The 57,671-nt window shown below is 63.3% G+C and carries 44 protein-coding genes (2 of these 44 running past the window's edge); 13 read left to right on the top strand and 31 right to left on the bottom strand.

Annotated elements, in window-relative coordinates; genetic code table 11:
* The 6 genes from R6258_RS13360 to R6258_RS13335 all read right to left on the bottom strand — a co-directional run.
* Window positions 1-320, bottom strand: partial view of a phasin family protein gene (locus R6258_RS13360; protein WP_318451064.1) — the 5' portion only. 178 nt of this gene lie to the left of the window's left edge; 320 of the gene's 498 nt are visible here — the first part of the coding sequence; its start codon is at window positions 318-320; the stop codon falls past the left edge of the window.
* Between the two features lie 237 nt (window positions 321-557).
* On the bottom strand, window positions 558-1,253 hold the full coding sequence (locus R6258_RS13355; protein ID WP_318451062.1) for a helix-turn-helix domain-containing protein: 696 nt from the start codon (window positions 1,251-1,253) through the stop codon (window positions 558-560).
* 10 nt (window positions 1,254-1,263) lie between these two features.
* Window positions 1,264-1,509: a hypothetical protein gene (locus tag R6258_RS13350; RefSeq protein ID WP_318451060.1), complete on the bottom strand. Its 246-nt coding sequence runs from the start codon at window positions 1,507-1,509 to the stop codon at window positions 1,264-1,266.
* Window positions 1,510-1,805: 296 nt separating this feature from the next.
* Complete coding sequence (locus R6258_RS13345) at window positions 1,806-3,128, bottom strand: erythromycin esterase family protein (RefSeq protein ID WP_318451058.1); 1,323 nt, start codon at window positions 3,126-3,128, stop codon at window positions 1,806-1,808.
* 200 nt (window positions 3,129-3,328) lie between these two features.
* Entirely contained in the window at window positions 3,329-5,248 is a 1,920-nt protein-coding gene (locus R6258_RS13340; protein WP_318451057.1) for a heavy metal translocating P-type ATPase, read from the bottom strand.
* Window positions 5,249-5,406: 158 nt separating this feature from the next.
* Window positions 5,407-6,516, bottom strand: a complete 1,110-nt coding sequence (locus R6258_RS13335; RefSeq protein ID WP_318451055.1) for a histone deacetylase — start codon at window positions 6,514-6,516, stop codon at window positions 5,407-5,409.
* Between the two features lie 331 nt (window positions 6,517-6,847).
* On the opposite strand from R6258_RS13335, the gene glgP reads away from it, so the two are divergent.
* From glgP to R6258_RS13320, 3 genes are all read left to right on the top strand, one after another.
* A complete protein-coding gene (glgP, locus tag R6258_RS13330) occupies window positions 6,848-9,331 on the top strand; it encodes an alpha-glucan family phosphorylase (RefSeq protein ID WP_318451053.1) in 2,484 nt (827 codons plus the stop codon).
* Between the two features lie 179 nt (window positions 9,332-9,510).
* Window positions 9,511-10,452, top strand: a complete 942-nt coding sequence (locus R6258_RS13325) for a DnaJ C-terminal domain-containing protein (protein WP_318451051.1) — start codon at window positions 9,511-9,513, stop codon at window positions 10,450-10,452.
* Window positions 10,453-10,455: 3 nt separating this feature from the next.
* The gene (locus R6258_RS13320) at window positions 10,456-10,770 is read left to right on the top strand and encodes a chaperone modulator CbpM (protein ID WP_318451049.1); all 315 of its coding nucleotides are present in this window, start codon (window positions 10,456-10,458) and stop codon (window positions 10,768-10,770) included.
* A gap of 4 nt (window positions 10,771-10,774) precedes the next feature.
* Here the strand turns inward: R6258_RS13320 and R6258_RS13315 are convergent, their stop codons facing one another.
* Window positions 10,775-11,509, bottom strand: coding sequence for a murein L,D-transpeptidase catalytic domain family protein (locus R6258_RS13315; protein ID WP_318451047.1), 735 nt, complete (start codon window positions 11,507-11,509; stop codon window positions 10,775-10,777).
* A gap of 72 nt (window positions 11,510-11,581) precedes the next feature.
* Between R6258_RS13315 and R6258_RS13310 the strand changes: the two genes are divergently transcribed.
* The 5 genes from R6258_RS13310 (at window position 11,582) to R6258_RS13290 (ending at window position 19,378) form a co-directional block, all read left to right on the top strand.
* Entirely contained in the window at window positions 11,582-13,228 is a 1,647-nt protein-coding gene (locus R6258_RS13310) for a L,D-transpeptidase family protein (RefSeq protein WP_318451046.1), read from the top strand.
* Window positions 13,229-13,486: 258 nt separating this feature from the next.
* The gene (locus R6258_RS13305) at window positions 13,487-14,230 is read left to right on the top strand and encodes a sulfite exporter TauE/SafE family protein (RefSeq protein WP_318451044.1); all 744 of its coding nucleotides are present in this window, start codon (window positions 13,487-13,489) and stop codon (window positions 14,228-14,230) included.
* A gap of 153 nt (window positions 14,231-14,383) precedes the next feature.
* Window positions 14,384-15,016 carry a hypothetical protein gene (locus tag R6258_RS13300; protein ID WP_318451042.1) on the top strand — a complete coding sequence of 211 codons (633 nt, stop codon included), beginning with the start codon at window positions 14,384-14,386 and terminating at the stop codon, window positions 15,014-15,016.
* Between the two features lie 232 nt (window positions 15,017-15,248).
* Window positions 15,249-18,920 carry a chemotaxis protein CheB gene (locus R6258_RS13295; protein WP_318451040.1) on the top strand — a complete coding sequence of 1,224 codons (3,672 nt, stop codon included), beginning with the start codon at window positions 15,249-15,251 and terminating at the stop codon, window positions 18,918-18,920.
* 50 nt (window positions 18,921-18,970) lie between these two features.
* Window positions 18,971-19,378: a response regulator transcription factor gene (locus R6258_RS13290; RefSeq protein ID WP_318451038.1), complete on the top strand. Its 408-nt coding sequence runs from the start codon at window positions 18,971-18,973 to the stop codon at window positions 19,376-19,378.
* Between the two features lie 124 nt (window positions 19,379-19,502).
* Here R6258_RS13290 and R6258_RS18895 read toward each other — a convergent pair whose 3' ends face one another.
* Both R6258_RS18895 and R6258_RS13275 read right to left on the bottom strand, forming a co-directional pair.
* Entirely contained in the window at window positions 19,503-19,859 is a 357-nt protein-coding gene (locus R6258_RS18895) for a general stress protein (RefSeq protein WP_412176377.1), read from the bottom strand.
* A gap of 327 nt (window positions 19,860-20,186) precedes the next feature.
* The gene (locus R6258_RS13275; protein ID WP_318451036.1) at window positions 20,187-22,175 is read right to left on the bottom strand and encodes a diguanylate cyclase; all 1,989 of its coding nucleotides are present in this window, start codon (window positions 22,173-22,175) and stop codon (window positions 20,187-20,189) included.
* 183 nt (window positions 22,176-22,358) lie between these two features.
* On the opposite strand from R6258_RS13275, the gene R6258_RS13270 reads away from it, so the two are divergent.
* Entirely contained in the window at window positions 22,359-23,825 is a 1,467-nt protein-coding gene (locus R6258_RS13270; RefSeq protein ID WP_318451034.1) for a catalase, read from the top strand.
* Window positions 23,826-23,911: 86 nt separating this feature from the next.
* Here the strand turns inward: R6258_RS13270 and R6258_RS13265 are convergent, their stop codons facing one another.
* From R6258_RS13265 to R6258_RS13245, 5 genes are all read right to left on the bottom strand, one after another.
* Window positions 23,912-24,718 carry an ABC transporter permease gene (locus tag R6258_RS13265; protein WP_318451032.1) on the bottom strand — a complete coding sequence of 269 codons (807 nt, stop codon included), beginning with the start codon at window positions 24,716-24,718 and terminating at the stop codon, window positions 23,912-23,914.
* A gap of 12 nt (window positions 24,719-24,730) precedes the next feature.
* Window positions 24,731-25,618, bottom strand: coding sequence for an ABC transporter permease (locus tag R6258_RS13260; protein WP_318451031.1), 888 nt, complete (start codon window positions 25,616-25,618; stop codon window positions 24,731-24,733).
* Window positions 25,602-26,774, bottom strand: coding sequence for an ABC transporter ATP-binding protein (locus R6258_RS13255; RefSeq protein ID WP_318451029.1), 1,173 nt, complete (start codon window positions 26,772-26,774; stop codon window positions 25,602-25,604). Before R6258_RS13255 ends, R6258_RS13260 begins: the two co-directional genes overlap by 17 nt.
* Window positions 26,775-26,887: 113 nt before the next feature.
* On the bottom strand, window positions 26,888-28,003 hold the full coding sequence (locus tag R6258_RS13250) for an extracellular solute-binding protein (protein ID WP_318451027.1): 1,116 nt from the start codon (window positions 28,001-28,003) through the stop codon (window positions 26,888-26,890).
* A 291-nt stretch (window positions 28,004-28,294) separates the two neighbouring features.
* Window positions 28,295-29,521, bottom strand: coding sequence for a D-alanyl-D-alanine carboxypeptidase (locus R6258_RS13245; protein ID WP_318451025.1), 1,227 nt, complete (start codon window positions 29,519-29,521; stop codon window positions 28,295-28,297).
* A 402-nt stretch (window positions 29,522-29,923) separates the two neighbouring features.
* Between R6258_RS13245 and R6258_RS13240 the strand changes: the two genes are divergently transcribed.
* Window positions 29,924-31,186, top strand: coding sequence for an HD-GYP domain-containing protein (locus R6258_RS13240; protein ID WP_318451023.1), 1,263 nt, complete (start codon window positions 29,924-29,926; stop codon window positions 31,184-31,186).
* 92 nt (window positions 31,187-31,278) lie between these two features.
* On the opposite strand, the gene R6258_RS13235 is transcribed toward R6258_RS13240, so the two are convergent.
* The 10 genes from R6258_RS13235 to ptsP form a co-directional block, all read right to left on the bottom strand.
* A complete protein-coding gene (locus tag R6258_RS13235) occupies window positions 31,279-31,896 on the bottom strand; it encodes a TPM domain-containing protein (RefSeq protein ID WP_318451021.1) in 618 nt (205 codons plus the stop codon).
* A 69-nt stretch (window positions 31,897-31,965) separates the two neighbouring features.
* On the bottom strand, window positions 31,966-32,736 hold the full coding sequence (locus R6258_RS13230; protein ID WP_318451019.1) for a TPM domain-containing protein: 771 nt from the start codon (window positions 32,734-32,736) through the stop codon (window positions 31,966-31,968).
* Window positions 32,736-33,353, bottom strand: a complete 618-nt coding sequence (locus tag R6258_RS13225) for a LemA family protein (RefSeq protein WP_318451017.1) — start codon at window positions 33,351-33,353, stop codon at window positions 32,736-32,738. The genes R6258_RS13230 and R6258_RS13225 overlap by 1 nt, the downstream gene beginning before the upstream one ends.
* 195 nt (window positions 33,354-33,548) lie before the next feature.
* Window positions 33,549-35,069 carry an aldehyde dehydrogenase family protein gene (locus R6258_RS13220; RefSeq protein ID WP_318451015.1) on the bottom strand — a complete coding sequence of 507 codons (1,521 nt, stop codon included), beginning with the start codon at window positions 35,067-35,069 and terminating at the stop codon, window positions 33,549-33,551.
* A 136-nt stretch (window positions 35,070-35,205) separates the two neighbouring features.
* Complete coding sequence (locus tag R6258_RS13215) at window positions 35,206-36,579, bottom strand: dihydrolipoyl dehydrogenase (protein WP_318451014.1); 1,374 nt, start codon at window positions 36,577-36,579, stop codon at window positions 35,206-35,208.
* Between the two features lie 87 nt (window positions 36,580-36,666).
* On the bottom strand, window positions 36,667-38,181 hold the full coding sequence (betC, locus tag R6258_RS13210) for a choline-sulfatase (RefSeq protein ID WP_318451012.1): 1,515 nt from the start codon (window positions 38,179-38,181) through the stop codon (window positions 36,667-36,669).
* Window positions 38,182-38,479: 298 nt separating this feature from the next.
* Window positions 38,480-39,001 (bottom strand): hypothetical protein, encoded by a 522-nt coding sequence (locus tag R6258_RS13205; RefSeq protein WP_318451010.1) that lies wholly within the window; start codon window positions 38,999-39,001, stop codon window positions 38,480-38,482.
* A 341-nt stretch (window positions 39,002-39,342) separates the two neighbouring features.
* Complete coding sequence (locus tag R6258_RS13200; RefSeq protein WP_318451008.1) at window positions 39,343-41,100, bottom strand: PTS fructose-like transporter subunit IIB; 1,758 nt, start codon at window positions 41,098-41,100, stop codon at window positions 39,343-39,345.
* On the bottom strand, window positions 41,097-42,077 hold the full coding sequence (gene pfkB, locus R6258_RS13195; RefSeq protein ID WP_318451006.1) for a 1-phosphofructokinase: 981 nt from the start codon (window positions 42,075-42,077) through the stop codon (window positions 41,097-41,099). The genes R6258_RS13200 and pfkB overlap by 4 nt, the downstream gene beginning before the upstream one ends.
* Window positions 42,077-44,965, bottom strand: coding sequence for a phosphoenolpyruvate--protein phosphotransferase (gene ptsP / locus R6258_RS13190; RefSeq protein WP_318451004.1), 2,889 nt, complete (start codon window positions 44,963-44,965; stop codon window positions 42,077-42,079). Before ptsP ends, pfkB begins: the two co-directional genes overlap by 1 nt.
* A gap of 243 nt (window positions 44,966-45,208) precedes the next feature.
* On the opposite strand from ptsP, the gene cra reads away from it, so the two are divergent.
* From cra to R6258_RS13175, 3 genes are all read left to right on the top strand, one after another.
* Window positions 45,209-46,192 carry a catabolite repressor/activator gene (cra, locus tag R6258_RS13185; protein ID WP_318451002.1) on the top strand — a complete coding sequence of 328 codons (984 nt, stop codon included), beginning with the start codon at window positions 45,209-45,211 and terminating at the stop codon, window positions 46,190-46,192.
* 100 nt (window positions 46,193-46,292) lie between these two features.
* Window positions 46,293-46,979, top strand: a complete 687-nt coding sequence (locus tag R6258_RS13180) for a phosphoribosyltransferase (protein ID WP_318451000.1) — start codon at window positions 46,293-46,295, stop codon at window positions 46,977-46,979.
* A 76-nt stretch (window positions 46,980-47,055) separates the two neighbouring features.
* Entirely contained in the window at window positions 47,056-48,990 is a 1,935-nt protein-coding gene (locus tag R6258_RS13175; RefSeq protein ID WP_318450998.1) for an alkaline phosphatase D family protein, read from the top strand.
* A gap of 16 nt (window positions 48,991-49,006) precedes the next feature.
* Here the strand turns inward: R6258_RS13175 and R6258_RS13170 are convergent, their stop codons facing one another.
* The 7 genes from R6258_RS13170 to R6258_RS13140 all read right to left on the bottom strand — a co-directional run.
* Window positions 49,007-51,193 (bottom strand): ATP-binding protein, encoded by a 2,187-nt coding sequence (locus R6258_RS13170; RefSeq protein ID WP_318450996.1) that lies wholly within the window; start codon window positions 51,191-51,193, stop codon window positions 49,007-49,009.
* Between the two features lie 33 nt (window positions 51,194-51,226).
* Window positions 51,227-51,736, bottom strand: coding sequence for a molybdopterin-dependent oxidoreductase (locus R6258_RS13165; RefSeq protein WP_318450994.1), 510 nt, complete (start codon window positions 51,734-51,736; stop codon window positions 51,227-51,229).
* An 85-nt stretch (window positions 51,737-51,821) separates the two neighbouring features.
* Window positions 51,822-52,649: an MOSC domain-containing protein gene (locus R6258_RS13160; RefSeq protein ID WP_318450992.1), complete on the bottom strand. Its 828-nt coding sequence runs from the start codon at window positions 52,647-52,649 to the stop codon at window positions 51,822-51,824.
* Window positions 52,650-52,698: 49 nt separating this feature from the next.
* On the bottom strand, window positions 52,699-53,481 hold the full coding sequence (locus tag R6258_RS13155) for a ZIP family metal transporter (protein ID WP_412176381.1): 783 nt from the start codon (window positions 53,479-53,481) through the stop codon (window positions 52,699-52,701).
* A gap of 178 nt (window positions 53,482-53,659) precedes the next feature.
* Entirely contained in the window at window positions 53,660-54,088 is a 429-nt protein-coding gene (locus R6258_RS13150; RefSeq protein WP_318450987.1) for a universal stress protein, read from the bottom strand.
* A gap of 21 nt (window positions 54,089-54,109) precedes the next feature.
* Window positions 54,110-56,707 (bottom strand): TRAP transporter permease, encoded by a 2,598-nt coding sequence (locus R6258_RS13145; RefSeq protein WP_318450985.1) that lies wholly within the window; start codon window positions 56,705-56,707, stop codon window positions 54,110-54,112.
* A 170-nt stretch (window positions 56,708-56,877) separates the two neighbouring features.
* A protein-coding gene (locus R6258_RS13140) for a TAXI family TRAP transporter solute-binding subunit (RefSeq protein ID WP_318450983.1) crosses the window boundary here: on the bottom strand, window positions 56,878-57,671 show its 3' portion. 178 nt of this gene lie beyond the right edge of the window; only the last 794 of its 972 coding nucleotides appear in the window; the start codon falls outside the window, past its right edge — the gene reads right to left on this strand; it ends in the stop codon at window positions 56,878-56,880.

Below are 57,671 nucleotides of genomic sequence, written 5' to 3'. Positions count from 1 at the left end.
ATCTGGCTGCCCACTTCGGAAAATGCCTCACTCAGCTCGTCACGAAATTCCATGCCCAAGTCGGCCATGGTTCGGAAATCGTTCATCATCTGATCCAGCCAGCTGCCGAGCCTCTCGCCGTAATGCTGAACGTCGCTCATATCCTGCGAGCCATTGGTCGCTTTCAAATGCTCGGCGCCCAGGTGGTTGTACCGCTGCAGCGCCTCCAATTGAAACTGGATGGTATTCTGCATATTGTTGATGATGGCGTTGTTGAGCTTGGCCCACGGTTCGAAGGCATTGAATACCTGGCCAAAAATGTTACTCGGCTCGCGCTGCATAAGTGTATCCTCCTGTTAACAAGCGGTGGGTCATCTTAATAGTCAGGACGCTGAGGTAGGACAGACATGTAAAGTTTTCAATCAAACCTGACACATCAGCATACGCCCTATTTTAATCCAGTCTACGCACAGTTAGCCGCGAGAACCTTGACGCAAGTCATAATCTAACGCACCAGCACCGGCTGATCTTTCATCGCTTTAGCGCTAGTAGCGCACACCCATTTATAACATATTTTATTATTTTTCTGACTCAGCGACCTGTTTCAAAGCATGGACATCATGGATACAGTACTCGTGTCCCTTGGCCGACATAATACCCATTTTCTGGAAACGGCTAATCAGGCGACTGGTGGTTTCGAAAGCCATGTTTAGATAGCTGGCTATCTCGCAACGCGACATGGGCAGCCGGAAACGACATGAAGAATATCCCTGTATCTTAAAATTATGAGACATGGCAAGGAAAAAACGGGCCAAGCGGAGGTCGGACGGCTGGGCCATCATGTGACGCAGGCGTATATGTTCACGCTGCATGGCACGGCTCAAATAGCTCAGCAACTGCAAGTGGTTCTGGTAGTCACCGGGAAAATCCTCAATTCTCGCAAAAGGGATCTGCATGATGCCAACCGTCTCCAGCGCCGTGACCAGCCCCTGATAACGCCTATCCACGATTGCATCTAATCCGATGACGTCTCCAGGAAGCAGAAAATGGGTAATCTGCTCGTCACCATCGTGGCCCCATTGGCTCTGCTTCAACATGCCGCAGCGCACAATGTACAGGCCATGAAATACATCACCCTGGCTGACGAGCACTTGCTTTCTCCGCAGAGCTGGGAGCGTACGCGAAACGCGCCTTATCGCCTCAGATTCTGGAAAATTGGTCGGTTCATCAAGTTGCCTCGACCATTGAGGCATCTGGGTTTGGGCTGTCTTCATGAAGAATTCCTCAAGTACCTTTCTTGCATGAAGCCTTGTCAGCTTCGTCAGGCTGGAAAAGCAAATCAAATGCTTTTCTACCAGCGACTGTTTTACCGGCCTTGGCGAGCATCTGGAAGTCGCTGTTTCCACAAAACAAGCAACAAGGCAAAGCATCCTGCTTTTTTGCATAAATCATGGCCTTGCAGGCACAACACTCGAACAAGCGGCGATTTTCTCCAAATCTTTTATCAGAGTTATACATAGCATTCAGCATAACCTCTTCCTTCCTTGGCTAGGTTATTTTTCAATTTAGCGACAACTAAAAAACATCATTATCAAGGTTGCCACACATTACGCAGGATAGCCCAACCCGCCTACCCCCAGATTAAAAATCTGGCAATCCCGGAAAATAGCACCATCCCAACCAACAGAATAAGAAGCTTTTTTAAAAAGAAATTAATTTTAACGTAAAGTTACCCAGCATCGATCAGTTCGGGTTTAAAGTTTAACTTTTCCAATGAAAAACTTACCCATAAAACATTAGACTCCCAATCATTCCTAAAGAAAATTTTAGATCCCAAATGGATACGTTTCGGGTACGTCTTCCCGCTGCCAGATTTCATGCCTGTCGAAGGGCTCTACGGCGGTCGTTTCGTCAAGGTGAAAAATGGCATCGAACTGAGTGGGAAGCGATGCCTGGAAATAATGGCTGACGCGCTCCGTGTCGGGGCGATAGATTACTCCGATAGCCCGCTCGAGCAGCCTGGCCCGCAAGGGATCGGCATGAGTGGCTTCGAGCGGCAGGTAAAAGCGATCGAGTCCACTGGCGTGAAAGAGACGTTCATAACTGTCTTCGCATGAGGGCCGGACCCAGCGATGTTCAACGGGCGCATCCCAATCCCTGGCGGCCGAGACATACCCCGTATGAGTGGTGAATCCGACAAGCAGTACACGCTGGGGGCCAAAACGCTGCCGAACCAGCTGACCGACGTTATGCTGGTGATGCACCCAGCCCATTTCCGTTCCGCGGGCATCGCCCAGGTGGGAATTGTGCGCCCAGACTACGATACGTCCACGACCGCCCTGGCTGCGCAGGTAATAGTGCAACTCAGCCAAGGTATCCGCCATATGTTCATCGCGAAGATTCCAGGTATCGACCCGCGTTCGGAACATGGCACGATAGTACGCCTCGGCATTGACTACGACCCGTGCATTCTGCTCGGCAAAGAACTGTTCGTCCGAGGCCGGGCGCCCGTCATGGGCCAGATAGCCTTCCGCCTTGGCGAGCAGGTCGCACAATAGCCTGATCGAGGCCTCTTCACAGGATTTACTCAGGCCGAAGGCGGCATCGCGGCCATAATGGAAAGGATCTCCGTGGTGGTCGAGGCACGCATATCCCTGGCGAGCCAACTCGGCTTGCTCAGGGTCGACCCGTGACAAGTAGCCGATCACGGCCTCCGCTGAACGATGCAGGCTATAGAGGTCCAGTCCATAAAAGCCGACCTGCGCCGCCGACGGTCGAGCGACATTATGTTCGTATAGATCGGCAATAAAGTCCCGGACGTCATTGTTTCGCCACATCCACCGAGGAAAGCGCTGAAAATCATCGAAAGCCTCCATCAACGAGTCCTGGCTGGCATCTCTGATATAGCGATTGAGGCGCAAGGCGTCGGGCCAGTCTGCTTCGACCAACACCGCCTCGAAGCCCTTTTCCTCGATCAGTCGCTGGGTGATCTCCCCTCGCATGAGGTAGAACTCGGCCGTGCCATGGGATGCCTCGCCGAGCAACACGATATCCCTGTCTCCTGTTTGCTCCAGCAAAGCGTCATAATCGCTTGGGCGCTCTTCGAGCCGTGTGGCAAACCGACGAACACAGTTAAGGGGAGTGACCATACAGAACTGGCGCCTTCAAGACCCATTCCCCACAGAGTCTAGGAGACCGGCATGCGCCGCGTGGAGCTAGACGCCAAAAGCTTGTCATAGCGCAAGAATGGAAGAAATCAGCGCTCGTTAAACGCGATCCCTACGTCGAGGCACGCCGGCTTCGACTCTCGTCGTAGCGCGTTGACCGACAAACGGCTGACATCGAAACTTTATAGGGCTTCGGTCGCGGCCGGTAGCACGTGGCTTGGGACATAATCGGAAAGCTGACGAGGCGTAAACGCGGCTCGCAAGGCATTCATCACGGCCAGCACATCGATGATTTCCTGCAGCAGCGCTCCGTTGACGGGTGGCAGGTAACCTATGGCTGCTATCCCCACCGCTACGAGACTCAGCCCCATGCCGCCAATGGCGCTCTGCAGGGCGATGACGCGCATGCGCCGGCCGATATGTAGCAGTTCATCGACGCGGCCCAGGGTGCTGTCAAGCACGACGGCATCGGCGGCTTCCGAGGCGACTTCGCTGCCTTGGCCGAAGGCGACTCCGACGGTGGCCGCAGCCAACGCCGGTGCATCGTTGGTGCCATCCCCCATGAACAAGGTCGGTGCACGCTGCGTCGCCTCACGTACGAGAGCAAGCTTCTGTTCTGGACTCTGGCTGGCATGAATCTCGTCGATACCAATTTGATTGGCCAGGTAACGGACCTCGCTCTGGCGATCCCCCGAGACGATCATCACCCGCTCGAAACCGTGCAAAGGCGACAGGTGGTGGATGAAGTCGCGCCCCTCCAATCGCGGTTCGTCGCGTAACCTGAACAGGGCCGAGTAGGTCTCTTCGACCAGCACGATACATTCCAGCCCGCCGGCGGGTGGTGGCAGCAGCGCTGCCCAGTTGGGATGGTCGGACAGGAACTTGCTGCGTCCGGTGACCCTGATGCGCTTGCCCGCCACGCTACCCTGCAATCCTTCTCCCGGGCGTTCGCTGACCTCATCGGCGTCACTCAGCGCCAGATTTTCCTTTCGGGCCGCTGCCACGATGGCGGTGGCCAGGGGATGTCGGGAGTAACGCTCAAGACTGGCGGCCCAAGCCAGTACGTCTTTATGCGCCACACCGGGCGCCGGCAGGATCTCACTGACGATCGGGCGGCCGTACGTCAATGTCCCGGTCTTGTCGAAGATCGCCACCCGGCAGGTGGCGATCCGCTCGAGCACGCCGGGGTTGCGGATGATGATCCCGCGTCGCGCGGCGAGTGAGACCGAGCCAATCACTGCGACAGGAATGGCGAGCAGCAACGGGCATGGCGTCGCCACCACCAAGACGCTCAGAAAGCGCACGGGATCGCCACTCGCCGCCCAGGCCAACAAGGCGATGCCTAGGGCCAGCGGCGTATATAGGCTGCCAATACGGTCACCCAGACGGCGAAGCCGGGGGCGGCGCTGCTCCGACTCGCGCATCACCTGCATTATCTTGGCATAGCGCGAATCGACGGCACGCGTGCTGGCCTGGACCGTCAGCCTCCCTTCGCCATTGATGGCACCGGAGATCACCGCGGCGCCTATAGCCTTGGGCAGCAGGTAGGGTTCGCCGGTAAGATAGGCCTCGTTCATGGTGCTCTGCCCATCGACGACGATGCCATCGACCGGACAAGTCTCGTGCGGATAGACCGAGATCCTGTCACCTATGGCGATATCTCCAAGGGCGACATCCTCGACCTGTCCCTGGCAGTAGCGATGCACCACGCTGGGCATGCGATTCGCCAGCGCCTCGAGCGCGAACGATGCACGTCGTACCGCCCAACCTTCGAGCGCCTGCCCGCCGGACAACATCAGCACGATCAGCGCCCCCGCCAGGTATTCCTCGAGCAGCAGAGCAGTGAGTATCGATAGCCCGGCCAGCAAGTCGGCTCCAAACTCGAGATGTGCCAGCTTTCTCGCCAACACGAGCAGCAGGGGGAAACCGGCAACCAAAGCCACCAATAGAGGGATATCGACCATGGCGACCCCCGAGGGAGCGGCTCGATAGCCGAGTCCAAAACGCAATACGAGATGGGTGCCGATGGACAATAGCGCCACGGACGCAATCAACAACTCCCGGTTGCCGGCGAGCCGGTCACGAAAAATCGAAATTCGCATCGTCATCGCTCTCGTAGCGTCAGCCGCCAGGCGTGAAGGAGCCAGGTAAAATATATGAATATCTTGGCGTACGGCTTATTGGTTGCCACTGCTAGCCGGCGAGGAGATAAACTGTCTGGAAAACTGCACGCCGCTTGCAGGCCACATGCCAGAGGAAGTCAGCGATCGTCTTCCGGGACGATGAAAGCATCGCGATGAAAATCGATGGCTTCATCGACCTCCTTGAGCCCGATGATACCGGGCACGGGAGGCTCGCCCCCCGCCAGCACCTTAAGCACACTCTTCGTACCTTGCGCCAAAGAGGTCAGGTTGTATCCACCCTCCAGCACGAAGGCCAGACGCCCATCGCAGTGACGCCGGGCCAGGTCCTGAAGGATGCCGGCCATGGCTCCAAACCCCTCATAGGAAACGCTGAGAGCCAGGTCGTTCCAATGCGGGTCGAACCCCGCCGAGACGAGAATCAGGTCGGGCTGGAACCATTCGGTGGCGGGCACGAGAATGTCGTGGAAGGCCTTGATGTAAGCGGTGTCTCCGGCACCGGCTGGCATTGGCACGTTAACCGTCGTGCCTTCTCCCAGCCCGCCTCCGATATCTTCCAGATTGCCCGATCCGGGAAAGAAGGGGGCGGCCCGGTGAATGTCGAAAAACAGCACACTGGGATCGGCCCAGAATATCTCCTGCGTCCCGTTGCCATGATGGGCGTCCCAATCGACGATCAAGACCCGCGAGCAGCCGAACTCGGCCCTGGCATGCGCGGCGGCCACGGCAACGTTGTTGAACAGGCAGAATCCCCGGGCGCGGACCGACTCGGCATGGTGGCCGGGGGGACGAACCAGCGCAAAAGCCGACTCCGCGCGTCCCGTCATGACCGCTTCCACGGCCGCCACAGCGGTACCGGCGGCCACTTCCGCCGCTTCGATACTGCCGGGCGAGACGGCGGTCGTATCGACATCGAGCCAGGCCTTCTTGCCACGCAACTGATTAATGGTTTCGAGATAGCCGGTCGTATGCACACGGCCAAGTTGCTCGGAAGTGGCCTGGGCGCCCGCCTCGAAGCGCACGCCGGCGACGGGATCGTGCTCGAGCAACTCGAGAATCGCAGTCAGACGGCCGGGATGCTCCGGATACTTCCAGGCCACCCCTAGCCCGGCCAGCGTCTCCCGAAGCCGCTTGTCCATACGACGGGAAAGAAATGTGCCATGACCGTCTGGTTGATGTGCCAGCACACGGTCATCGTAAAAGACTAGAACACTGTCCCTATCGGCCACTTCGCCTCCTCCGGGAGCTTGCCCGCTTCGACCAACGTGTACGGTAACGCAAAAAAACATCGATAGGGTAGCCAGCAAGCGAAGCCTGCCTTTCATGAAACAAGGATACGAGTCAATAAATCCCTGATTTGCTCGGCGGATGCCGGGGGTATCTCATTCCCCTTGCGAATTGCTGTCTATGCTGACACCTAGGGAAGCCTAGCGGTTTTCGCATGGTCGGTGCGGCCCTCCTGGCCGTCAGGATAGACATAACGGTTTCGCGACGTTGCCAATATCACGCTTTAACAAGATCACCGCCAGCCTATGTGCGGACCTGGAAGGGTTCGATGTCTTGGCCGAGCTTGCCCTGGATTTGCGCTCTTCCTGGAACCATACGACAGATCGGCTATGGCGGATGCTAGACCCTGAGCTGTGGGAGCTGACCCATAACCCGTGGGTCGTATTGCAGACAGTCTCCCGGCAAACGCTGGAGCGACTACTCGCGTCGCCTGATTTTCGCCAGGAAATGGAAAGCCTTCTCCAGGCTCGGCGATATGCCAATGAATCCCCGTCCTGGTTCCAGCATGCCTATCCGCGCGATGCGTTGGGCACGGTCGCCTACTTCTGCATGGAATTCATGCTCAGTGAAGCCTTGCCAATCTATTCCGGCGGGCTGGGTAACGTGGCAGGAGATCAACTGAAGGCCGCCAGTGACCTGGGCGTGCCGGTGATTGGCGTGGGCCTGTTGTATCAGCAGGGCTACTTCCGCCAAGTCATTGATCAGCAAGGGAGACAGCAGACGCTATTTCCGTACAACGACCCGGGGCAGTTACCCATCGTCCCTTTACGATCCTCCGATGGTGAGTGGTTACGGATCAGAGTCGAGTTACCGGCACATTGCGTCTGGCTACGTGCATGGGAGGCCCAGGTCGGCCGCGTGAAGCTCTACTTGTTGGATAGCAACGATGCAGCCAACGTTCCGGCGCATCGTGGCATTACCAATGACCTTTACGGCGGAGGGGCCGAACTGCGACTGCAACAGGAGATAGTGCTGGGTATCGGTGGCTGGCGCCTGCTGGCGACCTTAGGCATCGAGCCGGATATCTGCCACCTAAACGAAGGGCATGCTGCGTTCGCCGTGCTGGAGCGAGCGGCGCATTTCATGCGTACACATGCCCTGCCATTCGACGCCGCCCTGGACATTACCCGCGCGGGCAACCTTTTCACGACCCACACGGCGGTCGCGGCAGGCTTCGACCGCTTTGAGCCCCACCTGATCAGAAAGTACCTGACGGCCTATGCCGAGCAGATGCTGGACATGACCGTGGAGTCGCTTCTTGCGCTGGGCCGGCAAGTGCCAGACGATTCGCACGAACCCTTTACCACCGCCTACCTGGCGATACGCGGCAGCGGTGCGGTGAATGGCGTGAGCCGTCTGCATGCTCGCATCAGTCGACACCTGTTCGCACCGCTCTTTCCGCGCTGGCCGATTCACGAGGTCCCGGTTGGCCATGTCACCAACGGCGTGCATGTACCCAGTTGGGACTCGGTGGCAGCCGATCAATTATGGACGGAGGCCTGCGGACACGACCGCTGGCTTGGCGCGGCGGAGGATGTCGGCGAGCCGATCCGGCACATCGCCATCGCCCGACTGTGGCAATTCCGGCTAGCGGCAAGCACGGCACTGGTCGATTACATTCGCGAGCGGCTGTCTCATCAGTTGGCATCATCCGGTATGCCCCAGCATGACGTCGAGGCGGCAAGACACATCTTCGACCCCAGCATCCTGACCCTGGGCTTTGCCCGCCGCTTCGCCGAGTACAAACGGCCCAACCTGCTCTTGCATGATCCGGAGCGCCTGCTCCGGTTATTGAATGATCCAGCGAGGCCCGTACAACTCGTCATTGCCGGCAAGGCCCACCCGGCAGACTTGGCCGGTCAGGCCATGATTCAGGCATGGCTGCGCTTCATTCACCGCCCGGAAGCCCGGGGGCGCGTCGTGTTCTTGAGCGACTATGACATGCAAGTTGCCGAGCAACTGGTTCAGGGCGTCGATGTGTGGCTCAACACACCACGCCGTCCCTGGGAAGCGAGTGGCACCAGTGGCATGAAAACACTGGTAAATGGCGGTTTGAACCTATCGGTCCTTGATGGCTGGTGGGCGGAGGCCTTCAACCCCGGCGTAGGATGGTCAATCGGAGACGGCCTTGAGCATGATGACGTTGCAGCCTGGGATGCTGCCGAAGCGCAGGAAGTGTACGAGCGGCTCGAGCGGGAAATCGTCCCGGCGTTTTATGAACGTGACGAGTCAGGAGTCCCCGCTGCCTGGGTCAGCCGCATGCGGGAAAGCATGGCCACGTTGACGTCCAGGTTTTCTACCAACCGTTCGCTACGCGACTATATCGAACGGTATTACCTGCCCGCGGCCAAGGCCTTTCGCCATCGTGTCGCCGAATTTCACTGCGGCGCGTACCTCCATCGCACAAGGCCCGACCAGCAGCTTTTCGACTTGCGCCGCTGGGCTAGCGTGCATTTCGGCACGGCTTCGGCGGTGGGCGATGACAGCCAGTGCCGCTTCGAAGTCGAGGTCTACCTCGGCGACCTCGCTCCCGACGTCGTACAAGTTCAACTCTACGCCGATGGGCTCACAGGCGGGGAGCCTGAAATCATTCCCATGGTGTGCGTGCGACAATTGCCAAACGCCGCCAACGGCTATGTCTATGAGGTGACGAGCCCCATGCATCGGCCTGATACCGACTACACGGCCAGGGTCGTCCCCTTCCACCGTGATAGAGCAGTCCCCTTGGAAAATCAGCACATTGCCTGGCAGCGCTAACTTCCTGGTTGTTCAAGCAAGCACCTGGATTGTTGACGATGGTCAAGCGCACGACCGGAAAGACGCGTTAAAACGAAAGCGGTTTCCTTACGTTAAAGGAAGCGACACCTGGCCAGCCAATATTTCCTTCGCCAACCAGTGTGCCGCCCCACGTAGCCCATCGAGAGTGGAGCGATTCCGTGGAATTCAAGGACTATTACCAAGTGCTGGGAGTCGATAAGACCGCGGCCATTCCCGATATCAAGAAGGCTTATCGCAAGCTAGCGCGCAGGTATCATCCCGATATCAGCAAGGAACCCGATGCCGCGCTGCGCATGCAGGAGATCAACGAGGCCAAGGCGGTGCTCACCGACCCGGAGAAACGGGCCGCCTACGACCAGCTTGGCGAGCGCTATCACGCCGGGCAGGAGTTCCATCCGCCTCCCGATTGGGATGCCGGTTTCGAGTTCTCGGGCAGCGGCTTCGAGGATGTCGACCTGGGCGAGTTCAGCGACTTCTTCGCCAACTTGTTCGGTCATACCGGCCGGGGCACCGGGCCCCGCGGCCACCAGGGCTATCAAATGCGCGGTGGCGATCGCCACGCCAGGATCTTCGTCGACCTGGAGGATGCCTATCAGGGTGCAACGCGCGTCGTGACGCTACATGTACCGCAGACCGACGCTCAGGGGCGTGTCTCGTTGCATGAGCACGAGCTCAAGGTGCATATCCCCAAGGGCATCAAGGAGGGTCAGCATATTCGCCTGGCGGGTCAAGGCCACCCGGGGGTCGGCGGGGGTGAGCCTGGCGACTTGTATCTGGAACTGCATTTCACGCCGACCCCCGACTATCGTGTGGAGGGCAAGGATGTCTTCGCGACGCTGCGGGTCGCCCCCTGGGAGGCGGCCCTCGGCGCCGCCATCGACGTTCCCACGCCCTCCGGCCAGGTCCATCTGAAGATTCCCAAAGGCTCGCAGGGCGGACGAAAGCTACGCCTGAAAGGGCGCGGCATTCCCGGCTCCGCCCCCGGCGATCTCTATTTTATCCTGGAAGTGGTGCTACCACCGGCCAATACCGACAAGGCGCGTCAGTTCTACGAGGCAATGGCGCGTGACATGCCGTTCAACCCGCGTCAGACGAGGTGAGTCATGACTGAAAAAAATACAGTCAACGGCGAGTTACTCGACGAGACCAGTTTATCGCTGGAAGAATTCGCGCGCGCCTGCGCCGTAAAGCGCCAATGGGTGGTGGAACGGATCGAAAGCGGCATGCTCGGTGATGGCACGCGCTACGCCTCGCAATGGCGCTTCACCAGTCGCGACCTGACCCGAGCTCGGCGCCTGCGTCAGATGGAGTTCGATTTCGAGGCCGACCCCGAGTTGGCCGCCCTCGTGGCAGACCTGTTCGAGGAGGTGGATCGCCTCAGGGCACGGCTCCGGGCCGCTGGGTTGGACCCCAGGTGAGCCGCTACTGGCTGGCCAGTTGAGGTGTCGCCCCCTCGCAGTGCAGGAACGTGGAACTCTCTAGCCACTCATCATCGGGATAGTAGACGAATAGATACTGCCCGTCCTTGAGGCTGTCGATCAGCGGCGAGGCGATCTCTTCGCGTACCGCCGGACAGCCGTGGCTGCGACCTAACCGTCCAGTGTGCTCGATGAAAGCCTCATCCACATAATCCGCGCCATGAATGACGATGGCTCGCTCGAAGGCCTTATCATTGACACCCGGTTCCAGCCCTTCGAGCCGCAGAGAATAGCCGTTCCTGCCTTGGTAGCTATTCAGGGACCTAAACAGGCCCAGGCTCGACTGCCAGCTATCGGGCACGTTGGAAAAGGTCGTCGCCCGATTATTGCCGGATCCACGACCATGCGCGACGAGCTCCTTGAATGCCAGCGTGCGGGAAATGAGATCGAAGACCCATAGCCGGGGCTGTGTAGACGGCAGAGAGTAATCGATGACGGCCAGCCGCTCGGCGTCCGGTTCGGCGCAAGAAATGGCTCGCGCCGCCAAACGCAGCGCGCGACTACTGGCATCGGGGGCCAACCGGGATAGCGTATGGGCCAGCGTCTGGGCCCGAGAGACGTGCATGGTGACGCCGCCGACCCGGGACAGGAACTCCCCGGCCCGGGCCGCCGGCGCCGATGATAGCAGGACGCAGGCCAGCGCAACGGCCAATGAAGATAGTGCAGGGATACGTAACATGAAAACGGTACCTTTCCTGGAACACGCCAGACAATGGCTACTGAGATAGTACCCGAGGCATCGAGGATCGACATGCCGAAAACCAGCGAGGTATGCCTAATGGGCCTGCGAATAATGGCAAGTAAAACTCTGCCGCGGTGGCTGTTGCTGCTGCTGGCATGCTTCGCTGTATCGGCACATGGAAGCGGCGAGCCGGGATCGGAAAGTATCGAAGAGGCCATTGCCCGTTACTTGCCAGACGGTGATCGGCTGCTTCAAGAGATCTATGCACGAGACGGTTTCAGACCGGCATGGGGTGATGAGGCAACCCTTGCAGCGTTCATCGACGCCTTGTCCACGCTGGCCGATGACGGCCTCGATCCGGCCGACTATGCACCGGATACCCTCAAGGCCGAATATCGGCAAGCGCACGGTACGCGGTCAGTGACGCAACTGGCGCGCTTCGATATAAACGCGACTCGTACCTTGCTGCTGGCACTGCGTCATCTGCAGCGTGGCAAGGTCGACCCCTATGCCGTCAATCCCCGCTGGGAGGTTCCTGTCGCGGAAGCGAGGCTGGACCCCTCGGTCGTATCGGCGGCCATCGATACCCGCCGGTTCTCGCAGGTCTTCGCCGATGCAAGGCCACCCTACCCGCCCTATGAAAGGCTGCGCTCGGCACTCGCCAAGTATCGCCAGATCCAGGCTCTTGGCGGCTGGCCGACACTCCCACCCCGGGAGCAATCGCTGCGCCCAGGCGAGACGCATGAAGACGTTCTGCTTCTGCGTCAGCGGCTGGCAATGACCGGCGAGGCGACACGATCCCCCACCGAGGCCCCCTCTTCGCCGCCGAAGTATTATGACGAAGCCTTGGCCGCGGCGGTTCGCGACTTCCAGCAGCGCCATCTACTGCAGACCGACGGTATCGTTGGCTCACGGACCCGGGCCGCACTCAATGTCCCGGTAGCAGCCCGCATAGACCAGATACGGGTCAACCTCGAGCGAGCACGCTGGCTACTCCACGATTTGCCTGACACTTTCGTACTGGTCGATATCGCCGGCTACCGGCTCAGCTATTTCCGGCCCGACGGGCGGATCTGGCGCACCCGGATCGTGGTCGGGAAGCCTTACCGACAGACCCCTTCGCTACGCTCCGAGATCACCCATGTCACGGTCAATCCTACCTGGACCATCCCGCCGACGATCCTGCGCCAGGACGTATTGCCTGAGGTGCGGCGCGACATTGGCTACCTGGCACGTCATCGCATACAGGTACTGGATCCCGCGGGGCGCCCGCTCGATCCAGGCCTCATCGATTGGGCCCGTCCCGGCAACGTAACGCTACGCCAGACGGCCGGCCCCGACAATGCGCTCGGCAGGGTCGCGATCCGCTTCCCCAACTCCCATTCCGTCTACCTCCACGACACCCCTGCGCAAGCCCTGTTCGACCAGGAGCAACGTGCCTTCAGCTCGGGCTGTATCCGGGTCCAACAGGTTCAGGAACTCGTTCAACTGCTGTTCGACGATACCGGCACCGCTCAGCATCTCCCGTCGCTGCTTGCCACCGGTCAGACCCGTAATGTTCCCCTGGCTCGGACGCTGCCGCTCATACTAAGTTACTGGACTGCCCAGGCGAACGAATATGGGCTCGTCACCTTTCGACCGGATGTCTATCAACGCGATTCCGCCGTGCTTACCGCCCTGGACCGACCCCTTGCAATTCCCGGCGTGCGCCCTTGATAGCTCCAGTTGCGTCCTGAGCCAACCTGTGGACGCCCTAGCAATGGGTGAGCGAGAAGCGGCCTCTTGCTCACTGTCTTTAGCCATTCTCCTTAACATGGGCATCAGGCTGCGCTCGCTGGCGTTTCGAACGTCCGGGTTGCTGGGCACACGCTTCATGACAAGCCCCGTCCTCGTTTCACGCCTGCCATGCGATTGCCAAGCAGTGCCGGCCGGCGCACACTGCCGAGCGAGCCCTACCGCGAGCCCGGATGCGTTGTGACCGCTGAAACGATCGCCATCATCGCCTGTGCCTATCTCGTGGCGGCCTTTGTCAAAGGGGCTACCGGCCTGGGATTCTCGACCTCGGCGCTGCCGATACTGGCGCTCGGCCTGGGTCTGAAGTCCGCCATGCCGCTGGTCATCATCCCCTCGCTGATCAGCAACGCCATCGTCATGGTTCAGGCCGGGCACTTCCGGGAAACCACCAAGCGTTTCTGGCCGATGTTCGTGGCTACCATCCCGGGTTTGCTGCTCGGCCTTGCCGTGCTCGATCTCATCGACAGCCTGGTCGCCGGGGCCATTCTGGGGATGGTGCTGATCGGCTACGGCACGTTCACGCTGTTTCGTCCCGGCCGGCCGATCCCGGACAGCCTCGGTCGCAAGCTTGCGCCGCTTTCGGGCTTTCTCACCGGAATGATCAATGGCATGACCGGTTCGCAGGTGATGCCGGTGCTGCCCTTTCTGCTCGCCCTGCGACTCGATCCCCAACGCTTCATTCAGACGATCAATATCTCCTTCAGCCTTTCGAGCATCGTGATGGCACTAGGCCTGTCTAAGCTCGGGCTGATGACGCTCGAGACGATCTGGATTTCCCTGGCGGGACTGATCCCGGTCTACCTGGGCACCAAGCTTGGCGGCTTCGTGCGCCAACGCATGGACGCGGAGACCTTCCGCAAAGTGATCCTATTGATGCTGATCGCTTTCGGCGTGGTACTGGTTGGGAAGTCCACCCTGCTGTAGCGCCCGCCAGGCCAGGACGATCATCTATAGTTGAGCCCGATACGATCGGGTGCGGTAAAACATCGCACACGGGCCTTATCAATTGATTTGGGTGACACAAGAGGGGCACTATCATTCCACGCGGTGACACACCCGGTTAAAGGATGCATCGACATGCTGGAACTCTCGATACTGTTTCTGATTTACGTTGGCGTTGCCCTCTCCATCTACCAACTCTACGACATCTATTGCAATCAGAGTCAGAGCATCGAAGAGGAAGACGAAAAGACCCATGCGCGCAGACAAGTTCTAAAAAGTCTGGCGCTCAAGGCCGATGAACATGCACGAACCGGTGAATCTTCAGGCTTCATTCAAGCGGTAAAGGCCATTTACGGACCCGATATTGATCCGCGCATGGTATTGACTGCCTTTAGCGCAGAAAAACCTCAAGACAAGGCGGAAGCATTGCTGCGCCGGAAAAACAACATTGTCGTAAATGGCAGGATAAAGATCCTTCATCTTTCCTTCTGGAAAACGAATCCGCCGGCAGTGGATATCAGGGGCACGCTACTTACGGTTATCATTTTCAACTCGCTCGCAGTGCTTTTTCTGGGTGGCTTGAGCGTTTACACCATTGCCTATGAAGTTTCGATTGATTACCTGACGTGGGCCAATAGTAGCCTCGTCTTGATGTTGCTGGTTTATAGCTTGATCGTGCTTACGCATCTCCTGGCGAAGTTCGACATGTACATGCACGATATCCACCAGATCGGCCAGCTGAACGCTAGCTTTTCTAGCCAGGAATAGCCGACTCCCTACGCCACGGCGCTCCTCCCGGGGCGCTTTTTTTGCGCGCTCGCCGGGAACGTGCCGCGGTCACGGTCATGGCGTCCGTGGCGCGTTTGCTGCTCAGGGCTTATATAACGTTATAGCTGCGCTCCGATGCGCCGGTTCGCCCTGGCACTACGAGCCGGGATGCTTGAGGATGGGAGCTATAGCAGACCCGCTAGCCGGGCGATGAGCGAGGATTGGAACGCCGATGAGCGAAGATCAGCAGCATACCAGCAAGAGCGAGACGGATGGCCGCACTCCCACCACCGTCGTGGGGATCGGTGCCTCGGCCGGCGGACTCGCGGCGCTCAAACGGTTCTTTTCGAACGTTAGCGCAGATTCGGGGCTGGCCTATGTCGTCGTCATGCACCTGTCCCCCGAGCACGAGAGCCATCTGGCCGACCTGCTACAGCCTCACTCGAAGCTGCCGATCCAGCAGGTGACGGAAACCGTGCCATTGCTGGCGGACCATGTCTACGTGATCCCGCCCGGGCGCAACCTCAATACCGTCGACACCCACCTGCGGCTCTCGCAGCTGGAAGACAAGCGCCGTGAGCGCGCGCCCATCGACCATTTCTTCCGCACGCTCGCCAATACGTTCGATGGCAATTCGGTGGGGGTGATCCTCACCGGCACCGGCTCAGACGGCACGCTGGGCATCAAGGAGATCAAGGCGCACGGCGGTATGACGGTGGTCCAGGACCCTCGCGAAGCGGAGTTCGACGGCATGCCGCAGAGCGCCCTCTCCACCCGGCTCATCGACCGGGTTCTGCCGCTGGATATGATCGCCGGCGAGATCGTGCGCTATGCCACGACGCAGCCCCGGGTCGTGGTGCCCGAGAAGGGCGAAGACCCGGATGAGGCCCAGCGCAACATCCAGCAGAAAATTTTCGCCCAGATTCGTGCGCGCTGCGGGCGCGACTTCACCCGCTACAAGCATTCCACCGTGATGCGTCGCATCCAGCGACGCATGCAGCTTCATCATATCGAGGAGTTGAGCCAATATCTCGACATGCTGCGCGAACAGCCCGAGGAGACCCGCGCACTGGCCGACGAGTTCCTGATCACCGTGACCAACTTCTTTCGCGACCGGGAAGTCTTCGAAGCGCTGGAAAAGGAGGTCATTCCGCAGCTGTTCGCGGACAAGGGACCAGGGGATCAGATCCGCATCTGGTCGGTGGGCTGCGCGACCGGCGAGGAAGCCTACTCGCTGGCCATGCTGCTGCTGGAGGCGGCGGCGCGCCACGACAGCCCGCCCCAGTTGCAGGTCTTCGCCTCCGACCTGCACGATCACTCGCTGAAGACGGCACGCGAGGGGCTGTATACGGGGGACATCGAGATCGACGTATCCGCCGAGCGCATACGCCGCTTCTTCGTCAAGGAGAACGGCGGGTTCCGGATCCGCCGGGAAGTCCGCGAGATCGTCGTCTTCGCCCCTCACAACCTGCTCGGCGACCCGCCCTTCTCCAAGCTCGACATGATCACCTGTCGCAATGTCCTGATCTATCTGCAGCGCGACGTCCAGCAGGATGTGATCGAGGTCTTTCACTATGCGCTGAACCCCGACAGCCACCTCGTGCTGGGCAGCTCGGAAACGGTCGACCGGTCCGATCTGTTTCATGTCGAGAACAAGCAGCTGTGCCTGTATCGCAAGCGCAACGTGCCCACCCATGGCCTGCACCTGCCGGTGTTTCCGTTGTCCCAGAACCGAAGAGGCTCCCAGGATGAGGAAAAAGCGGAAGCCGACCCGCGCACACCCCGCTCGTACGGGGTACTGCACCAGAAGATGGTCGAGCGCTATGCCCCGCCGAGCATCCTGGTCAATCCCGATCACAAGGTCGTGCATTTCTCGGAGCATGCCGGGCGCTACCTGATCCATCCCGGTGGGGAGCCGACCTCGAGTGTGTTCAAGCTGTTGCGCGAAGAGCTGCGCCTCGATCTGCGCGCCGCCCTGGTGACCGCCGACAAGGACAAGCAGCCGGTTCGCTCGAAACCCATTCCTCTGCGGCTGGAAGGCGACCAGAGCAACGTCATCATGCATGTGCGCCCCGCCAAGGAGCGCGAAGACCAGGGCCTGACGTTGGTGATCTTCGAGGAGCGCTCGGAGATGGCCGGAACGCCATCCCATGACCCCGACACATCGAACGAGGCGTCTTCGCGGGAACTCGAGGCGGAGCTGGACCTCAACAAGCAGCGCCTGCAAGCGGTGATCGAGGAGTACGAGACGGGCCAGGAGGAAATGAAGGCGGCCAACGAGGAGCTGCAGTCGGCCAACGAGGAGCTGCGCTCGACGATGGAGGAGCTCGAGACCTCCAAGGAGGAGCTGCAGTCGATGAACGAGGAGCTCGCCACGGTCAATCAGGAAAACCGCCACAAGGTCGAGGAACTCAGCCAGCTTTCCAGCGATCTGCAGAACCTGCTGACGGCCACCGACATCGCCACGATCTTCCTCGACCGCGAACTGCGCATCCTGCGTTTCACTCCCCAGGTCGGCACGCTGTTCAACATTCGCACCGCCGATCGCGGCCGGCCGCTGTCGGACCTGACCCACCGCCTGGGGTACGACCGGCTGACCGACGACGCCCAGTCGGTACTCGACCACCTCACGCCGGTCGAGTACGAGCTACAGGATCAGAGCGGTCGCTGGCACCTGACCCGCGTGCGCCCCTACCGCAACGTCAACGACCGCATCGACGGCGTGGTGATCACCTTCGTCGACATCACCGCTCGCAAGCACTTCGAGGAGGACCTGCGCGCCAGCGAAGAGCGTTTCCGGGTACTCGTCGACACCTCGGCGCAGATCATCTGGACCGCCAGCGCCGAGGGCGCCGTGGAAGAGGACTCGCCCTCCTGGCGAAACTACACGGGACAAACCTACGAGCAACTGAAAGGCTGGGGCTGGGTCCAGGCCATCGAGTCCGACGACCGTGACCAGGCCCAGGCGGCATGGCGGCAGTCCCTCGAGACGGGGGCACCACTGCACAACGAATTCCGGCTTTATCACGCCCCCAGCCAGCAGTATCGCTGGACCGAGGTCAGGGCCAGCGCCCTGCGCGCGCCCGACGGCACGATTCGCGGCTGGGTCGGCATGATGAGCGATACCAACGAGCAAAAGCTCGCCGAGCGGGCCCTCAAGGAAGTCAACGAGACCCTGGAGTCCCGGGTCCTCGAGCGTACACAGCAGGTTCGCGATCTGGCCTCCAAGCTGACCATGGCCGAGCAGGAGGAGCGTCGGCGGGTATCCCAGGTGCTTCACGACGACCTGCAGCAGCTCCTCTATGGCTTGCAGATGCGCATGCGCATGGCCCAGGAGAAGCTTAAGGCGTCGAGCAATAAGGAACTGGACGAACTCCTCGCCGGCACGCAATCTTGGGTGGTTCAGGCCATCGAGACGACTCGCCAGATCACCGTGGACCTCAGTCCTCCCATCCTCAAGAAGGAAGGACTCGCCGATGCTCTCGGCTGGCTGAAACGGCAGATGAAGCAACTACACGGTCTCGAGGTAGACGTGCATACCCTACGTCCACCCGACACCCTCGATGAAAACATGCGCGTGTTGCTTTTCCAGGTCGTCCGGGAACTGCTCTTCAACGTGAAGAAACACTCCAATGTCGACCATGCGCGGGTCGAGCTCGAGCAGACGGGCGAGCAGTTAAAAATTCGCGTCAGCGACTCGGGGAATGGTTTCGATCTCACGATCATGGAGGCGGAACAGGATGAGCATCCCGGGTTCGGGTTGGTCAGCATACGCGAGCGGCTACACTTGCTCGGTGGTCATATGGAGATCGACGCGGCGCCCGGCGCGGGTACTTCTATACTGGTAATGGTGCCGGTGGAACGCGAAGTGGAGAAAGAGACTTCACGGGCGCCTTCCAAATAGTTTCCTGACATTTTCCGGTAATTTCGCCGTAGGTTTCAAAGGATTGAACAATGGCCAAAGAGAACGTGGCACGCATCTTCGTCGTCGAAGATCATCTCATCATGCAGGAGATGCTCAATGAATTCATTTCCCAGGAAGCGGACCTGGAAGTCTGCGCCACCGCCAGTTCCGGTGAGGCGGCTCTGGAAAACCTCGCTGAGGCTTCACCCGATCTCGTGCTAATCGACTTGTCGCTGCCCGGGCTCAGTGGGCTCGATCTCGTCACTTCGCTGAAAGCCCGCTATCCCGAACTGCCGTGCGCCATTTTGTCCGGCCACGGCGAACGCCACTATGCCGAGCAGGCCATGGCCGCCGGCGCCCAGGGTTATGTGCTCAAGGGCGACCCCGACGAGCTGCCGCTGGCCATCCGCCTGATGATGCAGGGCGAGCGCTATATCAGCAAAGCCCTTCAGTATTGAGCAGTTGAGTGTGCGACTGAAAACCCGTAAAACAAAAAACTGCCGGCAGCAGGCTGCCGGCAGCGTATGGTACTTTCTTCGAGGCTTCAATAAGCCTTCTTAGCAAGACTGTCGGTTGGCAAGATTAAGATTTACGACCACCACTGTTGCTGTTCTTGCCGCCCTTTTGGCCGGCTTCAGAAGCCTTTTCAGGATCGTTAGCGAAGTTTCCACCGCTGTTATGGCCACCTTTCTGCCCTGCTTCCGATGCCTTCTCGCGGTCGTTGGCAAAGTTGCCGCCACTGTTATGCCCACCTTTCTGACCAGCCTCGGAAGCTCGCTCGGGGTCGTTGGCGAAGTTGCCTCCGCTTTCCTGACCGCCCTTGTGACCGATCTCTTCGTAGAACTCCTTATCGTGAGTCTTGGAGGTGGTTTCTCCGCCTTTCTTGCCCGCTTCGTTTACCGACATCTTGCCTGACTTTGAATTCTGCTTATCAGCCATTTCCTTTCTCCTTACTACTCGGTTTCACTGACAAGGAGATGTTCACCATTGCGAACCCAACTGGCGTAACAAATCCCTCTATTACGCTAGCGGCACGGCCGTTAGCCAACAGCGTTTCCGTGCTGTCGAATCAAGAGTAGAAGGGTGTTTAACGTTTCGCAAATATGCATCAGGGATGGGCTCAGCTGCTCCGCTTCAGCTTTAAACACAGGTTAAAATGAAGGACGATTATTCTTAATAAATATTAAATAACCATATCAAACGACCAGATTTTTCCATGCACCATCGACCAGAAATGCGCGGCGACCTCGTCCAGACTCGCCGCGTTCAGGCATCGGTCACCACGATACGGTTACGCCCCTGCTCCTTGGCCAGATAACTCGCCTGGTCGGCGCGGCGCATGGGGTGGTCGCTGTCGCTGTCACCGCCATGCAGGTCCGTCACGCCCAGGCTGAGCGTCACGCGGTAGCGCTTGCCCGCATGTTCGACACTCAGGGTTTCCACCGTCCGGCGCAGCGCCTCGGCCGTCTGCCGCGCCTGCTCCAGGCCGCAACCCGGCATGAGCACGGCGAACTCGTCGCCGCCGTAGCGAGCCAGGAAATCGCTTTTGCGAACCTTGGTGGCGATCGTATCGGCAATCATCTTGAGCATCTCATCGCCCAACGCATGGCCGCCTTCGTCGTTGATCGGCTTGAAGTGATCTAGATCGAACAGGATCAGCGCCGCCGGGACGCGCCCCTTGACCCAATCGGCCAGGGCCTCGTCGAGCCGGCGTTCGAAGCCGCGCCGATTGAGCAGGCCCGTAAGCGGGTCGTGCTCGGCTTCCCAGCGCTGGAGCGCGGCGACCTGCTGATGCTCGGTGATGTCCTTGAGGGTGCCGACGAACCCCAGCGGCGCTCCGGACTCCATACGCACCAGCGAGGCATGGGATTCGACCCAGATCACTTCGCCGTTGGCCTTGAGATAGCGGTACTGGCGCTGGAAGTCGCGCCCCGAGCTCAGGCTCGAGCGCCACAGATCGGCGACATCGTCGCGGTCGGCGGGATGGGCGCGCTCGGCGTGTCCCCGCGAGCGGAATTGCTCCAGGCTATACCCGGTCAGCGCCACCATCGCCGGGTTGACGTAGCGAATCTCGCCATCGAGGTTATAGACGAACATCCCCACCGGCGACGACGCCAGCACGGCATCGAGAAAGGCCTGACGGTCGTGCAGCCGGCTCTCCGTCTCGCGCCGGCTTTGCGCCATGCGATTGAAAGTATCGGCGACCCGTTGAATCTCCAGTGCGCGGGTATCGACGTCGACGAAATCCCGGTGCCCCTGGCCGACCGCCTCGATCTGGCACTCCAGGCTGTGCAACGGCCTCAAGGCCTGATTGAGCAGCCACCAGAGCAACGCCAGCATGACCAGCACCGTGATGCCGCCGACCAGCCACAGGTGCCGTACGAACCATTCCAGTGGCGCATAGGCCTGTTCGCGCGGTAGGAATACGCCGACCACCCAGTTGGCCAGCCACACCTGCTCATAGGCCTGCAACGCCATGTTGCCGTCGATGGTGGGCCCCAGCGCGGTGCCCTCCCAGCCGGAGAGCGCGAGATCCAGCCAGGGGTTCTGTTCGGCGGACGGGGCCGACTCGAGAATCCAGCTGCTTTGCGGGTGAACCAGTACCCGTCCCGACGACGTGAGTATCCTGGCGTGACCTTCGCTACCGATACGGATACGCCGCAAGCGATCGAACAGGCTGCCGTCGAGAATATCGATGACACCGCCGACCATGCCCAGAAAATCGCCGCTCGAGTCCTCCAGCGGCACGCCCAGCATGATCAGCGGGGAATCATCGAAGCGGCTGACGAACGGCTCGCTGACATAGGGGCGCCTCACCGAGCGTATGAAACGAAAATACAGCCGGTCCGAGACGTCGACGTCCGCACCACTCCGGGGCTCGGGCCAGCGCGAAACGACCCGCCCGTCGCGACCGATCACGGTCAGGGCATCGAACAGCTCCAGCAAGGGGTCGTTCTGGGCCAGCTTGGCATGCACGTAGGTTGCGTTGTCGACCATGTCCGGATCGAGTATGCCGCCCAGCCGCTGCAGCGAATCGAGCCGCATCGATAATTCCTGTTGGACCTGCTCGGCGATGAGCGTTGCTTCGTATTTCAGGTGGGTGTCGTTGACTTCGCGGATCTGGCGCTGGCCGGAGAACCAGGTCGAAACCAGCAGGGCGAACACGATCACAATCCAGCCCAGAGCCAGACCGAGCAGCAATCGCTTGTGCATCGACTTGATACCGGCGCCGAACAATTGCAGCACGCGTTTCACTGGTTCACGTTTCCACCCTTTCAACCCGGGCCCTCATAATTCAAGAATTAACTCATGTAAATGCAGAGTGCCAGACTTGGCTATCGTTGGCATAGCCAAAGCCGATTTATCGTGCAACAACGCGTTCAGTACTCTGTAACAGCAGGTAAATGAATACCCAGTTCGCAGAGGAGACGGTTTGCCATGAGCGACCGGAAAACGCTAACTACATCGGCCGGCGCCCCGATCGGTGACAACCAGAACAGCCAATCGGCGGGCCCTCGCGGGCCGCTGCTCTTGCAGGATTATCAGCTCATCGAGAAGCTGGCCCACCAGAACCGCGAGCGCATCCCCGAACGCACCGTGCACGCCAAGGGCTGGGGCGCCTACGGCACGCTGACCGTCACCCACGATATTTCCCGTCATACCAAGGCCAAGGTCTTCGCGCCCGGCAAGAAGACCCCGATGTTGGCGCGTTTTTCGACGGTCGCCGGAGAACAGGGCGCGGCCGATGCGGAGCGCGACGTGCGCGGTTTCGCGCTGAAGTTCTATACCGAGGAGGGCAACTGGGATCTGGTCGGCAACAATACCCCGGTGTTCTTCGTCCGCGATCCCTACAAGTTTCCCGATTTCATTCATACCCAGAAGCGCCACCCGCGTACCAACATGCGCAGCGCCACGGCCGCCTGGGATTTCTGGTCGCTGTCGCCGGAATCATTGCATCAGGTCACCATGCTGATGTCCGATCGCGGCCTGCCCACCGACGTTCGCCACATCAATGGCTACGGATCGCATACCTATTCGCTGATCAACGACGACAATCAGCGGGTATGGGTCAAGTTCCACTTCAAGACCCAGCAGGGTCATCGCCATTATACCAATGCCGAGGCCGAGCGGATCGTTGGCAAAAATCGCGAGACGACCCAGCAAGACCTCTTTACTTCCATCGAAAAAGGCGATTACCCGCGCTGGCGCGTGTGCATTCAGGTGATGAGCGAAGAACAGGCCGAGCAGACCGCCTTCAACCCGTTCGACCTGACCAAGGTCTGGCCGCATGGCGACTTCCCGCTGATCGACGTCGGTACGCTCGAACTCAATCGCAACCCCGACAACTATTTCGCCGAGATCGAGCAGGCGGCGTTCAGCCCCTCGAATACGGTCCCGGGGATCGGCTTTTCCCCGGACAAGATGCTCCAGGCACGGGTCTTCTCCTACGCCGACGCGCACCGCTATCGCCTGGGAACCCACTACGAGGCGCTACCGGTCAACCAGCCACATAGTCCGGTGCATCACTATCACAAGGATGGTCCGATGCGTTTCTTCGCCAACAACCCGCAGCCGGACGCCTACTACGAGCCCAGCTCGTTCGGTGGCCCCCGGGAGCGCCCGGACGTTCTCGAACCGCCGCTACCGCTGGCGGGCGATGCCGATCGCCACGATCATCGTCTCGGCAATGACGACTTCAGCCAGCCGCGCGCGCTGTTTTTGTTGTTCGACGAAGGCCAGCGCCAACGTTTGTTCAGCAATATCGCCGAGCACATGACGGGCGTGCCGCAATTCATCGTCGATCGCCAGCTGGCGCTCTTCGACCGGGTCCACCCCGACTACGGCAAAGGCGTGCGTGCGGCGATCAACGTCAGGCGGACCCTGGTCGAGGCCGAACCGGCCTGAGCCCGGCGGTTCGGTCGCAAGGCCGGTAAAGCGACGCTAACGCGACGGCGACTCCCGGGAGTCGCCGTTCTTGCATCACGCCGGCATCAGGAGAGCGGCGTTCGCACGCGGGTCTCGCGCCTGCGCTTGATCTCGTAGATGACCGCCAGCGCCACGGTGATCAGGATCAGGATCAGGCCCAGCGCATTGACCGCCGGGGTCAGGCCGGTGCGCACCTTGGAGGCGATATACACGGTGAGGGTGGTGTCGTAACCGACCACGAACAGCGAGGTGTTGTAGTTCTCGAAGGATTGCAGAAAGGCGATGACCGCCGCCGACAGGATCGCCGGCCTGAGAAACGGCAACAGCACGCGGTGGAACGCCTGCCAGGGCGACGCGCCCAGATCCAGGGCGGCGCGTTCCAGGGTTCGGTCGAAGCGCTGCAGCCGCGCCATGACCATCAGCATCACGTAGGCCGAGATGAAGGTGGTCTGGCCCAATACCGTGAGCAGCGTACCGCCGGCGACTCCGAACTGACGCCAGAAGATCAGCGTCGAGATACCGATGATCACTCCCGGGGTCAGCAACGGCGACAGGATCAGGCCGTAGACGAACGGCTTGGCGCGGCTCTCCACGGTGGTCAGGAACAGCGCGCAGGCGACGCCGATCGGCACCGCCAGACACAGCACGCCGGCGGCCACCAGCAGGCTGTTGCCAAGTGCCGCCCACATGCCGTCGTCGGCGGCCAGTTCGGCAAACCACTTGAGCGTCGCCCCCCGCCAGGGCGTGATGGTCGGGAAGCGGCTGTCGTTGAAGGTCGCCGTTCCCATGATCACCAGCGGCAGGAACAGATAGACGAAGAACACGCCGATATACAGGCGCAGCCCCCAGTTCAGAAAACGTTGCGCGCTCATCGGACGAATCTCTTATTTCGCAATGTCGGCCAGCCCCACCTTGAACAGGCGCATCACCAGCGACATGAAGCCGATGCACAGCACCAGCAGCAGGAAGGCATAGGCCGCGCCCTGGTTCCAGTCGCCGCCCTCGAAGAACCAGTTGTAGATGATCTGCGTGAACCAGCGGCTACCCGGCGAGCCCAGCAGCGCCGGCACCGCGTAGCTGCCCGCGGCGAGCATGAAGGTCATGATGCAACCGGTGGCGATGCCCGGCTTGGCATGCGGGATGACGATGCGCCAATGGGTCCGCAGCGTGCCGGCGCCTAGATCGCGGGCGGCGCGCACCTGATTGCCGTCGAGACTCTCGATGGCGTTGTACAGCGGAAAGATCATGAACAGGATGTAGGCGTAGACCATGCCCACCAGCACGCCGGCATCGCCGTTGAGAAAGCGCACCGGCCGCTCGATCAACCCCAGCGTCAGCAGCAACTCGTTGAGCGGTCCGCGAAACGCCAGGATGATGAACCACGAGAACGTGCGCAGTATCTCGTTGATCCAGAAGGGGATTATCAACAGCAGCAGGCAGAGCGCCGCCTGCCCCGGGGTGGCGACCTTGGCCAGGTAGTAGGCGATCGGATAGCTGACCAGCAGCGTCAGCACCGTCACCAGCACGCTCGACCACAGCGTCTTGAAGAAGATCGCCAGGTGAATCTGGTTGTTGAACAGCGTGACGTAGTTGGTCAGGCTCCAGTGATCCCGGGGCCCGCCCAGCTCGGCCGGCAGCAGGTTGGGGCGCAGCGAATAGTCGATCATCTGCAGTTGCGGCAACACCACCATGGCGATCAGCCAGATGCACAGCAGGCCGACGATGGCCATGGCCACCGGGCCGCCGAAACGCGCCCTAAGCTGACGCAGCATGGCGGGCCTCCTGCGGCCGGCCGGCAACCACTTCGCCGGTCTCGGCGTCGAGCCGCGGCGAGTCGTCGTCGGCCAGCACGATCGCCTGCTGCGGGTCGTAGCCGAAGCGCCCATGCGCGCCCGGCGCCAGCGACTGCCGGGAGTCGTCGCCCTGGCCCAGCAGGATCCGCAGCCGCTCGCCGGTCTCGCTCAGCCGCGCCTCGAGCATGCGCCAGGCGCCTTCGAAGTTGACCGACTCCACCTCGGCCGCCAGCGTGGCCGGGGCGTTCGCCGCCGCCGTCCCGTCGAGCAGGGTGAGCTGCTCGGGGCGCACGTACAGCGCCGCGCGCTGGCCGACGGCCAACGCCGCCTGTCCGGTGCGCCCGGCCAACCGCCCGAGGCCCGCCACCTCGAGGGTGGTCAGCGTTTCGGTGACCTCGACGACCGTTCCCGGCAGGCGGTTGTTCTCGCCCACGAAGGCCGCCACGAAACCGGTCTCGGGCCGATGGTAGAGCGTCTCGGGATCGGCCACCTGCTGGATGCGCCCCGCCGACATCACCGCGACCCGATCCGACATGGCCAGCGCCTCGCCCTGGTCGTGAGTGATGTAGATGAAGGTGATGCCGGTCTTGCGCTGGATCGCCTTGAGCTCGTTGCGCATGTGCTGGCGCAGTTTCAGGTCGAGCGCCGAGAGCGGCTCGTCGAGCAGCAGTACGCGGGGTTCCACCGCCAATGCCCGGGCGATCGCCACGCGCTGTTTCTGGCCGCCCGACAGCGCCGCGATCGGCTTGTCGCCGCTGCCGGCGAGCGCCACCAGTTCGAGCAGTTCGTCCGAGCGCTGGCGACGCGACGCGCGCCCCACACCGCGCACCTCGAGTCCGAATTCGATGTTCTGATAGACGCTCATCAGCGGGAACAGTGCCAGGTTCTGAAAGATCATCGCCGTGGGTCGCTGATTGACCGGCACGCCGACCATCGGCTCGCCGCCGATATACACTTGCCCCTCGCTCGGCGACAGGAAGCCGCTGACGATATTGAGCAGGGTCGTCTTGCCGCACCCCGAAGGGCCGAGGAAACTGAAGAATTCCCCGGACTCGATGGTCAGCCGAGTCGACTCGATGGCCGTGAAGTCGCCGAAACGCATGACTATCTGATCCAGCGTGACGCTACCGTCCATAGACGCTCTTCTTGTCGGTTATTGTCGTTACCGGGGCCGTCGAAGGGCGCCCTACACGAATGAACCGGCCGAGGCGTAACCGACCGGTTCGTTCGACTGCCTGTCGGCTCGCATCAGGCCGAGAGGTAGCGATCCTGATATTCGTTGCGCAGCGCGACGTACCAGGGCTCCTGGATCGGCCACCACCACAGGTTGGCGAGATCCTGCTTCGAGTAGGAGGCTTCGAAGAACTTGCGCGAGGCCTCGGGCAGCAGCTTCTCGGCGCCCTTCGCCGTGGAATTGTAGCCCGTCGATTCGACGAACATCGCTCCGGCCTCCGGGGTGTAGTACCAGTTGATCAGCTCGTAGACCGCGTCGACGTTCTGGGCGTTGCTGGGAATCACGAAGCCCTCCATCCACGCCAGTGCGCCCTCCTTCGGCGCCCGATAGGCGATATCCATGCCTTCGTTCTGCAGCCGGAAGGCGGTGCTGTCCCAGGTCTGGCCGATCACCGCGCCATTGGTGCGAAACGCCGCCTGGGCCTCGTTCTCGGTCGACCAGAACTGGGCGATCATGTCCTTGTGCTTGACCGCCTCGTCGAGGATCACCTCGAAGTTGGCACGCATCGCCTCCTCGCTCCGGTACGACTCGAGCAACGGGCGCGGCAGCTTGCCCTGGCTCTGCAGCCACAGGCCGATGCCGACCAGCGCGGAATGGCTACGCACGGTGACGCCCTGGCCGTTATCGGGATTCCAGAGATCGCCGTAGCTCAAGTTGTCGGGATCGACGGCCGCATAGCGACGATCGAAGGCGATCGCCTCGGTGCCCCAGTCGCTGGGCGCGAAGTAGCGCTTGCCGTCGACCACGCCGCCGACTTCCGAGCCTTCCAGCGCGCTATCCAGACAACCCTGCCACTGGATGCGCGATTGATCGAGCGGCTGGACGAGATTGTAATCCAGGTAGCCCGGCACCCGGTCGACGGTGGGCATGATGACGTCGAAGCCGCTGCCGTCGGTGGCGCGCAACGAGTTCATCAACTCATCGTTGGTGCCGTAAGGCGTGAACGTGGCATTGATGCCGGTCTTCTCGCGGAAGTCGGCGAGCATTTCATCGCTGAAATAACCGGCCCAGGCGTAGATCCGCAGGGTTTGCTCCTGCGCCAGCGCCCTGTTGATATAGAAGCCGGGGAACGAAGCGGCTGCACCCGCGGCCAGCGAGCCCTGCAGGAAGCGACGACGACTGATCGACATGAACCTTCATCTCCTGATGTGTTTTTACTTCTTGTGTTTTGGCTAGGCGAGATGATGCCGTTGCCGGGTGACGCCCACATGACGCATAGGTGACAGCCCCAGGCTTCTAGATAATAGCAGCCGCCGCCGTTCGCCATTCAACGCTGGACGCCACTACGACCAATTCACCGAATGGCGGCGACCGGGGCGTGCTGCAGAGCGCTCACTAACGCCAACGCCCCGCATCGGCGGGGCGTTGGATGGTGCGTCAGGCGGAAAGCGAGGGGCGCTCGCAGCCCAGGAAAGATCGGTTCAGCCGCCAACACCGGCGACCACCACGCAATCTATGCCTTGCTGTTGCAGATCGCGACAGCTCTGCCGGGCCTGGCTTTCCTGAAGGTCGATGACCCGTGCGCGAAACAGCGGTTGGCCATTCTCGGTCGGGGTCACCGAGACGCTCGGCGCGGCCCCGGCGGCGTCCACGTAACCGGCCGCCCGACTGGCCAACGCCCGCGCCTGGCTGGAATCGCTGAAGGCGCCGACCTGCACGGCCCAGCCGACGGTCCCCGCATCCTGCTTGTCGAGCCCGGCGATCAACTGACCGATCGGATCCTCACCGGCCGGCTGAGCCGGATGCTTGACCACCGCGGGCTCATTGTCGAAGATCGCCGTCTTGGCGACCCAGTCGCCGCGATCCATCAGCGCGGCCCGCGCGAAGCCGCGGTCGAGCAGGTCGATGACGTGATCGTCGCGGGAGCGGGCCGTGAAGCCGCCCATCACCACCGAGACGATACGCCGCCCATCGTGCACCGCCGACGTGGCGATATTGAAGCCCGAGGCGCGGATAAAACCCGTCTTGAGACCATCCGCGCCCGGATAGCGGGTCAGCACGCGATTGTGGCCGCGGTGGACCTTGCCCCGATACGCGAATTGCGTGCTGGCGAAATAATCGTAATAACCGGGAAAATCCTGCATCAGGTGCAGCGCCAGGCGTGCCATGTCGCGGGCGGTAGTGACCTGAACGTTGTCCGGCAATCCCGATGCGTTGCGAAAGGTGGTATCGAGCATGCCCAGCGCACGTGCCTTGTCGGTCATCTGCCGGGCGAACGCCGGCTCGCTGCCGGCGAGTCCCTCGGCGACGACGGCGGCGACGTCGTTGGCCGAGCGCACGATCAGCGCGAGGATCGCCGTTTCCACCGGTATCCGCTCGCCGGGCTTGAGCCATAGCTTGGTCGGCGGCTGAGCGGCCGCATGTGCAGACACCGGCAGGGTGTCATCGAGGCTCAGGCTGCCGCGCTCGATCGCTTCGAACAGCAGATAGAGCGTCATCATCTTGGTCAGCGACGCCGGGTAGCGCGGCTTGTCGGCCCGGTCGGCGTAGAGCACCTCGCCACTGGCGACGTCGACGACGATGCCGGCATAGCGCGGGTTGGTTCCGGCCACCGACGGCGAACTCCAGCCGACAACGGCAATCAACGCGGCAACCAGTACGGTTACCGTGCCACGCCGCCAGGCGGCGCCAAGAAAAGTGGATGGCATGGTTTCTCGTTCCCTGCAGCTATTATTGTGTGTGGTGTCGTGGCGGCGCTCAAAGCCGTTTACGTCTAGACCGATTATCGGCCAGCGACCCCCATCTTTGCAGCCCTCGCAAGAAATTTTTCCGGCAATGCCGGCAGCCGCTTCGAGCGCCCAGAATGGACGACCCCGAGCCCGAGCGACCTGGCATGCGTGCATCTTGGCATGCGCCAGGCTCAAGTTATAGCGATCGCGGCCGTTACTCTTACTACCAAGCGCTGTCCCAGCATTGTGGTGTTGTCATAAGAACAGATACGGAGCCGCGCGCCGGTATGGATACCGGCGATTGCCGTTCCAACCCGTTGGCGTCTACCGTCCGATGGGTGCTTCTGCTATGACTGGATTATTACAGCTTGAGGTAAGACCATGCAGGAGCTCCAGGCGCCTGAGCGATCCGTCGAACATCTGTGCGCGATTTCGGTCGACCACCTGCAGATCGGCATGTACGTCACCGACCTCGATCGCCCCTGGATCGAGACGCCGTTTCTCATCGAGGGTCTGCGCCTGACGGAGGCCGACGAACTGGAGCGGCTGCGTCAATTGTGTCAGCGCGTCTACGTCGATCCCAAGCGCTCGAACCCGGAAGTCCAGTCGCTGCTGCGCGAGCGGGCGATGCCCCTGGAGCGCCCCAGACCCGCTGCCGACCCGACCTATCGGGTCTATCGAATTCACCCCATCGAGCGTCCTGCGGAAGAGGAGCTGCGTCTCGTCAGCCCGGCCTTTACCGAGGCACGCGAGATGTTTCGGCGCATGATGCACGATGAGCAGACCTGGCATCGCAACATCCCCCAGGTCAAGGACACCGTGGGACGCTTCGCCGAGTCGGTGCTCGCCAACCCCAGTGCGCTCAACTGGCTTTCGCGGATCAAGAACGAGAACGAATATACCGCCGAGCACTGTCTCAACGTCGGCGTGATGGCGATGATCTTCGGCCGCCATCTCGGTTATGACCGCAAGCAGATCGAGGAACTCGGCCTGGCCGGCATGCTGCACGACGTCGGCAAGATGAAGCTCAATCGCGAGATTCTCGACAAGCCGGGCAAGCTGACCGCCGCCGAATTCGCGCATATCCGCACCCATGCCCTGCAGGGCTACCAGATGCTGGTCGACGACCCGGAGATACCGCTAGCCGTCAAGAACACCAGTCGCGACCATCACGAGCGCCTCGACGGCACCGGCTACCCGTACGGCAAGCACAGCGAGGAGATCGGCCTGCTCGCCCGGATCATCGCGATCGTCGACACCTACGACGCGATCACCAGCGACCGCCCCTACAGCAAGGCCCGGCCGCCCTCGGAAGCGCTGCGCATTCTCTACAAGGCACGTGGCGACCATTACGACGATGCCCTGGTGATTCGCTTCATCGAATGCATCGGCATCTATCCGCCTGGCTCGATCGTCGAGCTGAGCAACGGCATGGTCGGTATGGTGCTTTCGGTCGATCCCGACAACCGCCTGCACCCGCGGGTGCTGGTGACCCTCGACGAGAACAAGCAGACCATTGCCGAAACGGTCATCGATCTCGCGAGCGCCAGCAACCAGGGCGATGAGACCTTGGAGATCAAGGCGGTATTGCAGCCGGGGTCGTACAACCTGAGCATGGAGACGATGCTTCAGCACATCGTCTGAACCCGGAACAGCGTTACGCAGTCGCCAAAAAACGGGGCGTGAATCAGTCGCGCCCCGCCTTTCTAGATGGCATCCAGCATTCAAATGGCGGTCTAATCGAGAACCACCAGATGATTGGGTAGCTCGTTACGGGTATGGGTCGCCGGCACGTGCTGCTTGAGGTGCTCGCCGCAGGTTTCGATACAGCCCAAAAAGCCCTGCAGCGTCTGTCCGGCCTTCACGTCGCGAGTGAACGTCGCCACGACTGATTCCCAGGTATCGTCGCTTAGCCGACTGGAAATGCCGCGATCGACCAGGATCTCCACGTAGCGCTCGGCTTCCGAAACGAAGATCAGCATGCCCGTTCCGCCATGGGTGTGGTGCAGCTTCTGCTCGAGAAACTGCCGTCGGGCCAGATTGGCGGCCCGCCAGTGGCGCACCGAGCGCGGGATCAGCCGCGTGGTGACGCTCGGCAGGCGAAAGACCAGCCCCAGCACGACGAAGGTCGCCCATTGCACCAGCAGTAACTGGTAGGCATTCAGCCAGCCGGGGAAGTAGTTGATCGCGCCGGGGACCACGAGGGCGAGAATGCCGGCCCATAACAACGGGATATAGGCGTAGTTGTCAGCCTGGGGAGCGAGCACGGTGACCAGTTCGGCATCGGTCTCGCGCTCGACCCGATTGATCGCCTCGGCCACCTGCTGCTGCTCGCTTTCACTCAATAGTGCCATGGATTGTCCGCTCCGAATCCTGAGGTAATCGTCGACGGCGCATCACGCGCCGATAAACACGCCCGATATTTACCAGCCACCGGAGGCGCCGCCGCCGCCGAAGCCGCCGCCACCGCCGCCGAAACCACCGCCACCGAAGCCGCCGCCGGAGCCGCCGCCGGAGCCGCCACGACCCAGGGCGCCCCCCAGCAATGCGCCGGCCAGCAGCCCGGAGCGACCGCGGCCACGACCGCCGCCCCCGCCACTGCGCACCAAGGCCATCACGATCATCAGCATGACGAAGAAGAATATCGAAGCGGGCCCGCGCGGATCCTCGCTTTGCGCGTTGTCGGTCGGACTGCTTGCCATCGGGTCGCCGCCCAGCACCTTGATCATCGCTTCCACGCCCCGGGTGATGCCACCGGCGTAATCGCCCTCACGAAAGGCCGGGGTGATGACCTGGTTGATGATCGCCGAGGACTGCGCATCGGTCAGCCGGCCTTCCAGGCCGTAACCGACCTCGATGCGCACCTGGCGCGAGTTGGGTGCGACGATCAGCAGCGCGCCGTTGTCCTTCTCGGCCTGTCCGATCCCCCAGTGACGCCCCAACTGGTAGCCGTACTCCTCGATCGAGCGCCCCTGCAGATCAGCCACCGTGGCGACCACCAACTGTTCGGTGGTCGCCTCCTCGTGGGCCTTGAGCTTCTCGCTCAGCCGTTGCTCGACCGAGGCATCCAGCAATTCGGCCTGATCCACCACTCTCCCGGTCAGCTCCGGGAACTCGGGCTGCTGCTGGGCCTGGGCGCCCAGCGCCGGGGCCAGCAGCAGCGCAAACAGCGCAACGCGTAGACAGTTGATCATCAAAACTCCACTTGCGGGGCCTGATCGGCATTCTCGGTAGTCGCCTCGAAATTCTCGCGCAGCGGCATGTCGCTGTAGAGCAGGCTGTGCCACAGAAGCCCCGGGAAGGTACGGATCTCGGTGTTATAGCGCTCGACCGCCTGGATGAAATCGCGACGCGCCACGGCGATGCGGTTCTCGGTGCCTTCCAGTTGGGATTGCAGCGCCAGGAAGTTCTGGTTCGACTTGAGCTCTGGGTAGCGCTCGGAAACCGCCATCAGCCGGCTCAAGGCACCGCTCAGTTGCTGCTGGGCCTGCTGGAATTGCTGCACCTTCTGCGGATCGTCCAGCGACGAGGCATCGATCTGGATGGAGGTCGCCTTGGAACGCGCCTCGACCACCGCAGTCAGTGTCTCCTGTTCCTGGGCAGCGAAGCCCTTGACCGTTTCCACCAGGTTGGGCACCAGGTCGGCGCGGCGCTGGTACTGGTTCTCGACCTGCGACCATGCCGCCTTGACCTGCTCGTCGTAGGTAGGAATGTTGCTGATGCCGCAGCCCGACAACAGCATCGCCACGACCATCAGCAGGGCCAGTTGCCAGACGCGCCGGCCGGAGAATGAGGTCTGTCTCGTTAGCATGGTGGCCTTCGTTCCTTATGTTGCGACTTCAGGAGTCGTTGCGACTTCGGATCGACCAAGGTACAGCGCAGCCACCCGCGAGGGAAGCCGGCACCCTCGCCTGGAACGTTAACAGCGGTCATGAATCGCTGCCGCCAAAGAAAGAGGCGACCCATGGGCCGCCTCTTTGCACTATCCCTGCTACCGGCTCGTCGCTTAGAAAAAGCCCAGCGGATTGGTGTCGTAGCTGACCAGCAGGTTCTTGGTCTGCTGATAGTGCTCGAGCGCCACCTTGTGGGTCTCGCGACCGACCCCGGACTTCTTGTAGCCACCGAAGGCGGCATGCGCCGGATACTGGTGGTAGCAGTTGGTCCATACCCGCCCTGCCTGGATGCCGCGGCCCATGCGGAAGGCGACGTTCATGTCGCGGGTCCAGACCCCGGCGCCGAGGCCGAACTCGGTATCGTTGGCGATCGCCAGTGCCTCCGCTTCGTCCTTGAAGGTAGTCACCGCCACCACCGGGCCGAAGATCTCCTCCTGGAACACGCGCATGCTGTTGTTGCCCTTGAGCAGCGTCGGCTGGATGTAATAGCCCTTGTCGTAGGCCGGATCGAAGCTCTCTTTGCCACCGCCGGTCAGGAACTCGGCCCCCTCCTCACGCGCCACGTCCATGTAGGACATGATCTTGTCGAACTGCTCCTGGCTGGCCTGGGCGCCCACCTGGACCTCGGTGTCCAGCGGATTGCCGCGCTTGATCGCCCGGGTGCGCTCCATCACCTTGGCCATGAAGGCTTCGTACATGTCTTCCTGAATCAGCGCCCGCGACGGGCAGGTGCACACCTCGCCCTGGTTGAAGAACGCCAGCACCAGCCCCTCCACCGCCTTGTCGATGAACTCCGGCTCGGCGTTCATGATGTCGGCGAAATAGACGTTGGGCGACTTGCCGCCCAGTTCCACCGTCGAGGGGATGATGTTGTCGGCGGCGCACTTGAGGATGTGCGACCCGACCGGCGTCGAACCGGTGAAGGCGATCTTGGCGATGCGCTTGCTGGTGGCCAGCGCCTGGCCGGCTTCCTCGCCGAGTCCGTTGACGATGTTGACCACGCCCGCCGGCAGCAGGTCGCCGATCAACGCCATCAGCTTGAGGATCGACGCCGGGGTCTGCTCGGCCGGCTTGAGGACCACGCAGTTGCCCGCCGCGAGCGCCGGTGCCAGCTTCCAGATGGCCATCAGGATCGGGAAGTTCCAGGGAATGATCTGCCCCACCACGCCCAGCGGCTCGTGAAAGTGATAGGACACGGTGTTGCCGTCGATATCCGCCGCGGTGCCCTCCTGGGCGCGAATGCAGCCGGCGAAGTAGCGGAAATGATCGACCGCCAGCGGGATATCGGCGTTGAGCGTCTCGCGCACCGCCTTGCCGTTGTCCCAGCTTTCGGCGACGGCGAGCATTTCCAGATTCTGTTCGATGCGGTCGGCGATCTTCAGCAGGATGTTGCTGCGCTCCTGGGCCGAGGTGCGGCCCCAGGCCGGCGCCGCCTTGTGCGCGGCGTCCAGCGCCAGATCGATATCCTCGGCGCCCGAGCGCGGGATCTCGCAGAACACCTCGCCGGTGATCGGCGTGACGTTGTCGAAATACTGCCCTTTGACCGGGGCGACGAACTCGCCGCCGATGTAATTGCCATAGCGCTTCTCGAAGCTGACGACGCTGCCGTCGCTTCCGGGATTGGCATAGATCATGGCGCGTGCTCCTTGTTGTCATCGATGGTTTTGGCGACTGACCATATTAGAGCGTAGCGAAAACCGTCCGTTCTCCCAGCGACCGGGCACGCTGACGGAAAGCTTCTTTGGTCGTAGACGCCTGAAGGCCGCGGCGTCAGCGCTCGCCGCTGGCATTGAACAGTGAATGGATCAGTTCCGGCAGGGAGGGATGGACGTGGATCGTTCTGCGCACCGACTCGGCCGTGCCGTCGCCGGCATTCATCGCCACGATGACCTCGTGGATCAGCGTCGCCGCGTCGGGGCCGATGATGTGAAAGCCGAGGATGCGGTCGGTGTGACGCTCGATCAGCAGCTTGGCGAAGCCTCGCGGCGCGCCGATGATCTTGCCCTTGGCGCTGTCGGCGTAATCCTTGCGCAGGGCCCGGTAGTCCAGCCCCTGCTCGCGGCAGGCCTGCTCGGTCAGGCCGACCGCAGCGATCTGCGGATCGCTGAAGACGGCGTGCGGATTGCTGCGGTAGGAGACGGCCTCGTTGGCGCCCCGCGAATTGCGATAGGCCAGTTGGCCCTCGTAGCTCGCGGTATGCTTGAACATCGCCCGGCCGATCACGTCGCCATAGGCATAGATCCCCGGGCAGGTGGTCGCGAGCCGCTCGTCGACGCGGATCGCCCCTTTCTCGTCGCATTCGACACCGGTGGCCGCCAGCGCCAGCGACTCGGTGTTGGGCTGTCGTCCGGCAGCCAACAGAATCTGCTCGGCGACGACCGTGCGCATCTTGCCGGACTGGTCCTCGACCTCCACCTGGCGGGCCTCCCCGCGCCGACTGGCGCGGACCGCGCGTCCGGTCACCCGTTCGACCTTTTCGCTGAACACCTCGGTGAACAGCGCGCCGACCTCCTCGTCCTCGCTCAACAGCCGCGCCGAGCCGTTGATCAGCGTCACCCGGGTACCCAGCGAGGCAAAGAAATGGCCCATCTCGGCGCCGATATAACCGCCACCGACGATGACCAGGCTGTCGGGTTGCCGCTCGAGCTCCAGCGCCGTCTCGCTGGTCAGGTAACCGCACGCCTCGAGGCCCTCTATCGGCGGCACGCTGGCGCGGGCACCGGTGGCGATGAAGATGCTATCGCCACTGATACGTTCGCCCTCTGCGGTTTCCAGGCACCGCTCGCCGACGAAGCGCACCCGGCTGTAGACCGGGGTCATGGTCGCCTCCACCCTGCGCCGGGGGTCGCTGGCGTTGTCGGCGCGCGCCTGGCGCATCGACGCCATGATCCACGCGAAATCCGCACGCACGGACCCCTGGTCGAGGTGGATGCCGAAACGCTCGGCGTTGCGGATGGTCGTCATCACCTCGGCGGCCTGGATCAGCGTCTTGGTCGGGATGCAGCCGAAATTGACGCAGGTACCGCCCATTGCCTCGGGTCGGTCGGTGACCAGCGCCACCGAGCGGCCGTCGTCCACGGCTTGCGAGGCGGCGGTCAGTCCCGAACCGCCGCCGATCACCACTACATCGAAATGACGCGTCATGAATGAAGCCTCTCAGGATCGTCAAGGGCGGGCCAAGCCGGATCGCTCGCCTGCCGGTCGCTAATCAATGTAGTCGAGTCGCCTCGCTCATTCGCCGCGCGGAAAACGTTGGGACTCCTCCAGGATATTGAGATCCATGTGGTTGCGCATGTAGCGCTCGGAAGCGACCTGCAGCGGCTGATGATCCCAGGGGAAATAAGCCCCGTTGCGCAGCGCCTCGTAGACCACCAGTCGACGCGCCTGGCTCTCGCGCACCTCGGCGTCGAAACGCGCCAGATCCCAACGCTCGCGCACCTTGCGGGTGAACGCCTCGAGCGTCTCGCGGTAGTTGGGGTCCTCGGCGAGGTTGTGCTGCTCGTCGGGGTCGGCCTCGAGATCGAACAGCTGCGGCGGGTCGAGCTCGCAATGATTGAACTTCCACTGCTTCTCGCGAATGGTCACCAACGGCGCTTCGGTGCCCTCGGCGGCATACTCCATGTACACCGGGGCATCGCGGGACTCGCCGCGCGCCAGCGGCAGCAGCGACTGGCCGTCCGTCCAGGGTTCGATCTCGCCGAGGTCGATGCCCACCAGATCGGCCAGGGTGGCGTTGACATCGATCGACGAGACCGGCGTATCGACCCGGCGCGACTCGAGACCCGGCGCGCTGATCATCAACGGCACCCTTGACGAGCCTTCGAACGGGCTCATCTTGAACCACAGCCCGCGCTCGCCGAGCATGTCGCCGTGATCGGAGACGAACAGCACGATGGTGTTGTCCGCCATCCGCGTGCGCTCGAGCACGTCCATGATGCCGCCGACCTTGTCGTCGATGTAGGAAAGGTTGGCGAAATAGCCGCGCCGTGCACGCCGCACGTCCTCGGGCCTTATATCGAACTTGGTGTAGTCGTTGGCCACGTACAGGCGCTGGGAGTGCGAATCCTGCTGCTCGTAGGCCAGCTCGGCCAGCTTGGGCTCGAGATGCTCGCAATCGTCGTAGAGATCCCAGAACCGACGCCGGGCCACATAGGGGTCGTGGGGGTGGGTGAAGCTCACGCACATCGCCCAGGGACGCTCGTCGTGGCCGCGCGACAGGTCGAACAGCTTCTGCTCGGCGTGGAAGGCGACCTCGTCGTCGTATTCCATCTGGTTGGAGATTTCGGCCACCCCCGCCCCGGTCACCGAACCGAGATTGTGATACCACCAGTCGATACGCTCGCCGGGCCGACGATAGTCGGGGGTCCAGCCGAAGTCGGGTGGATAGACGTCGGTGGTCAGGCGCGATTCGAAACCGTGCAATTGATCCGGCCCGACGAAATGCATCTTGCCCGACAGGCAGGTCTGGTAACCGGCACGGCGCAGATGATGCGCCCAGGTCGGCACGCTGGAGGGGAACTCGGCGGCATTGTCGTAGACGCCGGTACGCGAGGGCAGTTGGCCGGACATGAAGGCCGCTCGACCCGGTGCGCACAGGTAGCTCGGCGTGTAGGCGTTGCGAAAACGCACCGAGCGTTCGGCCAGCGCCTTCAGGTGCGGCATGTGCAGGAAGTCGGCGGGACCGTCCTCGAACAGGGTGCCGTTCACCTGGTCAGCCATCAGCACCAGGATGTTGGGTCGGGTCATAGCGCATCTCCGAAGTTCGTGAACCTGACCTCATCTTGATGAAAAAACGAGCTCGCGCCAATGATCCGTGGCTCAGTGCCGGTTCGACGATAGTGAGTGCCGGAATCAAGAAAGCGATGAGTTAACCAACCGACGCCTGGACTATCCGGCATTCGTGCGGTGCTAGCTAAAAAGCCACCGAAACGTATTCCGGTGGCGAAGGGAGAACAACGGTCAGTATCAGGACTTACGGTGCTGCTTGCTGCTACTTGCGGTGGCGATGCCGGCGTAGCCCGGCATGGACGCTAGATCGGTGCCGCTAGGCGACTCGCTGCCCCGGCCCGGAGCTGCCAAATAAGAGATGCCCCTGACTGTCCTGCAACACACGACATTCCGTGCGCTTCTGCTCGATAAAGCTGGCGAGTAGCGCATGCAGTTCGGGCAGTCGATTGCTCTGACATAACTGCAGATAGAAAAGCGCCGACTGACGTTCGCAGATGATCGCATCCGCCAGAACCGATACGGCCATGCTATCGTCGACCACGAAGAAATGACGCTCTTCCCGATAGCTGGTCGGCCCGCCTGCCGGAACGGCCGCCGGCAAGCCACCCATCGCCTGCAAATATTCGGCTAGCTGCATAAGCGCCTGAATTCGCTGCTCGCTTTCATTGGCGAGCACCTCGAACAGACGACTCAGTGCAAGGCTATAGGGTAGAAAACGTAGCGAAAGTAGGTGGTAGCCGTTCAGCGATAGGTGTTCATGCGAACAGACCAGCGTCAATGTATCTTGCTGGGTTAATGCAAGGAGTGTCTCGGTCGATGTGGATTCCTGTTGTGGCATGGTCCTGTCTCCCTTGTGACACGACGCGCGACCTGATTTATCGCCACAGACACCCTCCTGGTTCCGACTAGGCGGCGACTTAAAGCCTAAAAAGAAGGGGTCAGGCTGTAAGCTTTAATCCTGAACACTCAAACTAAATCGAGCCACTTACAGTATCCGTATCGTCCTTGATACCCTGCCCCTTGTTTAAGACTCTAGTTCGGGTTGCAGAAGCTGCACAAAACCTATGTTAAATATTAACGTAATAATTTGTTGCTTTATTAATACAACTGTCTCATTCATGACCTGAAAAAGCGTCACCGACACGAACCCGATGACGCTCCGATGGCCTGCAGCGGCCATTAACCGGTCACGCCGATCGCACTCTCTTCGCTGCCGCGCTTGAGCATCGCGTAGCTCAACCCGGTAATCAGCGAGCCGACCACGATCGCCAGCAGATAGAGCAGCGCCGGCGAGATGGCGTTGGGGATCAGCAGCACGAAGACTCCGCCGTGCGGCGCCATCAGCTTGGCGCCGAACAGCATCGACAGCCCACCGGTCACCGCGCCGCCGACCATGCATGCCGGGATCACCCGCAGCGGATCCTTGGCGGCGAACGGGATCGCACCTTCGGTGATGAAACACAGCCCCAGCACGAACGAGGCCTTGCCGGCCTCGCGCTCGGCGACGGCGAACTTGTTGCGCGCCACGAAACTGGCGACGCCCATGCCGATCGCCGGGACCATGCCGGCGGCCATGATCGCCGCCATCGGCGCGTACGTCTCCGAGGCCAGCAGTCCCACGCCGAAGGTATAGGCGGCCTTGTTGACCGGCCCGCCCATGTCGAAGCACATCATCGCGCCGAGCAGCAGGCCCAGCAGCACGGCGTTGGTCGAGCCCATGTTCTCGAGAAAGCCGGTCAGCCCCGCGAGGATCGCCGCGACCGGTTCGCCGACCACGTAGATCATCACCAGCCCGGTCACCAGACTGGCGATCAGCGGGATGATCAGGATCGGCTTGAGCGACTCGACGCTCGCCGGCAGCTTGAAGTACTTGACCACCGCCTTGGCGACGTAACCGGCCAGAAAGCCGGCGATGATCCCGCCGATGAAGCCCGAGCCGATGTCCGCGGCCAGCCAGCCGCCGATCATTCCCGGGGCGATCCCCGGCCGGTCGGCGATCGAGTAGGCGATGTAGCCGGCGAGCACCGGGATCATCAACTTGAAGGCGCTGCCGCCGCCGATCTTCATCAGCGCGGCGGCCAGACTGCCCTCGTCCTCGTAGGCCTTGATGCCGAACACGAACGACAGCGCGATCAGCAGGCCGCCGGCGACCACCATCGGCAACATGAACGACACGCCGGTCAGCAGATGCTTGTAGACGCCCTTTTCCTTGACGCTCTTCTTGCGCGCGGCGTCGGCGCCGCCCGCCGCGTTCTCGGCACTCTCGACTTCGGCGCCGGCCAACGCCGCGCCGATGGTCTGCTTGGGCTTCTTCAGCGCATTGCCGGTCGAGGTACGCCAGATCGGCTTGCCGGCGAAGCGGGTCGGATCGACCTCGATGTCGCAGGCCAGGATCACCACGTCGGCCTCGCGGATCTCCTCCTCGCTCAGCGCGTTCTGGGCGCCCACCGAGCCCTGGGTCTCGACGCGAATCCGATGCCCCTGGGCGCGTCCGGCCTCGGCCAGCGACTCGGCGGCCATGAAGGTATGCGCCACCCCGGTCGGACAGGCGGTCACCGCGACGATGTTCTTTTGGCCACCCGTGGCGACAGCCTCGGAGGCACCGCTGGCGTCGCCGGCCGAGAAGTGGAACTCACCGGCCTCGCGCTCGGCACGCTCAAGAAAGTCGCGCGGGTCCGGCAACGCCTGGCTGATCGATGCATGAAAGAGCCGCTTGCCGGCGAAGCGCTGCGGCCCGGGTATGTGGTCGGCGGCGACGATCACCAGCTCGGCGGCATCGATCGCCTTCTGATCGACCGGCCGGGTCGGCTCCAGTTCGCCGTGCATCTCGACCGTTGCGCGCCAGCCGTGCTGTTTGGCCGCCTGCTCGAGCCGCCGGGCGGCGAGGAAGGTGGTCGCCATGCCACTCGGGCAGGCGGTAATCAGAATCACGTTCATGCGGGGGCTCCCTGTGCGTCGCTGCCGTCATCGTCGAGCCGGCGCACGCGAGTGTGTTGTTGGAGATCGGCGAAGTCGGCGACATCGGGATCGCCCACGCCGACGTGACGGACCGACTCGGCGGACAGTGCCGTGGCCAGGCGCAAGGCGTCCTCGGCGGGCAACCCGGCGAGTACGCCGTGCAGCATCCCGGCGAGTAGCGTGTCGCCGGCGCCCACGGTGCTCGCCACGTTCATTCTCGGCGGCGTGGCCAGCCAGGCGCCGCGCCGGCTGAACCACAACACGCCGGCCTCGCCGGCCGAGATCAGCGCCTCGGCAATGCCCGCGCGGTGCAGCGCACGCGCGGCGCGCAGCCGTGCCTGCGGGGTGTCCAGCGCTTCGCCCGCCCACTCGGCGAGCTCCTGCTCGTTGGGCTTGACCGCGCTGGGGCCGGCGGCGATCGCGGCGGCCAGCGCCGGGCCGCTGGTATCGACCCACACCGGCAAGCCGTGGCCGCGCAGGCGGGCGATCAGCCCGGCGAGGTCCTCGGGACCGATGCCCGGCGGCAGGCTGCCGGCAATCACCACCGCATCGGGGCGCCGCGTGGCATCCTCGGCGCGGGCGTCGAGTGCTTCGCACAAGGCCGCGAAATCGCCGCCGCCGACCGCCAGGCCGGGGCCGTTGATGTCGGTAATACGTCCGTCGTGCTCGGCGAGCTTGGCGTTGATGCGCGTCTCGCCGGGCACCCGGTGGAAGGCGTCCTCGACCCCCAGTTCGGCGAAGGTGCGCACGAAGGCGCCGTCGTTGGCCGTGCCGAGAAACCCCGAGACCACCACCCGATGACCCAGCGCGACCAGTACGCGGGCGACGTTGACGCCCTTGCCGGCCGCCTCGAGATGCGTCGAATCGGTGCGATTGACCATCCCCGGCGTCAGCTTCGGCAGGCGAATCGCCAGATCCAGCGCGGGGTTGAGACTGACCGTGAGAACCCGCGCCATCACAGCACCTCCAGCGCTTCGCGCACCGCGTCGCTGGTGGCCTGGGTCAGCGCGATCGTGGCGTGGTGGCGGGCACCATCGAGGGTCAGCTCGCGCAACCGCGCCTTGACCATCGGCACCTGACGCAGCGACACCGACAGTTCGTCGACGCCCAGCCCGACCAGCACCGGCACCGCCTGGGGATCGGAGGCCAGCTCGCCGCACACGCCGACCCACTTGCCCTTGGCATGGGCGGCTTCGACGGTCATCTGGATCAGCCGCAGCACCGCCGGATGCAGGCCGTCGGACTGCACGGAAAGCGCCGGATGGCCGCGATCGATCGCCAGGGTGTACTGGGTCAGGTCGTTGGTGCCGATCGAGAAGAAATCGACCTCCTCGGCCAGGCTCGGCGCCAGCAGCGCGCTCGAAGGGATCTCGATCATCACCCCGAGCTGCACGTCCGGCGCCTTGATCTCGGTCTGCAGGCGATCGACGATCGCCTTGGCGGCGCGGAACTCGGCGACATCCTTGACCATCGGCAGCATGATCCGCAGCGGCCGTTCGCCGGCCGCGGTGAGCAGCGCGCGCAGCTGGGTCTCGAGGATCTCGGGACGGGTCAGCGCCAGGCGGATGCCGCGCAGGCCGAGGAACGGGTTGTCCTCCTGGGGCAGCGGCCAGTACGGCAGCGGCTTGTCGCCGCCGACGTCCAGCGTGCGCGCCACCAGCGGGCGACCGGCCAGCGCGTCGAAGGCCTGGCGGTACTCGCCGATCTGGGTGTCAAGGTCCGGCGCCTCGGCGTGGGCCATGAACACGAACTCGGTGCGCAGCAGGCCGACGCCCTCGGCGCCGTACTCGACGGCATCCACTGCATGCGCGGTGTTGCCGAGGTTGGCGGCGACCTCGACGCGATGGCCGTCCCGGGTGCGACCCGGCTCAAAGCGCGCGGCGTAGGCCTCGCGCTCGCGGATTTCACGCTCCTTCATGCGCAGCTCCGCCCGGTCGCGACGCTGCGCCGAGGGCGCGGGGACGATCCGCCCGCGCTCGCCGTCGAGGATCAGCTCGCTGCCGTTCTCCAGCGTCATCACCCGCTCGCCGGCGCCGACCACCGCGGCGATGCCCAGCGCACGGGCGAGGATCGCGCTGTGCGAGGTCGCCCCGCCGCGCGCGGTCAGCAGGCCACGCACCTTGGCGGTATCGAGCCGCGCTACGTCGGAGGGCCCGACGTCCTCCATAACCAGGATGTAGGGCGTCTCCGGCGGCGTCGGCATCTCGACGCCGCACAGCAGGCCCAGCACCCGACGGCCGACGTCGCGCAGATCGGCGGCGCGTTCGGCGAGCAGCCGGTCGGCGAGCACTTCCTGGGCGCGCGCTGCGGTATCCACGGCGCGCCACCAGGCCGCCTCGGCGGACAAGCCCTCGTCGATGCCCTCGTGGGCGGCCTCGCGCAGTTCGGGATCCTCGAGCATCTCCTCGTGCATCGACAGGATCTCGGCGACCTCGCCGCCCTGGGCGCGCCGGATCAGCGCCTCAAGCTGCTCGGCGGCCTCGCCCCGGGCACGCGCGAGACGCGCCTTCTGGGCCTGCGGGTCGCCGCCGCGCGCGCTGTCGAGATCGCGCGCCCGCTCGGGATAGTCGAAGCGTGGCAGACGCATCACGAACACCGGCGCCACCGCCATTCCCGGCGCCGCCGGCACCGCCTGGTGCGGCGTATCTTCCGGCAACGGCTCGAGCACGGACGCCTCCGGCATCGTGGCCTGTGGCGCGGCATCAACATCGTGGCGCTCGTCGAAGGCCACGACCTGCTCGCCGAGCCCGCCGCGCACCGCCTCGGCCATCGCCTGCACGGCCTGCGCCGCGCCCGCGCCCTCGGCGGAAAACACCAGCGTCTGGCCGCGCCGCGCGCCCAGCCCGATGACCTTGGTCAGGCTCGCCGCCGAGACCGTCTCGGCGCTGCCTTCGAGCACACGCACCTTGACCGGCAGGCCCTGCTCGCGCGCCACCTGGACCAACTGCTTGGCCGGACGGGCGTGCAGGCCGTGGGCGTTGAGCAGCCGGACGCGCACGGTTTCGGCCGTTGCGCTTTCCCCGGCCAGGCGCGCCAGCACGGTCGCCGCATCGGCATCGCCCAGCGTCTCGCCCTGATTGGCATCGAGCAGCTCGGCGAGGCGTTCGAGCAGCCCTAGATGGGCGTCACCCTGGGCGGCAAGGCAGAACACGCCATTGACCGCGCCCTTGGGGCCGACGAATGCCGATTCGGGGGTCGCCAGCGACAAGGCCGGGGTTTCCACGCCGACGACAGTGCTGGCCAGCCACAGCCCCTGCCCCAGCGAGACCGGCTCCTGGGCGGCGATCGCGGCGACGAAGTCGGCCCCCACGCAGCCGGCCTGGCGCAGCCGCGCGGCGCCGGCCAGCGCCAGCTCGAAGCGATCCCTGGCCGGGAAACCCAGGCACAGGGTATCGGCGTCGAGGCGCGCGATCACCGGCGCTCTGGACAGCTCACCGATCACCTCGGCCGGGTTCGCGGCATCGGCGAGGCGTTCGGCGACCCCTTCGCGATCGAGAACGTGGGTCAGCGCGCGCAGGATGTCGAGGTGCTCGTCGCTCTGCGCGGCGATGGTCACCAGTACATGCACGCGGTTGCCGTCGTGCCAGTCGACCCCTTCGGGGAATTGCAGCACGCGCACCCCGGTCGCGCGGACTTGATCGCGACTCTCGGGCGTGCCGTGGGGAATGGCTATGGCATTGCCCAGATAGGTCGACGACTGGGCCTCGCGAGCGTGCAGGCCGTTGCGGTACTCGGGCGTGGCGCGCCCGGCATCGACCAGCGCCGCCGCGGCCTGGTCCAGGGCGTCGCGCCAGTCCGCGGCCCGGCAGCCGAGCAGCACGTCCTGCTGGGTGAGCGTCAACATGCGAAAGCCTCCTCGCGATGTGGGTAGCGACAGGCCAGTTCAGCGATGCTTGTCACTATAAGCTGAATCGTGTCACCTTGAAGATAGCGCTATGCTGAAACGATCCACTTGAATTATCAAGCGGATCGCTCTACGACCTTCGCAGGGGATAAGCTCGCCGCCGCGACCCGTAAAATGGGCCTCATGACGTACGTGTCGCCGCAACGACTTCGCCGGTGCCATCAATGATCGACAGGAAGGCCAATGACTCTCGCTGAAATAGCCCGGCTCGCCGGCGTGTCGCGCACCACCGCCAGTTACGTGATCAACGGCAAGGCCGAGGAGCGCCGCATCAGCCGTGAGACGGTCGAGCGGGTGATGGCGATGGTCGAGCGTCACCAGTACCGGGTCGACGCCCAGGCCGCCGCCCTGCGCCGTGGCCAGAGCCGCACCCTGGGGCTGATCATCCCCGATCTGGAGAACGCCAGCTACGCGCGGCTCGCCAAGCGCCTCGAGCGCGGCGCCCGAGAGCAGGGCTATCAACTGCTGATCGCCGGCTCCGACGACGATGCCGACACCGAGCGCGATCTGGCCCTGGCACTGCGCGCCCAGCGCTGTCAGGCACTGATCGTGGCGACCAGTCTGGCCCCCGACGAGCCCTTCTATCGCGAGCTGATGGCCGGCGGCCTGCCGGTGATCGCCGTGGATCGCGCCCTCGATCCGTCGCACTTCGTGTGCATCCTCAGTCACAACGTGACCGGCGCCGAAGCGCTGACCCGCTCGCTGCTCGACGATCGGGTGCGCCGCATCGTTCTGTTCGACGCCGTCGAGGCGCTGTCGATCACCCGCGAACGTCGCCAGGGCTTTCAGCGCGCTCTGGCGGGGCATTCTTGCGAGGCACAAATCCGTACCGGCGAGCGTTACGATCGGGCCGACGGCGCGTTGTTGATGCAGCGGCTCATCGACGAGGACGGCCTGCCGGATGCTCTGGTCACCGCCTCCTATACCCTGCTCGACGGCGCGCTCGACGTGCTGCTCGCCAATGGCGGCCTGTCGGCATCGCTGCGTCTGGCCACATTCGGCGACGACCGGCTGCTCGACTTCCTGCCACAGCCGGTCAACTCGTTGCCGCAGGACCATGCGCGGATCGCCGAGCTGACGCTGGCCCGGGCGATCGCCGCCACGCGCGGCGACTACGTGCCCGGCATCGACACGGTCGAGCGTTCGCTGCGCTATCGGCGCGCCTAGCCCGGGCTTTGCGGCGCTTGCCGGGGGCGCTTCGCTGGCCAGATCGGCGACCGGCAGCCACGCTACAGGCATGGCCACCACGCTGGTTAACGGAGGCAGCATGACCGACCTTCCCTTTCAAGACGACCGCACCGAGCTGCCCTTTCATGACCGCCGCGATGCCGGGGAACGGCTCGCCGCGCGCCTGCTGCAGCGGGCGTATCGCAACCCGCTAATCGTCGGCCTGCCGCGGGGCGGCGTTCCGGTGGCGGCCCGCATCGCGCTAGCCCTCAAGGCCCCACTCGAGGTGCTGATCGTGCGCAAGCTGGGGGTGCCGGGACATGAGGAGTTCGCCATGGGCGCGCTGGCCAGCGGCGACGTCAGCGTGCTCGACGAACAACTAATCAGGCGCCTGGCGATCGACGCTCACGCCTTGCAGCGCGTCATCGACCGCGAGCGCGGCGAACTCAGGCGCCGCGAAGCGCGCTTTCGCGGCGAGCGTCCGTACCCGTCCCTCGCCGGGCGCGATGTGATTCTGGTCGATGACGGCATCGCCACCGGCTCGACGATGCGCGCAGCCCTTCGCGCGGTCCGCAAGCTGGGTGCCGAGCGCTGTATCCTGGCGGTCCCGGTGGCGCCCGCCGATTCGCTGGCGTCGTTGCGCAGCGAGGCCGACGAGACCCTCTGTCTGGCCACGCCGGAGCCGTTCAACGCCGTCGGCCAGTGGTATCGGCGCTTCGACCAGACCGAGGACGCGGAAGTGCGCGCCTGCCTCGCCGAGCAGGCCTATCCCGAAACGCAACACTAGTGCGGCGGGTGGGCGTGGCCAGTAACCGCGCGGGCCGGTAAGCTGGCACCACCACCGCCAACGATGCCACGCCCGCATGGACGACCGCCCCGCGCCACCCCCCGCTACCCTCGACGCATTGCCCGAGGTGCTGGCCGGCCCGCTGTTGCGCCGGCTGGAGCCACGCCGCGTGGTGCTGTGGTTGGCCGCCAGCCGCAAGCTGGATCTCACCCTGACGCTCCATCCGCCCGACGACCGGCCGATCGAGATCGCCCTCGACGCGGCACGCTGCCGGCAACTCAGAGTGGGCCGACACCTCGTGATCCAGTTGATCGACATCAGCCTGGAAGCCCCGCTGCCCAGCGATGCGCTGATCGGTTACGACCTGCATATCAACGATCGCGGCGGGGATTGCGACGGCGCGGGCATCGCCGACTGGGCGCCGCACCTGCTCTATCCCGGCCAGCGGCGTCCGGCGTTCGTCATCAAGTCGCGTATCGATGCGCTCCTGCACGGCTCCTGCCGCCGTCCGCATCATCCCGGCGAGGACGGCCTGGCGCGTGCCGATGCCTGGCTGGCGCCGCGCCAGGAGCAGGCCGAAGCGCGCCCCGCGCTGTTGATGTTGAGCGGGGACCAGATCTACGCCGACGATGTCGCCGGGCCGATGCTGGTGGCGATCCATGCGCTGATCGCCCGGCTGGGGCTGTTTGGCGAGACCCTCGAAGGCGCGGTGGTGGCCGACAGCGAGGCGCTGTACGCCGCCACCGAAACCTACTATCACCGCGAGCGGCTGCTGCCCGAGTTCGAGTCCAACGAGGCGCTGCGCGAGCGCTTCTTCGGCGGCGTGAAAAAGCCCATCTTCACCACCGCCAGCGCCGCCAACCACCTGATCACCTTCGCCGAAGTCCTGGCCATGTACCTGCTGGTGTTCTCGCCGGTTGCCTGGCGGCTGATCGCCCCGGTCACGCCGGCGCTGGGCGACGAAGACGCCGCGCGCTACGCCGACGAAGCCAAGATCATCGACGCTTTCGCCGCGGAGTTGCCGGCGGTCTCCCGGGTCATGGCCCAGTTGCCGACGCTGATGATCTTCGACGATCACGACATCACCGACGACTGGAACCTGACCGCCGCCTGGGAGGAAACCGCCTACGGCAACCCCTTCTCGCGCCGCATCATCGGCAACGCGCTGCTCGCCTACCTGCTTTGCCAAGGCTGGGGCAACGATCCGGATCGCCTGGCGACGCCGCTCGATTCGCTCGCCGACCTGTTCGACCGGGTCGCCGACGAACGCCTGCCGGCTACTCGCCAGGACGCATTGATCGGCGAACTGCTGCATCTGGGCGACTGGGGCTACACGCTGGGCAGCCAGCCCAAGCTGGTGGTACTCGACACCCGTACCCGGCGCTGGCGCAGCGAACGCGCCCGACAGCGCCCGTCGGGGCTGATGGATTGGGAGGCCTTGACCGACTTCCAGCAGGACCTGCTCGACGAATCCGCGGTCATCGTGGTGTCGCCGGCGCCGCTGTTCGGCGTCAAGCTGATCGAGGGGGTTCAGCGGCTGTTCACGCTGTTCGGCAAACCGCTGCTGGTGGATGCCGAGAATTGGATGGCGCATCGCGGCGCGGCGAGCGTGATTCTCAATATCTTCCGGCATACCCGCACCCCGAGGCACTACACGATCCTCTCCGGCGACGTGCACTACTCGTTCGTCTATCGGGTGCGCATCCGCGCCCGCCAGCAGGGCCCGGACATCTGGCAGGTCACCAGCAGCGGCATCAAGAACACCTTTCCCGATACCCTGCTCGACTGGTTCGATCGCCTCAATCGCTGGCTGTACGCGCCCTGGTCGCCCCTCAACTGGTTCACCAAACGCCGGCGAATGCGCGTCCAGCCGCTGACACCCGATCGCGCCAAGGCCGGCGAACGGCTATGGAACGGCGCGGGAATCGGTTACGTGCGCTTCGACGCCGAAGGCCGGCCCAGCGAGATGAGCCAGTTGGGCAGCGACGGGCGCGATACGTGCTTTCGCTGAGGCAGCCTTTTAAGGGTCAGGTGGTCGCGTCCAGGCGCTCCAGCGCCTCGAGCGTGTCGTCCAGCGCCGCCTCGATCGCCGTCACCCGCAGGCGCCGACCGGCGACGTCGAGGTGGATCGCATCGCGCTCGAGCGCCGTCGCCAGCGTCGCCACCCGATTGAGCCCCAGCCCGCTCGACTCGCCCTTGAGCCGATGCGCCTGTTCGGCCAGCGCCACGCCGTCGCCGCCCACCTCCGCATCGAGCTCGGCCAGCCGCTCGGGCACCTGCTGCCGGTAGAGCTGCACCAGCTCGTCGATCATCTTCGCCCCCAGGGCGCTTTCGATCTCGGCGAGCACCCCTGAGTCGATCAGCGCCTCGTCGGAGCCGCTGGGCCCGGTGGCGGTGGTGGCCTGTTGCTGCCGCGTTGCCGGCGTCCCCGCCAGGAAGCGACTCAGCATCCGCTCGAGCTGGCCGGGCAGGATCGGCTTGGTCAGGTAATCGGTCATGCCGGCCGCGATGGCCCGCTCGCGCGCGCCATCGAGTACCCCGGCGGTCATCGCCACGATCGGCACCTCGGCCAGGGCGCCACCCGCCGCGCGAATAGCGCGGGTGGCCTCGATACCGTCGAGCTCGGGCATCTGCATGTCCATGAAGATCAGGTCGTAGTCGCCGGCCAGCGCCCGGGACACGGCCAACCGGCCATTCTCGGCGACATCGATCGTGAGCCCGAAGCGTTCGAGCAGCGCGATCGCCACCCGCCGGTTGACGGCGTTGTCCTCGACGACCAGTACGCGACCGTGGAACGGCGTCTCGCCGAGCGTCGGGAAGGGAATCTGCGACGGCGCCTGCACGACCACCCCCTCGGCGCGCGAAAGCGGTACCTCGAACCAGAAACGACTGCCCTGATCCTGCTGGCTGACGAAACCGATGGTCCCGCCCATCGCATTGACCAGGCGCTTGCAGATCGCCAGGCCCAGCCCGGTGCCGCCGTAGTGACGCGCCGTGGAGGCATCGCCCTGGCGGAATGGCTCGAACAGCGTCGGCTGGCGCGACTCGGGAATGCCGCAACCGGTATCGCTGACCGTGAAGCGCACCTGCCCCGCCTCGCCCGCGGCGACCGACAGCACGACCTCGCCGACCGTGGTGAATTTGAGCGCATTGGACAACAGGTTGAGCAATACCTGGCGCAGCCGGCCGGGATCGCCAATCAGCTGGGCGGCCACGCCCGGCTCGATGCGCCACTCGAGTTTCACCGGCAGGCCTTCCACACGCGGTGCGAGCAACTGCACGACGCTGTCGATGCAGCGTTCAAGATCGAAGGCCTCGACCTCGAGATCGAGCCGTCCGGCCTCGATCTTGGAGAAGTCGAGGATATCGTTGATCAGGCTGAGCAGGATCTCGGCGCTCTCGTGGATGGTCAGCGCATAGTGTCGCGACTGGGCGTCGCGCTGACGCTCCATCAGCAGCGCGCTCATGCCGATCACGCCGTTCAGCGGAGTGCGTATCTCGTGGCTGACCACCGCCAGGAAGTCCGACTTCGCGCGGCTCGCCGATTCGGCGCGATGCGCGGTGACCTCGAGTTCACGGCTGAGCACCTCCAGGGTTCGGCGGGAGGCGTCGTTGGCGCGCGCCTCCTGGAACAACAAGCGCACCACGCTGACGGTCGCCAGGCTCATCAGCACGATCAGCGCGAGCAGCGCCGTGTACAGCTGAAACATGGTCTCGCGCGCCGCGGTCTTGGTCTGGGCGAAGTGCTCGTTGATCGCCATCACCAGCCGCTGGGTGCTATTGCCGAGCGACTGGAAGCGCGCCTGCAAGCGCTCGACGGCCGCGGCATCGAGGCTGTTCAGGCTTCGAATGTCTTCGTCGAGCGCCTCGACCTGATCGAGAATCGGCTCGATCAGTCCCTGCACCGTCGGAATCGAGCGAATCAACTCGGCGATCTGGCCGTCGCGAAGCAGATTAGTGCGGCTGTACAGCAGGTCGAAACTCAGTTGCAGCTCGTCGAGTGCCTGCGGCGGGCCATGCTCGCTACGCAATAGCTGGCTGCGCAGTTCGATGGCTTCGCGATCGAGCTTGTAGGCGACCCAGGCGGCGTCGCTGCCGATCGTCGGAACCAGGCTGCCCTGCCCCCAGAAGATCAGGCTGACGACCACCAGCGCGGCGATGAAAAAGAACACGGCCGCCGCCGTGGCCCACTTGAGCCGTAATGGATAGCGCACGCTATTGTCCTCGCCTCGACGGATGCACGTCGGTCATTGGATCTCGATGCTGGCGACCTGCCAGACGCTGCGAAAGCGGATCTTCTCGGTCTGCAGTGCGGGGTCCTCGTCGAACGGATAGAGTATGAAGATCGGTCCGAAGTCGCGCACCGTCAGGCGCTCGCCGTTGCGCATGATCGCCAGGATGACGTCATGGGCGATGAAGTCGCTGACCGGAATCTCGGCGACGTAGTCGTTGAGCGCCTTGATGATCAGCGTATCGCCGCTCGCCCCCACCGCCTCGAGCAGATCGCGCCCCAGCGGCCCCGAGAACTGCGAGACACCTTCGGTCCAGGGAGTGTGCGTCGCCACCGTATGCATTCCCAGCGCCTTGAGCATCTCGGCGTCGAAGTGCGCGGCTTCGCCGACATTGGTATGGCTCAGCTTGCCGGTCACGCTGAGAATCACCTGTCCCTCGGGAAGGGGTAGTTGTGCGTCCGCCCAGAGCATCGTCGGCATCGCCAGCAGCAGTTTGAACATCGTCAGTGACAGAAAGTGGCGCATGGTTAAAACCTCTCATCGAAGCACGTGCTTCATCTATGAGGGCATGCCACGTCCTGTTTGCTTGCCCGGTGGGTCGCGAAAGCCGTCAGCGCGTCACTGGTTGGGTCTCCAGCACTTCCAGCGGGGCATCGAGCGTTAGTTCGCCCTCGTTCAGCGCGATCAGGTTCTGGCCGAAGTAGATCTTGCCCTGCGCACCGCGCCGATACCCGGCCAGCGTGCGCAGCGGCTCGCCGCGCGGCATGAACTCACCACTCGCCGGGTCGACGGTAATCATCTTGCAGCGCGAGCAGGGCTTGTCGACGGCAAACTCCAGCTCCCCGATGCGGATGCGCTTCCAGCCGTCCTCGGCATACGGTTCGGTGCCCTCGACGACCAGGTTGGGGCGAAACTGAGCCATGCGCTGTTCAGTGGCCATGCGCGTGTTCAGATCGTCCAGCGAGGCCTGCGAGATCAGCATCAGCGGATAGCCGTCGGCGAAGCTCACCCGGCGCGCTATCGCGCTACGATAACGCGGCGAGCGCCGCCCCAACCATAACAAGCGCACGGGCTCGTCGAGCACGGCGCCAAACCAGTCGTCGAGACGCTCGGTGGTGGTCAGCGCGGCGAAGTCGTCGCCCCACACGCCGGTCGCGAACGAGGCCGCCGAGAAATCCGCCTCGCGCGCCTCCAGCGCGCCCAGACCCGGTGCGCTCAGCGCCAGTCCACCCTCGAACGGCAGCGCCACGACGCGCTGCAGCCGGGGGTGACTGCGTGCGGTAATGAAGGTGCCGTCGGGTTTGGCGAGCATGTAGCGCCGATCGCCGACCAGCCCCTCTTCGGTGACCCGGGCGCGCTCGAGCGCCTGCCCGGCGGTGGACTTGACGGGATAACGGTAGAGCCCCGCAAGCCGGGGTTGGGCAGTACCGGAAAGCATGGCCTGGGATCCTTGTGTGACAGGGTCATGATACCCGACGAGACAGCCGTCAAAGCGTCGAATCGAGCATCAACATGACCGTAAAACCGGCGAGTACGCCGGTCGTGGCGTAGTGTTCGTGGCCCTGACGATGCGACTCGGGGATGATCTCGTGGCTGATCACGAACAGCATCGCCCCGGCGGCGAACGCCAGCCCCCAGGGCAGCAGGGTCTGGGCGAACGACACGGCAACCGCCCCCAGCGCGCCGCCGAGCGGCTCGACCAGGCCGCTGAGGAATGCCAGCCAGAAGGCCGTCCTGCGCCCATAGCCGGCGGTCAGCAACCCCAGCGCGACGATCAGTCCCTCGGGCAGATTCTGAATGCCGATGCCCAACATCAGCGGCACCCCGGCGCTGGTGTCGCCGTTGCCGAAGCCCACGCCCACCGCCAGCCCTTCGGGAAAGTTGTGGATGGTGATGGCGAAGATGAACAACCAGACCTGCTGCAGCTTGGTGGCGTCGGCACCGCTCTGCTTGCCCAGCACGAAGTGTTCGTGCGGCACCCACTGCTCGATGGCCATGATCAGGCCCCCGCCGGCGGCGATGCCCGTCGCGACGAGAAGCAGTGCCGGCAGCGTTCCGCCGGTCAGTCGCTCGGCCTCCTCGATGGCCGGCAACGCCAGCGAGAAGGCGCTGGCAGCCAGCATCACGCCGGCGCCGAAGCCCATCAGCGAGTCCTCGAGGCGCTGGCTGACACGCTGCAAGAGCAAGATCGGCAGTGCCCCGAGCGGCGTGAACAACCCCGCGGCGAGACTGGCGAGGATGCCCGCCTGCACCGCGCTCAATGATTCCAGCCAGGCCAGCAGACCCGGCAGGCGCTGCACGACAAGCGCGGCGGCCAGCCCGAGCAGCAACAGCCCACCCAGCGGTAGCCACCACAATCGGCGCGTTGCGCCGACACCGTTGCTCATAACGGTCCTTGTCGTATCACTTCCGGCCGCAGGGTCCCGGCTCGCCAACCGCCACCCGGCACTAGCGCACCACCATCACGGAAATATCGGCATGATGGACGACGTGTTCGGCATTCGGCCCCAGCAGCCGATCGGCAAGCTTGCGCTTGTTGTGCGAAGCCATGACGATCAGGTCGCCATCGACCGAACGCGCCGACTTGATGATGCCTTCATAGGGCGAGCCATCGGCGATAATGCACTGGGCGTGCACGTCGTCGGGAATGTGCTCGGCGACGAAGCGATGCTGGGCATCGGAGAGCGCCTGGCGCGCCTTGTCACTGAAGTCGGCGGGGAAGAAGCTGCCGACCAGCGGCATGTGGTAGTCGGGCAGCACGGTCACGATATGCAGCGAGGCTCCGAAGGTGCGGCACAGCGCCAGCGCCGTGGGCAAGGCGCGCTCCCACGAAGCCGGCTCGTTCATGTCGACGGGCAAAACGATCTTCTTGTACATACGGCGATCCCCTTTGGGCGGTTATGCCGCCGACGCAGTGGTAGACGACGCAATACGCCGACGACGTTTCTGCATCAGCACCACGAAGCAGAAAATCAACAATGCCGGTATCCAGATCCACTCCTTGGCCGGGCGTCCTTCTTCCGGCACCTGGACCGAAACGATCTGCTGATCGAAGTCGAAGCCAAGTTCCTTGGCCGGGCTACCGAAGGTGGTCATGTCGACCAGCGTCTCGCCGTCCTCCTGCATCAGCATCAGCCCCAGGTTGTCCATTCGCTCGCTCGGGGTCGCACCCGGCTGATAAGGGACGCGGACGAAGAAGCTGATCGGATCGCCGTAGTTGTCCAGCCCGGCCACCTTGACGCGCAGATTCTCGCCCTCATCGATATCCGCCAGGGCCTGTGCGAACTGGGCCGGCGGCACGTCCCGATAGGGGTCGTCGATCATGTCCATCCAGTACCCCGGGCGGAACAGCGCAAACGCCACGACCAACAACAGGAGACTCTCGTACCAGCGGCTTTTCACCAGCATGAAGCCCTGCGTCGCGGCCGCGAAGATCAGCATCGCCACCGTGGCGATGACGAAGATTAACAACCCGTGCCAGAGGTCGACATTGATCAGCAGCAGGTCGGTATTGAAGATAAACAGGAACGGCAGCGCCGCGGTGCGCAGACTGTAATAGAATGCCTGAAACCCTGTTTTGATAGGATCCCCACCCGATACCGCCGCCGCCGCGAACGACGCCAGCCCCACCGGTGGTGTGACGTCGGCCATGATGCCGAAATAGAACACGAACAGGTGCACCGCGATCAGCGGTACCAGCAAGCCGTTCTGCTGGCCCAGCGTGACGATGACCGGCGCCAGTAGCGCCGAGACCACGATGTAGTTGGCGGTGGTCGGCAGTCCCATGCCGAGGATCAGGCTGAGCACCGCGGTGAGCATCAGCATCAGCATCAGGTTACCCATCGACAGCGTCTCGACGAGTTCGGCAAGCACCAGTCCGACGCCGGTCTGCGAGACGGCGCCGACGATGATCCCGGCCGCCGCGGTGGCGATGCCGATACCGATCATGTTGCGCGCGCCGTTGACCAAGCCATCCCAAAGATCCTGAAACCCGGCACGAATGTCAGCCGCCATGTCGCTACGTCCACGGAAGATCGCGATCAGCGGGCGCTGGGTGACGATGATGGCGATCATCAATACCGTTGCCCAGAAAGCCGACAATCCCGGCGACAGCCGTTCGACCATTAGGCACCAGACCAGCACGATCACCGGCAGAATGTAATGCAAGCCGACCATTAACGTCGGTCGGGTCTGGGGCAGGATGATTTCTGCATTGGGATCATCCTCCTCGAGTTCCGGATAGCGCGCGCTGACCTTGAGCAGCAACACGTAGACCACCGCCAGAACTACCGCCACCACCCACGGCGTGGCCTCGCCGAGTACCGGCTTGAGCCAGCCCAGGCCGTAATAGACCACGAACGACAGCGCCATCAATAGCAGCAGCCCGGTCAGGAAGCCGATCACTTTATTGAGCAGTGGCTTGACCGGATTACTGCTCTTCAGCCCCTGCATACCGGCCTTGAGCGCCTCGAGATGAACGATGTAGACCAGCGCGATGTAGGAGATCAACGCCGGCAGGAAAGCATGCTTGATGACCTCGACGTAGGAGATGCCCACGTATTCGACCATCAGGAAGGCGGCAGCACCCATCACCGGCGGCATGATTTGCCCATTGACCGACGAGGCCACCTCGACGGCACCGGCCTTCTCGGCCGAAAATCCCACACGCTTCATCATCGGCACGGTAAAGGTGCCGGTCGTCACCACGTTGGCGATCGATGAACCGGAAATCAGCCCGGTCATGCCCGAAGCGACCACGGCCGCCTTGGCCGGCCCCCCGCGGTAATGACCGAGCATCGAAAAGGCCAGTTTGATGAAATAGTTGCCGGCACCGGCCTTGTCGAGCAGGGCACCAAACAGTACGAATAGAAAGACGAAGCTGGTCGACACGCCCAGCGCGATACCGAATACACCCTGAGTGGTGATCCACTGATGATTGGCCAGACCCTCGAGGCTGACGCCCTGGTGCGCCAGCATGGCCGGCATGTAGGGGCCGGCCAGCGAATAGACGAGAAATACGATGGCCACGATCATCAACGGCGGTCCCAGCGCGCGCCGTGTGGCCTCGAGCAGCAACAGAATGCCCGCCACGGCGACGATCACGTCCTGGAGGATCGGCGCTCCCGGACGCTGCGCGAGCTGCTCGTAGAATACATACAGATAGGCCGCGGTACCGGCCGCGACCAGCGCCAGCACCCAATCGACCGCCGGCACCCGATCGCGCGGCGAGCGTTTGAACGCCGGATAGGCCAGAAAGGCGAGGAACATGGCGAAGGCCAGATGAATCGATCGCGATTCGGTGGCGCTGAACACACCAAAGCCGACCAGGAACGGCAACGGCGAGGCGATCCACAGCTGAAACAGGGACCAAGCGGCCGCCGTACCCAGCAGAATACGATTGGGGGTCCCCCCCAGTTTGCGCGACCCGGTATCGCTGGAAGCGACCAGATCGTCCAGCTCGCTTGAGCTGGCCGCGGGCTTGTCTTTTTCAGCCATGAGCAGTGCCCTGTTATTCGAGGTTGGCCAGCCATCGGCGCGCACGGCCTGGCTGACTCTGACTATCAGTGTAGGCCGCCGCATGGACGCAGCGGCCCGCAAGAATCAACGATGCGCGACCACCCTCTCGGGTGGCCGCGCATCAGGTCATTGCAGGATCTCCCGATGAATCAGTCGATCCAGCCCTGCTCCTTGTAGTAACGCGCTGCGCCTTCATGCAACGGTGCGGTCAGGCCGTTACTGATCATCTCTTCGGGTTTGAGGTTGGCGAACGCCGGGTGCAGTTTCTTGAAGCGATCAAAATTCTCGAATACCGACTTGACGGTCTGATAGACGGTATCGGCATCGGTGTCGGCGTCGGTCACCACGGTCGCCATCACGCCGAAGGTGGTGACGTCATCCGGGTTGCCCTTGTACAGGCCACCGGGAATCGTGACCGTTGAGTAGTATGGGTATTTCTCGACCAGCGAATCGACCGCCTCGCCCTCGAGCGGTACCAGCTTGGCATCTACGGTGGTGGTGGCTTCCTGGATGGAACCATTGGGGTGGCCGACCACGTAGACCATGGCATCGATGTTGTTATCGGCCAGCGCGGAAGCCTGCTCGGCGGCGGTCAGCTCGGAGGCCAGCGAGTAGACGCTGGTGTCCCAGCCCTTGGCATCCATCAGCACTTCCATGGTGGCACGCTGGCCGGAGCCCGGGTTGCCGATATTGACACGCTTGCCCTTGAGGTCGTCCAGCTCGTCGATATTGGCGTCGGCGCGCGCCAGCACGGTCAGCGGCTCGCCGTGCATCGAGAAGACCGAACGCAGGTCCTTGAACGGTTGCTCGAAGGTGCCTTCGCCGTTGTAGGCGCGATAGGCGACGTCCGACTGGGCGACGCCCATGTCCAGTTCGCCGGACTTGATGCCGTTGATGTTGGCCACCGAGCCGCCTGTCGAAGGCGCGTTACACTTGATGTTGG

The organism is Halomonas sp. HP20-15 (assembly GCF_033446685.1).
In the GTDB taxonomy this organism is placed as follows: Bacteria; Pseudomonadota; Gammaproteobacteria; order Pseudomonadales; family Halomonadaceae; genus Modicisalibacter.
This window is presented reverse-complemented; position numbering and strand designations above follow the sequence as displayed.

Coding starts and splice junctions, on each gene's coding strand:
- R6258_RS13355 (WP_318451062.1), bottom strand. CDS start 1,253: ATGAAGACAGCCCAAACCCAGATGCCTCAATGGTCGAGGCAACTTGAT.
- R6258_RS13350 (WP_318451060.1), bottom strand. CDS start 1,509: ATGCTGAATGCTATGTATAACTCTGATAAAAGATTTGGAGAAAATCGC.
- R6258_RS13345 (WP_318451058.1), bottom strand. CDS start 3,128: ATGGTCACTCCCCTTAACTGTGTTCGTCGGTTTGCCACACGGCTCGAA.
- R6258_RS13340 (WP_318451057.1), bottom strand. CDS start 5,248: ATGCGAATTTCGATTTTTCGTGACCGGCTCGCCGGCAACCGGGAGTTG.
- R6258_RS13320 (WP_318451049.1), top strand. CDS start 10,456: ATGACTGAAAAAAATACAGTCAACGGCGAGTTACTCGACGAGACCAGT.
- R6258_RS13315 (WP_318451047.1), bottom strand. CDS start 11,509: ATGTTACGTATCCCTGCACTATCTTCATTGGCCGTTGCGCTGGCCTGC.
- R6258_RS13310 (WP_318451046.1), top strand. CDS start 11,582: ATGCCGAAAACCAGCGAGGTATGCCTAATGGGCCTGCGAATAATGGCA.
- R6258_RS13300 (WP_318451042.1), top strand. CDS start 14,384: ATGCTGGAACTCTCGATACTGTTTCTGATTTACGTTGGCGTTGCCCTC.
- R6258_RS13295 (WP_318451040.1), top strand. CDS start 15,249: ATGAGCGAAGATCAGCAGCATACCAGCAAGAGCGAGACGGATGGCCGC.
- R6258_RS13290 (WP_318451038.1), top strand. CDS start 18,971: ATGGCCAAAGAGAACGTGGCACGCATCTTCGTCGTCGAAGATCATCTC.
- R6258_RS18895 (WP_412176377.1), bottom strand. CDS start 19,859: ATGGCTGATAAGCAGAATTCAAAGTCAGGCAAGATGTCGGTAAACGAA.
- R6258_RS13270 (WP_318451034.1), top strand. CDS start 22,359: ATGAGCGACCGGAAAACGCTAACTACATCGGCCGGCGCCCCGATCGGT.
- R6258_RS13265 (WP_318451032.1), bottom strand. CDS start 24,718: ATGAGCGCGCAACGTTTTCTGAACTGGGGGCTGCGCCTGTATATCGGC.
- R6258_RS13260 (WP_318451031.1), bottom strand. CDS start 25,618: ATGCTGCGTCAGCTTAGGGCGCGTTTCGGCGGCCCGGTGGCCATGGCC.
- R6258_RS13255 (WP_318451029.1), bottom strand. CDS start 26,774: ATGGACGGTAGCGTCACGCTGGATCAGATAGTCATGCGTTTCGGCGAC.
- R6258_RS13250 (WP_318451027.1), bottom strand. CDS start 28,003: ATGTCGATCAGTCGTCGTCGCTTCCTGCAGGGCTCGCTGGCCGCGGGT.
- R6258_RS13245 (WP_318451025.1), bottom strand. CDS start 29,521: ATGCCATCCACTTTTCTTGGCGCCGCCTGGCGGCGTGGCACGGTAACC.
- R6258_RS13240 (WP_318451023.1), top strand. CDS start 29,924: ATGCAGGAGCTCCAGGCGCCTGAGCGATCCGTCGAACATCTGTGCGCG.
- R6258_RS13235 (WP_318451021.1), bottom strand. CDS start 31,896: ATGGCACTATTGAGTGAAAGCGAGCAGCAGCAGGTGGCCGAGGCGATC.
- R6258_RS13230 (WP_318451019.1), bottom strand. CDS start 32,736: ATGATCAACTGTCTACGCGTTGCGCTGTTTGCGCTGCTGCTGGCCCCG.
- R6258_RS13225 (WP_318451017.1), bottom strand. CDS start 33,353: ATGCTAACGAGACAGACCTCATTCTCCGGCCGGCGCGTCTGGCAACTG.
- R6258_RS13220 (WP_318451015.1), bottom strand. CDS start 35,069: ATGATCTATGCCAATCCCGGAAGCGACGGCAGCGTCGTCAGCTTCGAG.
- R6258_RS13215 (WP_318451014.1), bottom strand. CDS start 36,579: ATGACGCGTCATTTCGATGTAGTGGTGATCGGCGGCGGTTCGGGACTG.
- betC (WP_318451012.1), bottom strand. CDS start 38,181: ATGACCCGACCCAACATCCTGGTGCTGATGGCTGACCAGGTGAACGGC.
- R6258_RS13205 (WP_318451010.1), bottom strand. CDS start 39,001: ATGCCACAACAGGAATCCACATCGACCGAGACACTCCTTGCATTAACC.
- R6258_RS13200 (WP_318451008.1), bottom strand. CDS start 41,100: ATGAACGTGATTCTGATTACCGCCTGCCCGAGTGGCATGGCGACCACC.
- pfkB (WP_318451006.1), bottom strand. CDS start 42,077: ATGGCGCGGGTTCTCACGGTCAGTCTCAACCCCGCGCTGGATCTGGCG.
- ptsP (WP_318451004.1), bottom strand. CDS start 44,965: ATGTTGACGCTCACCCAGCAGGACGTGCTGCTCGGCTGCCGGGCCGCG.
- cra (WP_318451002.1), top strand. CDS start 45,209: ATGACTCTCGCTGAAATAGCCCGGCTCGCCGGCGTGTCGCGCACCACC.
- R6258_RS13180 (WP_318451000.1), top strand. CDS start 46,293: ATGACCGACCTTCCCTTTCAAGACGACCGCACCGAGCTGCCCTTTCAT.
- R6258_RS13175 (WP_318450998.1), top strand. CDS start 47,056: ATGGACGACCGCCCCGCGCCACCCCCCGCTACCCTCGACGCATTGCCC.
- R6258_RS13165 (WP_318450994.1), bottom strand. CDS start 51,736: ATGCGCCACTTTCTGTCACTGACGATGTTCAAACTGCTGCTGGCGATG.
- R6258_RS13160 (WP_318450992.1), bottom strand. CDS start 52,649: ATGCTTTCCGGTACTGCCCAACCCCGGCTTGCGGGGCTCTACCGTTAT.
- R6258_RS13150 (WP_318450987.1), bottom strand. CDS start 54,088: ATGTACAAGAAGATCGTTTTGCCCGTCGACATGAACGAGCCGGCTTCG.
- R6258_RS13145 (WP_318450985.1), bottom strand. CDS start 56,707: ATGGCTGAAAAAGACAAGCCCGCGGCCAGCTCAAGCGAGCTGGACGAT.